The following is a 54,703-nucleotide window of genomic DNA, read 5'->3' on the forward strand; positions in this document are numbered from 1 at the left end:
CGCCGGCGCCACCGCGACCACGACGGCGGCGAGCGCCGTGCGGGCGCTCACCGCTCACCGCCGCGCCCGGCGGCCGGGCGGGGACGCCCGGTGCGATGCGAGGCGTCCGCCGGTGCGGGTTCGGTACGGGCCTGGGCGGCGTCCGGCCGGGCGGGGGCGGTCCCGGGCCGGCCGGATCGGTGGTGCGGTGTGGGCGGTTCGTTGCTGATCACGGGGCCCACGGTGCCGGTGCGGCGGTGCCCGCGGCATCGGCCCGGCGGCCGCATCGGCGGCGCCGCGGGTAGCCCGTGGGCGTACGCCCGCGGGCCGATGCCCGGGCCGGGACCGGCTGGTTACGATCGCCGCATGTCCAGCGCACCTCGCCCTCCGCTGCTGCGGCGGCTGTCGCCGCGGGCGCGGACCGTCCTGGCGTGGTCCGGGGCCGGCCTGTTCCCCCTCGTCCTGCTCGCCATGGTGGCGGTGGGCCCGCGCGATCCCGGCATCCCGCTGCCCGCGTCGGCGTACCTGCTGCCCGTGCTCGTGATGGTCCTGCCGGCTGGGCTGCTGTGGCGCCGCCCGCTGACGGGCCTGGCGCTGTTGATCCTGCCGCCGTTGGCCGTGGCCGTGGCCTTCCATCCGGGGGAGGGCCCGTACCTGTGGGACATCCGGGATCTCCAGCTGGTGATGCTCGACCTCGCGGCGGGGGTCATCGCGGCCTACCATCCCCGCCGCACCGCCGGGCCCGCGCTCGGCCTGGCCCTGCTCCTGCAGCTGGTGTGCGCGGTCTACTACACCCCGTGGCGGCCGCCCGGGGCCGGGCGGCCGACGCAGCTCAACACCGCCGCCGTGCTGGTCCTGGGGCTCCTGCTCGCCTGGCAGGTCGGCCGTTCGATCCGGCAGCGCCGGGACCACACCGAGGCCCGGCGCGCGCAGGCCGCGGTCCAGGCGGTTCAGGCCGAACGGCTGCGCATCGCCCGTGAGCTGCACGACATGGTCGCGCACAGCATCGGGGTGATCGCCATCCAGGCCGGTGTGGGCGGCCGGGTCATCGAGACCCAGCCGGTCGAGGCCCGCAACGCGCTGAACGCCATCGAGGACACGAGCCGGGAGACGCTGGCCGGGCTGCGGCGGATGCTCGGCGCGCTGCGCGGCGCCGAGCCGCAGGCCGCGCCGCTGGGCCCGTCACCGTCCCTGGCGGACCTGGACGGCCTGGTCGCGCGGTCGCTCGACGCGGGCGTCCGGGTCCGGGTGCGGCGGCTGGGCCGGGAGCGTCCGCTGCCCGCCGACATCGAGTTGTCGGCGTTCCGCATCGTGCAGGAGGCGGTCACCAACGTGATCCGCCACGCGGGCACGGACGAGTGCCGCGTGTGCCTGGACTACCGCGACGACGAGCTGGCCATCGAGGTCACTGACGACGGGCCGGGCGCGGCCGTGCCGGGCGCGGGATTCGGCATCGCGGGGATGCGTGAGCGGGCCGGTCTGCTGCGGGGCGGCTTCAGCGCGGGGCCGCTGCCCGACGGCGGGTTCCGGGTGGCGGCGGAGCTGCCGGTGCCGGCGGTGGCCGGGTGAGCGTCCGGGTGCTGCTCGCCGACGACCAGCCGCTCGTACGCGCCGGCCTGCGCGTCCTCGTCGCCGACCACCCCGACCTGGTCATCGTGGGTGAGGCGGGCACGGGCGCCGAGGCGGTGGACGTCGCGGACACGACCGCGCCGGACGTGGTGGTGATGGACATCCGCATGCCCGGCATGGACGGTATCGAGGCCACCCGCCGCATCACCGCGGGCGCGGACCCGCCGCGCGTGCTCATCCTGACGACGTTCGACGACGATGAGTACGTCTACGGTGCGCTGCGCGCCGGCGCGAGCGGGTTCTTGGTCAAGGACATGGCGCTGGAGGACATCCTCGCGGCGATCCGGGTGGTCGCCGCCGGCGACGCGCTGATCGCGCCGAGCGTCACGCGGCGGCTGATCGGGGAGTTCGCCGGCCGTCCCGAGCCCGCGCCGCCACGGCGTCGGCTGACGGGCGTCACCGACCGCGAGCGGCAGGTGCTCACCCTGGTCGGGCGCGGCATGTCCAACGCCGAGATCGCCGCCGAGCTGGTGGTGAGCGTGGCCACCGCGAAGGCGCACGTGGGACGCCTGTTCACCAAGCTCGACGCCCGCGACCGCGTGCACCTGGTGATCATCGCGTACGAGGCGGGCCTGGTGGCGCCGCCGCGCTGACGGCGGCTACCTGCCCAGCGCGTTGCCGGCGATGAGCGCGGTGGCGGTGTCGATGATCGTCTGTTCGGTGGGGCGGGGATGCCAGCCGAGCTCGGTGCGTGCCTTGCTGCTGTCGACGAGCCTCGTGCGGCCGAGTTCGGGGCGAATCATCGCTATCTGCGGGTTCCGTCGCGCGAGCAGCTTGACGATGAAGTCGGGCATGGCGCGCGTGGGCACCCTGGCGGCGTCGTCCGGGAGTTTCTCGCGCAGGATGCGGGCGATGTCGCGGTACCACAGGAAGGTGCCCGAGCCGAGGAAGCGCCGGCCTGCGGCGGCCGGGCTCGTCATGGCGAGGATGTGAAGTTCGGCGATGTCGCGGAGGTCGACGACGTTCCATCCGATGTTCGGCACGGCGGGGATCTCGCGGGTGAGCAGGCGGCGGATGACCACGGCGGTTCCCGGCCTGTTCGGTGTGCCCAGCATGGGGCCCAACATGAACGTCGGCAGGACGGCGGTCAGTTCGAGCCCGGTCGCGGCGGCGAGATCCCATGCGTCGCGTTCGGCGAGGATCTTGGAGTCGGGGTACGCGCGGGGCGGGGTGCCGGACGGCTCGTTCCAGATCGTCTCGGTCACCGGCGTGTCCGGGCCGGCGCTGGCGGCCGCATTGCCGGAGGACGTGAGCACGGCACGCCGCACCCCGGCGCGCGCGGCGGCGCCCAGGACGCGACGGGTGCCCTCACGCGCGGTGGTGATGAGGTCCGCGCCCGAGTCGAAGGGCATCGGCGAGGCGGTGTGCAGCACGTAGTCGGCGCCCGCGACCGCCTCGTCCCAGCCGTCGTCGCGAAGGAGGTCAACGGCCGCGAACTCGACCTCCCCGGCGGCTCGTTCGCCCGCCTGCTCGCCGACGGCGGCCCGCACCTGCCCCGTCCTGTCGAGGCCGCGCACTGTGGTGCGCACCCGGTAGCCGCGCTGGAGCAGGCCCGCGATCACCCAGCCGGCCAGGTTGCCGGTTCCGCCCGTGACAAGCACCGTCTCGCCGGCGTGGCCGGAGTCCATTTAGCTCCCCAAAATCATTGAGTTTCTCATTGATATTTGGAGCGTATCATGGCCTCATGACCATGGGCAGTGACGTGGAGGCACCGGCGACCGGCCGCGCGGACGTCGAGCGGAAGTCCGAGATCGTCCGTGTTCTCGTGGAGGTGGCGAACGCCGCGGACGCGGTCGTGGCCCAGGTGCTCGGCGAGTTCGGGGTCCCGGCCTCCGTCGCCGGCACGCTGTGGGCGCTGGCCCCGGGAACCGAGCCGCCGACGATGCGGGATGTGGCGGCCCGCCTGCGCTGCGACCCTTCCACGGTCAGTCTCGCCGCCGACAAACTCCAGAGCATGGGGCTCGTCGCCCGTCAGCCTCATCCCGCCGACGGCCGCAAGCGCACCCTGGCCCTCACCGAACGCGGGCACGAACTGTGGGAGGCGCTGAGAACGCGGCTGCACGCCTCCGGCCTGTTCACCGGTCTCGACGCGCAGGAACAGCACACCCTGCTCGCGCTGCTGACGAAAATGCAGAACCCGCAACGCCCCAGGCTGTGAGGTGCACCGGCCGGCGGAGTCCTTCCCGCCGAGCGACCGGCTCGCACGGGCCTTACCGACACCCCGACTCCGCAGGTCCGGGGATCAGGTCACTCTGGCCAGCCGGCGGGGTTGGAGCACGATTCTCGGGTGATGCCCGAGCCGGTCTGCGGGAAGTGCCCGAACCGCTCGTGGTGCAGGTGCGCGAAGAAGTAGCACATCGTCTCGCACTCCGCGTCGAGCACGGCCATCGAGGGGTCACCGGCCACCGCCGCGTAGTAGTCCGGGCCCAGCGCGACGATGAAGCCCCGCGCGTACAGGAAACCGTCGTCGGAGCCGTCGGTGACCGCGTGGACGTCCGCGCGGTCGATGTCGTGGAGCCTGCGCTCGAGCACGCGATCAAGCGCGGTCAGCTCGGCCGCCGGCAGCTCCCGGCTTCGCTCCGTGAGGTTGCGCAGGAAGTCGTCCAGGGCCTCATCGATGACCGTGATGAGGGCGGCGTCACCGTCCTCATCGGGTACGCGGCTCGCCAGCGCCCGCCGCGCCCGGTTGACCTCCTCCTCCAGCGGCGCCCACGCCGCCTCGATCAGGTCCCACAAGCGCGCTTGCTCATCCGCCGACGGAAGGCGTTGATCATCGGTCATGGGCGGGATGCTAACCGGCCGCTCCGACAGACCGGGGAGTTCGCCGCGCTGGTCGTACAGCCCGTTGAGCAGGGCGGCCTCAGGTCCCGCCACGGCACCTTTCGAACCATCGCGGCCGCCGGTCAGGGTGCGGGCCGCAGGACGGCTCGCAGGGCGGTGGCGAGCCCGGCGGTGTCCAGGGGCTGCTGGTCGCTGAGCGCGCGCAGCAGGGCCCCGTCGATGAGGAAGACCGCGGCTTTGGCCGCGGCCGGATCGGCGTACTCGCTGAGCAGGCCGACCAGACCGTCGAACCAGGTACGGGCGAGCGGGCGCAGTTCGGGCCGGCGGACCGCGGCGAGGTACAACTCGGTCTCGGTCAGCGCGCGGCCGCGGTCGGCGAGGTACTCCTCGGTCAGCGCCGCCATGGTGTCCGCGACGTCGTCGCCGGCGCGCAGGGACCGGCGCCAGGCGCGCAGGCTTTCGGCGGCCGACCGGGCGGCGTACGCCAGGGCGGCCTGGCTGAGGTCGTCCAGGCTCGTGAAGTAGTAGGTCGTCGCCCCCAGCGGCACGCCGGCGCGGGCGGCGACCGCGCGATGGGTCAGGCCACCGACGCCGACCTCGGGAATCAGCGCGCACGCGGCCTCGATGATGGCACGGCGCCGCCCCTCCGGATCACGGCGGCCGGTCAATGCGCGCCGCCCAGGTTGAGCACGACGACTCCGGCGATCACCAGCGCGACGCCGAGGGCCTTGGCGACGGTGACCGGTTCGTGCAGGAACAGCGCGCCGATCACGACGATCAGTGTCGTGCCCAGCCCCGACCACACGGCGTACCCGACGCCGACCTGCATGCCCCGGGCGAGCGCCACCGACAGGGCGAGGAAGGACCCGGCGTAGGCGACCAGGCACGCCACGGTGGGCCACACGCGCGAGAAGCCCTCGCTGGTCTTGAGCAGGCTGGTACCCAGCACCTCCGAGGCGATGGCCACGCCCAGGAACACGTACGGCAAGAGAGCCTCCCCATCGTGTACGCATGTACTAGTACGAACGTACAGGAGTGGTAGGCCGACGGAGCGCGGAGGAGGCGGGACGGCAGGCGGGCGGCCCCGGCTACGGGCGATTTCCGGCCCCGGTCAGCGATCGTGGCGCGTTCGATCAGGAACGGGCTGTGGCCCCGCTCAATGGGCGGGGATGGCTCGGGGGCCGTGCTGATGGTCGTCCATGACCGGCGCTGTCTTACTTCATGGGGTGGAGCCACTGGCCGGTGACGAAGCGGACGCGGACGTGAACGACGACGGCGTTACCGGCGTCCGCCGAACTCCCACGCGTGGACCTCGATGTCGGCGTACCGGTCCGGGGCCAGGACGGCGCGTGCCGTGTCCGGATCCGGTGCCCTGACCAGCGCCGCCGTGCCCAGCCAGGTGGCGCCGTCGTCGGACAGCAGTGGCCCGTAGGCGATCAGCTCGTCCTGGTCCGGCGGAACGGCGAGGTCGGTGCCCTTCCCCGGGCCGAGGCCGAGCACCAGGAACCGGTTGCCACCGGTCCGGCCACCGGGGAAATCCCCCATGGTGCGCCCCAGCATGTTGCGCCATCGCCGCAGCAGCACGTCCCGGTACGCGCCGGCCTGGTAGCAGGGCTCGTCGAAAGCGAACGCGCGGGCGGCGGCGGGATCGGGCAGGTCGACGATGTGCACGCTGCCGGTGAGCGTGTCGCCGGCGAAGGTCGGGCCGCGGGCGATCAGCTCCTTTTCGTATCGGTCCATGTAGGACCAGTGCTCTTCCAGCAGCCCGTGGCGCAGCGCCATGGAGCCGCGCCGGTCGCGGTGATAGCAGAAGAACTCCATGCCCCACAGTGTTCACTACCGTCACGCACCCGCTCGCAGGAAGGGGCCGTCGCCGCCGGTGTCACCGAGCCTGCTCGCTCCTGGTGACGGCCGCCGCTGAACGTCAATCGCCGGCGAGACGCCAAAGCGAAGTGACTTCCGCGGCCCGGGCAGTGTGCAGGGGATCAGCAGTGTCCCTCGCTCGTGGATGCCGCGGCTTGGTGTCGGTCCTGTCCACCACGCGCAGGCCCGCCGCCTCGATGCCGGCCAGCAGCTCCCCGCGTGTCCTGAGCCCGAGGCGCTCGGCCAGGTCCGACAGGATGAGCCATCCTTCACCTCCCGGTTCGAGATGCGTGGCGAGTCCGGCCAGGAAGCTGCGGAGCATGGTGCTGCCCGGATCGTAGACGCCTTGCTCCAGGGCGGAGGTCGGCCGGGCCGGAATCCAGGGCGGGTTGCAGACGACGAGGTGCGCGCGCCCGTCGGGAAAGAGGTCGGGGCCCACGATGTCGATGCGCCCGGTGAAGCGCAGTCGGCGGACGTTTTCGCGTGCGCAGGCCAGGGCCCGCACGCTGATGTCGGTGGCCACGATGTGGTCGATTCCCCGGTGGGCCAGGACGGCTGCGAGCACTCCCGTCCCCGTACCGAGGTCGAATGCGGTGCGGGGACCCGCGCGGTGCTCCGCCGGTGCGGGCAGCGGCGCATGTGCGACGAGGTCGACGTACTCGCCCCTGATTGGGGAGAACACGCCGTAGTGCGGGTGAATCCGAGCGCCGAGGGCCGGTACCTCCACACCCTTCGTGCGCCACTGGTGGGCTCCGAGCACGCCCAGCAGTTCGGTGAGCGAGACGGCCGTTGGCTCGGACGGGGGACCGTACGCCTCGGTGCATGCTCGGCGCACGTCGGGGGCTCTGCGCAGGTTGAGACAGTAGTCGTCTTCCAGAAGAACGACGAGCCTGCCCAGCACGCGGGCACGGTGGCCGCGGGCCCGGCGGTGCAGATGGAAGGACTCCGCCGGGCTGTCAGCTTGCCGGGGAGGTTTCCGGTCGATGCGCCGACTCATCGCTCGCAGTAGTTGACGTGCGTTGGGGAAGTCGCCTCGCCACAGTAGAGCAGTGCCTTCGCAGGCCAGACGGTAGGCGGTGTCGGCTTTCAAACGGTCGTCCGCACTGATGACGCGTCGGGGAGGCGGGGTCGCGCTCTCGGAATGCCAGCGGGCGGAACGGGGGATGTTCGTCTCGGTCCAGTAGATCGTGGACACCACGTACTCCTCGTGATCGAACGTGCAGGGGCACGAAGAGCACTTCGATGAGGAGCAGGGCAAACGGCCCGTGTACAGCACGGGCGTGTGTCAGGACAGGTAGGGCTACCGCTCCCGCGTCGAAGCGCGAGAGGAGAAGTCGCCGAGAACCATGCCGAGTGTCACGACCAGCCCTTTCAGGAGATGACGTAAGAGGCTCGCACAGTCCTCTGTCCGCAGGCAAGCCAGCCCGTACGGCGGGCGGGGACAGCTCAGCTCCCCGGTCGCCGCGGCTCGTCACTACAACACCGCGGCGGCTTCAGCGAGAAGCCCCGCGCTCGCGACGGACGTAGTCGAGGTATTCGTCCGATCCTCAGCGCGACTCGACCCCAGGACCTGCGCGATCGCCTTCCCGTATCAAGCCCGTACCACGGCCGTGTCCGAACCGGCCGCGGGCCGGACTGGTGAGCGTTCCGGCGAGCGAGGGGGCCCGTCCCTCCCGAACGCCCGCTCACCGGCCCGTGCGTAGGGCCGGGGTCAGGGCCGGTGGTGGGCCAGTGCGGCGTGGGGGTCCTCGGCGCCCGTACGGGCGGGGTCGGCGTGGATGAGGGCGGCGGTCAGGCGGGGCACGGCGTGCAGGAGGGCGTGTTCGGCCTCGACGGCGATGTGGTGGGCGGCGTGGAGGGTGAGTGATCCGTCCAGGACGACGGTGGCCTCCGCGCGGAGCCGGTGACCGATCCAGCGGGTGCGCAGTTCGGCGACGTCCTGGACACCCCGTACGGCGCGCAGCGCCGCCTCGGCCCGGTCGACGAGGGCGGGGTCGACGGCGTCCATCAGGCGCCGCAGGACCTCCCGGGCGGCGTCCTTGAGCACGAACGCGATGGCGACGGTGATGAGCAGGCCCACGATCGGGTCGGCCACGGGCACGCCCAGGGCCGCGCCGCCGGCGCCGAGCAGGACCGCCAGGGAGGCGAACCCGTCGGTGCGCGCGTGCAGGCCGTCGGCGACCAGGGCGGCCGAGCCGATCCTGCGGCCGGTGCGGATCCGGTAGCGCGCCACCCACTCGTTGCCGGCGAACCCGATCAGCGCGGCGGCCGCGACGGCCGGCAGGTGCGCCAGGGCGTGGGGGCCGGTCAGCCGGTGGATCGCGGTGACGGCGGCCAGCACCGAGGAGGCGGCGATGACCGCGACGATGACGACGCCGGCGAGGTCTTCGGCGCGCCCGAACCCGTAGGTGAACCGGCGTGTGGCCGCCCGGCGGCCGAGCACGAACGCCAGCGCCAGCGGCAGCGAGGTCAGCGCGTCGGCGGCGTTGTGCAACGCGTCTCCGAGCAGCGCGACCGAGCCGGACCAGGCCGCGACGGTGGCCTGCAGCGCGGCGGTGAGCCCGAGGACTGCGAGGGAGACCCACAGGGTCCGCATGCCCTCGGCGGAGGCCTCCATCGCGCCGTCGACCTTGTCGGCGGCCTCGTGACCGTGGGGGAGGAGAAGGTGCCGCAGCCGGTGTCCCAGCCGCGCCGTACGCCCGGCCCCGTCGTGGCGATGCGCCCGCGCCGCGTGCGCGTCCGGGCGGTGACCGTGGAGATGGTGACCGTGCGAATGCCCGCGCCCGGAACCCCGAGAACCACCACCACCGTCGTGGTGATCGGCCAGAGGGTCGTGGGCATCGACGTCATGAGGTGCGGCCGCGCGCTCGTGGTCGCGGGCGGCCGCCCCGGCGTGATGGTGTGGCGGCCGGTGCTCCGGCGGGCCGCCGGCGGGGGTCTCGCACACGTTGGCACCTGCCCTTCTGCGCGAGCGGACGCACCCACGCCCCTCCCGCCCGGGGGCTCCAGCCCACTTCCAGTGTCCAGGGCGAGGGGCGGGGGGCGGAAGACGCGCGGGACGGCTGTGGACAATCGGCGGCGGCCGGTTGGACACCGTACCGGCCATGACCCCATTATGTGCATATGAGCGCACGCATGCATCTATCAGGTGCGCATGGTTCGCAGGTACCGGCCGGTGAGCGGGTGGAGGCGGCGGTCGCGGTGCTCGGGCTGCTGGCCGACCGCACCCGGCTGGTCCTGCTGCGCCGGCTGTGCGACGGGGAGGCGGACGTGAGCACGCTGACCGAGGCGTGCGGGGCGAGCCGTACCTCGGTCAGCCAGCATCTGGCCCGCCTGCGCCTGGCCGGGCTGGTCACCACGCGCAAGGACGGCCGCCGGGTCGTGTACGCGCTGCGCCACGGCCACATTCAGCGGCTGGTGCACGAGGCACTGAGCGTGGCCGACCACCAGCTCGGCCATCTTCCCCCGCACGACTGACTTCACCACGCGGTCGAGACCGGCTCCTGCGCTCGTACGGCGATCAGGACGTGAGGAGGCGCCGCGGCGCCGGTGACCTCATCGGTCAGGATCGGAGAAGCGCGGTCCGGCGGGCCACGGCTAGCGTGGCCGCCACCGTCGACGACCGGTTGCCGCGGGCCTTCGGCCGCCGATGGGCCGAAGCGCCGGAAGACCGACATACTTCTCATCGACGCTGGTCAGACCGAGCCAGGCGACACCGGCGGAGGCCGCGAGGACGGCCCCGCCTGACAGAGGGGACACGATGAGCATGGACGACACGCAGTCGCCTGCGCCGCACGTGGCCGACAGCCACGACCTGATCCGCGTGCACGGCGCGCGGGAGAACAACCTCAAGGACGTCAGCGTCGCGATCCCCAAGCGCCGCCTGACGGTGTTCACCGGGGTCTCCGGCTCGGGTAAGAGCTCGCTGGTGTTCGACACGATCGCCGCGGAGTCACAACGGCTGATCAACGAGACCTACAGCGCGTTCGTGCAGGGTTTCATGCCGACGCTCGCGCGGCCCGAGGTCGACGTGCTCGACGGGCTCACGACCGCGATCATCGTCGACCAGCAGCGGATGGGCGCCGACCCCCGCTCCACGGTCGGCACCGCCACCGACGCCAACGCGATGCTGCGCATCCTGTTCAGCCGGCTCGGGAAGCCGCACATCGGCTCGCCCAAGGCGTTCTCCTTCAACGTCGCCTCGATCAGCGGGTCGGGAGCGGTCGCCATGGAACGCGGCGGGCGGACCGTCAAGGAGCGCCGCAGCTTCAGCATCACCGGCGGCATGTGCCCGCGCTGTGAGGGCCGGGGCTCGGTCAACGACATCGACCTGACCCAGCTGTACGACGACCGCAAGTCCCTCAGCGAGGGTGCGCTCACGATCCCCGGCTACAGCGTCGACGGCTGGTACGGGCGCATCTTCAGCGGCTGCGGCTTCTTCGACCCCGGCAAGCCGATCCGCGAGTTCACCGAAACAGAGCTGAACGACCTGCTCTACAAGGAGCCCACGAAGATCAAGGTCGAGGGGATCAACCTGACCTACGAGGGCCTGATCCCCAAGATCCAAAAGTCGATGCTGTCCAAGGACGTCGAGTCGCTCCAGCCGCACGTGCGCGCGTTCGTCGAACGCGCGGTCACCTTCACGACCTGCCCGGACTGCGACGGCACCCGGCTCAGTGAGACGGCCCGCTCCTCCAAGGTCAAGGGGATCAGCATCGCCGACGCCTGCGCGATGCAGATCAGCGACCTGGCCCAGTGGGTGCGCGGCCTGGACGAGCCGTCCGTCGCGCCGCTGCTGGCGACGCTGCAGCGCACCCTCGACTCGTTCGTCGACATCGGGCTGGGCTACCTCAGCCTCGACCGCCCGTCGGGCACGCTGTCGGGCGGTGAGGCCCAGCGCACCAAGATGATCCGCCACCTGGGCTCCTCGCTCACCGACGTCACCTACGTCTTCGACGAGCCGACGATCGGGCTGCACCCCCACGACATCCAGCGGATGAACGACCTGCTGGCACAGCTGCGGGACAAGGGCAACACCGTGCTGGTCGTCGAGCACAAGCCCGAGGCGATCGCGATCGCCGACCACGTCGTCGACCTCGGCCCCGGCGCCGGCACCGCGGGCGGTGAGGTGGTGTTCGAGGGCAGCGTCGAGGGGCTGCGGGCCAGCGGCACGCTGACCGGGCGGCACCTGGACGACCGCGCCGCCCTCAAACCCTCGGTACGGGCACCGTCGGGCGTGCTGGAGGTACGCGGCGCGGCCACCCACAACCTGCGGGACGTCGACGTCGACATCCCGCTCGGCGTGCTGGTGGTGGTGACCGGTGTGGCCGGGTCGGGAAAGAGCTCACTGATCCACGGCTCGGTGTCGGGCCGAGACGGGGTGGTCGCGGTCGACCAGACGGCGATCAAAGGCTCACGGCGCAGCAACCCGGCGACCTACACCGGCCTGCTCGACCCGATCCGCAAGGCGTTCGCGAAGGCCAACGGCGTCAAGCCGGCACTGTTCAGCCCCAACTCCGAAGGCGCCTGCCCCGGCTGCAACGGCGCCGGGGTCATCTACACCGACCTGGCGATGATGGCCGGGGTCGCCACGGTGTGCGAGGAGTGCGAGGGCAAGCGGTTCCAGGCCTCGGTGCTCGACTTCACCTTCGGCGGCCGTGACATCGCCGAGGTGCTGGCGATGCCGGTCGAGGAGGCCGCGGCGTTCTTCGGCGCCGGGGAGGCCAGGACACCCGCCGCGCACAAGATCCTCACCCGGATGGCCGACGTCGGGCTGGGCTACCTCAGCCTCGGCCAGCCGCTCACGACCCTGTCCGGCGGTGAGCGGCAGCGCCTCAAGCTCGCCACCCACATGGGCGACAAGGGCGGCGTGTTCGTCCTCGACGAGCCGACCACCGGCCTGCACCTGGCCGACGTGGAGCATCTGCTCGGCCTGCTCGACCGGCTCGTCGACTCCGGCAAGTCGGTCATCGTGATCGAGCACCATCAGGCGGTCATGGCGCACGCCGACTGGATCATCGACCTGGGCCCCGGCGCCGGCCACGACGGCGGCCGGGTCGTCTTCGAGGGCACGCCCGCCGACCTCGTCACCGCCCGCTCCACCCTCACCGGCGAGCACCTCGCGACCTACGTCGGCGCCTGAAAAAGGGACCCGCCTCGCCTCCGCCGGACCGTACGCGGGCCTCAGGCGGAGGCGAGGCGGGCGCGCAGCCGGTCGCGGGCGGCGGGCCACTCCGCGGCGAGCATCGAGTAGCAGACGGTGTCGCGGACCGAGCCGTCGGGCCGGATGCGGTGGCTGCGCAGCACCCCCTCACGGCGCGCGCCGAGGCGTTCGATCGCGCGCTGGGAGCGTTCGTTGCGGTGGTGGGTGTGCCAGCCCACCCGGATGGCCCCCAGCACCTCGAACGCCCGCTCGAGCAGCAGGAGCTTGGCCTCGGTGTTCAGAGCCGTACGCTGCCAGCGGACGCCGATCCAGGTGTGGCCGATGCACAGGCCGCGGTGCGCCGGTTCGACCTCGTAGTACGACGTCGTGCCGGCGACCTCCCCGGTGACGGCGTCGATCTGCGCCCACGGCAGGAGCCGGCCGGCGTCCATCGCGCGCAGGTCCGCCTCGATCATGCGGCGCGTCTGCGCGACGTCGGCCGGCTGCGGCACGTTCAGCCACCGCCAGACCTCCGGGTCCTTGCCCGCCTCGTACAGCCCCTCGGCGTGCTCGGGGCCGAGCGGTTCCAGGCGGGCGTGGTCCCCGGCCAGCGGCGGGCGGTCGAACCAGGTGCTCGTACTCATGGCCCGCACGTTATCGGCGTCCGGGCACGCCCGGAAACGGGGTTTCCAGCGCCCCGGCGGTTCGTGCGGCAGTGAGCGCGCCCGGAACGCCGGGTTGACTTCGAGCACGCTCTAAATCCTAGCGTCGTCGATCATGAGTTCCCCGACACCGCCGGACACCACCGCCGGCGACCTCAGCCACCGCCACCGTCTCCTGATCCTCGCGATCTGCTGCACCAGCATGATCGTCGTCGTCATGGACATCTCCATCGTCAACGTCGCACTGCCGGCGATCCGCGCCGACCTGCACGCCTCGATGTCCGGCCTGCAGTGGACCATCGACGCCTACACCCTGGTACTCGCCGGCTTCCTCGTGCTGGCCGGATCCACCGCCGACCGGTTCGGCCGCCGACGCGTCTTCCAGCTCGGCCTGACCGCCTTCGGGCTCGGCTCGCTGCTGTGCGGCCTGGCCCCGGGCATCGGCTGGCTCATCGCCGCCCGCACGCTGCAGGCCGCCGGCGGCACCATGCTCAACCCGGTCGCGTTGGCGATCGTCGCCACCGCGTTCCCCGGCCCGGCCGAACGGGCCCGGGCCATCGGCGTGTTCGGCTCGATGAGCGGCCTGGCGCTGGCGCTGGGCCCCATCCTCGGCGGCGCCCTCGTCGACGGTCTCGGCTGGCACTCCATCTTCTGGATCAACGTGCCGATCGTGGCCGTCGCGATCGCCGGCACCGCACGGTTCGTACCGGAGTCCCGCGCCGCCCGCGCACGCCGGTTCGACCCGGCCGGCCAGGCCCTGATGGTCCTGGTGCTGGGCGGCGTCGTCTACGCGACCATCGAGTCCCCGTCGCTGGGCTGGACCTCACCGCTCATCCTCGGCCTGCTCGCCGCCGCCGTCCTGGGCGTCGTGGGCATCCTCGGCTACGAACCACGCCGGACCGACCCGCTGCTGGAGCTGCGCCTGTTCCGCAGCGTCCCGTTCAGCGCGGCGATCGTGATGGCGCTGCTGGCACTGTGCGGGTTCGGCGCGTTCCTGTTCATGACCACCCAGTACCTGCAGGACGTCCGCGGCCTGCCGGCGCTCACCGCCGGGCTGTGCCTGCTCCCGGTCGGGGCCCTGGTCCTGGTGCTGTCCCCGTTCACCGGCCGGCTGGTCGGCACGCGCGGCCCCCGCCTGCCACTGGTGATCTCCGGGACGGCCCTGGCCCTGGGCGGCGCCGCGTCACTGCGCCTCGGCCCGGCCACCCCGCTGCCGGCCGTACTCGCCACCTACGCGCTGTTCGGTGTCTTCCTGGGCACCGTCAACCCGCCGATCACCAACACGGCGGTCTCCGGGATGCCCCGCTCGATGACCGGGGTGGCCACCTCACTGGCCTCCGCCGGCCGGCAGATCGGCACCACCCTGGGCGTCGCGATCGCCGGCACGGCCCTCGGATCGTCCCTGACCCACGGCGGCACCGCCTACACCCGCGCCGAACACCGCGTGTGGTGGCTGGTGCTCGCCCTCGGCGCCGGCATCATCGTCCTGGGCCTGGTCAGCACCGGACCCCGGGCCCTGCGCACCGCGGCCCGTGCCGCGGCCCTGTTCGAGGGCGCCGGCCCCACCCGCGCGGCCGAACCGGGGGACAGGTACGGCACGCCTCACGCCTCCGCTTCTGAGCGATAATCCCAATCCCCGGCCCCCGGGCCGCGAACCCGCCCGAGCGGAAGGCAAGGACCATCCACAGCCTGCTCTTCGCACACCACGACCCCCCGGCCGGGCCCGTACCCGAACCGGAACACCTCCGCGACCTGGCCCTGGACCAGATCATCTCGCCGATCGCCCGCCGCCACCCCGGCGCGGACCTGGAAACCTACTTCCACCTGCCGCTCCGCGACCCCGCGCTGGTCCGGTTCCGGCAGGAGATCTTCCAGGACCTGCAGGCACCCGCGCTGCACCAGGCCGCCGAACGCTTCACCACCGCGATGGCCCGGACCCTGCGGCGCCAGGGCGCCGTAGAGCGGATGAAACACCCGCCCCAGGCCGGCCGCTGGTTCCTGGAGATCGTCCTGGAGTACGAGACCACGGTCCTGCAACTCCTCGACGCCCTGCGCACGGCCACCGCACCGGGCCTGAGAACCCTCCATGACGACCTGTCCGAACACACCGCGACCCCGAGGTTCACCGAACCGGGGGAGCGGGCCCGGCGGCTGCGCGACCGCCTCGGCCAGGTCCACTACGACCTGATGCTGCGCGGCGACAAGATCACGGTCGCCGGGCACGACCCCGCCGACCGCTTCGACTTCGCCGAACGGATCCTCACCGCGTTCGACCGGTTCCGCCCGGACCCGCCACCCGACCGACCGGACGAACCCCCCACCGACATGGGCCTGGACACCCTCGAAGCCGCCGTGCTCGACCTCGTCGTCGAACTCCATCCCCGCGTCTTCGACGACCTCGCCGCCTTCCGCGCGGCAGCCCACGACCTCATCGACGACCAGATCCTCCAGATCGACCGCGAACTCCGCTTCTACCTCGGCTACCTGCGGTTCCTCGCCCCCCTGCGGGAAGCCGGACTGCCGTTCTGCCGCCCCGAGGTCACCACCACCGACAAGGGCCTGCTCGCCCGCGAGGTCTTCGACCTCGCCCTCGCGGCCACCCTCACCCCCGCCGGCGGACGCGTCGTCGGCAACGACGTCGACCTGCGCGACGGCGAACGCATCCTGCTGGTGTCCGGACCCAACCAGGGCGGCAAGACGACCCTGTCCCGCGCCTTCGGCCAGCTCCACCACCTGGCCGCCCTCGGCTGCCCCGTCCCCGGACGCCAGGCCAGGATCTTCCTGCCCGACCGGATCCTCACCCACTATCCCCGCACCGAGAACCTCGCCACCCTCACCGGCGAACTCGAAGACGAACTCCTGCGGATGCGCCGGATCCTCGACCAGGCCACCCCCGACAGCGTCATCGTCTTGAACGAGATCTTCAGCTCCACCACCGGCGAAGACGCCCTCGCGCTGAGCACCGCGGTACTCACCCGCCTGTCCCGCCTCGACACCCAGTGCCTGTGGGTCGGCTTCCTGGACGAACTGTCCCGCCTCGACCCCAAGACGGTGAGCATGGTCAGCACCGTCACCGGCGACGGCACCCGCACCTACAAACTGCTACGCCGCCCCGCCGACGGACACGCCCACGCCATCGCGATCGCCGAGAAACACCGGCTGACCTACACCCAGCTCACCGCCCGGATGGGCCGATGAGACCACGGCTGATGTTCCCCGACGCCGACTTCTCCCCGGCCGCCCCCGACACCACCCACCACGACCTCATCGAAGACCTCGAACTCCACGAGCTGTGGGACGCCATGGCACGCGGCGACGGCCGGCTGCACCTGATCGCCCGGACCGCGACCCTGACCCCCCTCACCGACCCCGCCACCATCACCCACCGCCAGGACGTCCTCACCGACTGCCTCCGCAACACCACCACCGCCCGCGCCCTGTACGACCTGGCCGACCAGGCGGTGACCGCCGACCGGCAGATCACCCGCGTGGGCGCCAGGAACCCCGAAGTCCTGCTGAACCAGTCACTGCGCGCCCTGGAACTGTTCTGCGGCCACCTGCGGCGGCTCAGCGCGTTCACCGCCGAACACGCACACGCGTTCGGCTCGGCCGCCCTCACCCGGCTGTGCCGGCTGATCCGCGAACAGCTCACCGGCGAATACCTCGGCGAACTCGAGACGCTCCTGCGCCGGATCGACTTCGACCACGGCATCATCGCCACCGCCCACCTCGGCGAGGGCAACAAGAGCGTCGGCTTCCGGCTCCAGGAACCACCCTCCGGCAAGGGCCGCGGCTCCGCCGCCCACCGGCGCCTCAAACGCTCCGGCCTCAGCTGCACCATCCGCGGCCGGTACGAGGCGGACTGGCGCGCCCTGACCTCCTTCCGCGGCCGCGTCCTGCAGGTGATCGCCGACGCCGCGACCGAGTCCGCGGGCAACGTCCGCGGCTTCTTCACCGCCCTGCGCGACGAACTGGGCTTCTACATCGGCTGCCTCAACCTCGCCGAGACCCTGACCGAAAGCGGACTGCCGATCTGCCTGCCCACGCCCCGCCCATCGGCCGAACGGGCCCTCACCGCCCAGGACCTGCACGAACCGTGCCTGGCCCTGAGACGCGGCGGCCCCAACGCCGGCAACGACATCACCGCCGACGCCACCGACCTCATCGTGATCACCGGCGCGAACGGCGGCGGCAAGACCACCTTCCTGCGCAGCGTCGGCGTCGCCCACCTGATGATGCAAAGCGGAATGTTCGTCACCGCCCACGCCCTCACCGCCTCGGTCACCGGCCGCCTCCACACCCACTTCCGGCGCGAAGAGGACCACACGATGGCGAGCGGCAAACTGGAGGAGGAACTCATCCGCATGAGCGCCGTCGCCGACGCCCTGCACCCCGGTGACCTCCTGCTGTGCAACGAGTCGTTCACCTCGACCAACGAACGCGAAGGCTCCACCATCGCCGCCGAGATCGTCCAGGCCCTCACCGACTCGGGCGTCCGCGTGCTGTTCGTGACCCACCTTCACGACTTCGCCCGCCGAATGCTCACCGAGCGGCCCGCCCGCAGCCTGTTCCTCCTCGCCGCGCGCGGCGAGAACGGGCAACGCCCGTTCCGTCTCACCCCGGGAGTTCCCTCACCCACCGCCCACGCCGCCGACCTGTACGCCCGGATCTTCGGCGAGCCACTGGACCGGCCCGCCGACGACCGGCCCGACGACCGGCAGGCCTGACGACCGGCAGGCCTGACCGGTCAGGCCAGCACCGGGAGTTCGCCCGCGTCGATCCGCCGCCGCAGCAGGAACTTCTGCGCCTTACCCATCGCATTGGCCGGGATCGCCTCCGCGACATACCAGTGCCGGGGCGTCTTGTGCGGGGCGAGCAACGCCCGCAGATGCGCGTGCAGATCCGCCGCCGCCGGCACCGGCCCGGCCGGAACGATCACCGCGGCGACCTGCTCACCCCAGTCCGGATCGGGCACACCGAGAACCGCCGCCCCGGCGACACCGGGATGACGGGTCAGCGCCACCTCGATCTCCCGGGGATAGATGTTCTCCCCACCACGAATGATCATGTCCTTGAGACGGCCGGTGACACGCAGGAAACCACGCCCATCCATCACACCCAGATCACCGGTACGCAGCCAGCCGTCCGCGTCGATCGCCGCCGCGGTCGCCTCCGGCATCGCGAAGTACTCCTGCATCACCTGGTAGCCGCGGGCCAGGATCTCACCCTCCGCACCGACCGGCAGCACCGCCCCGGACCCATCAACGATCTTCACCTCGGCCTGCCACAACGGCCGCCCCGTGGTCTCCCGCCGATCCGCGACCGCATCGTCGGTGGCGGTCTGCGCCAGGATCGGACTGAGTTCGGTCTGCCCGTACACCGTGGTGAACCGCGCGCCGAACCGCCGCTCGGCGGCCTCGACCAGCGCCGGCGGCACGGCATCCCCACCGGACGCCAGAATCCGGCACCCGCTCAGATCGAAGTCCTCGAAACGCGGGTGAGCCAGCAGAGCCGAATACATCGCCGGCACCCCCGCGAACAGCCCGGCCCGCCACTCCTCCAACGCGGACAGCATCAGCTCGGGCTGGAACGACTGGGCCAGCACGAGCGTGCCACCCACCGACGCGGTCCCCAGAACCGACAGCCCGCAACCCGCCGTGTGGAACAGCGGCAGAGCGGTCGCCCACACCCCGCCCTCGGGAAAACCCGCCCGCGCGATGACATACGACGCGTTCGTCACCATGCCGCGATGGTCCAGCACCGCGCCCTTGGGAAAACCCGTGGTCCCCGACGTGTACTGGATCTGCATCGGATCCCCGGGCCCCACCCGCGGCAACTGCCGCGGCGCCGTACCCCGGATGTGCTCCGCCCAGCCGGTGAAACTGACCGTCTCCCGCAGATCCGGCAACCGGCCACCGATCCCGGCGACGATCCCCGCCATGTCCGTACCACGGAACGCGTCCACATGGACGACACCGACACTGCGGGACTGCCGCAGCACATACTCCAGCTCCGCCGCACGCAACGCCGGATTCGCGGTGACCAGCACCACCCCCGCCAGCGCGGCACCGTACTGCAGGATCACCCACTCGGGCACATTCGGCGCCCACACCGCGACATGCTCACCCGGGGAGAACCGGCTGCCCAGCCACGCCGCCGCCTGCTCGGCGTCCGCCAGCAACTCCGCATACGTCCAACGACGATCCGTACGCGCCGCACCGGTGAGCGCCGACCCCGCCGGAGCCACCTCCACCAGCGCCGTACGGCCGGGATCCGCCGCGGCCGCACGACGCAGCAGCTCACCCGCGGTCAACTCCAGCACCGGCCGCGACGTGTCGGCCGGCCAGTACGACTCGGTGATCACCGCGGGTCCTCCAGATCACGCGCGGACGGAACCGGACCGCCACCCTCGGGAATCCACCGGCCCGAGTCGCGCCACCGCACGGCCTCGTGAAAACCGTGCTCGGCGGCGAACCGCTGGAACCAGCGGCCCTCGGGGGAGTGGCGGGCGATACCGTCGAACAGCGTCGCCAGGATCTGCGTGCCGTGCAGACCCATGTTGTCGTACGCCTGATTGATCATGAGCTTCTGCATCACCAGCTGATTCACCGGCACCCCGGCGATCCGGTCGGCGAGCGCCTCCACACGCTCACCGAGCCGCTCCGCCGGCACCGACTCCAGCACCAGCCCCCACTCCGCGGCCTGCCGGCCGTCGATGGTGTCACCGGTCAGCAACATCCGCTTCGCCCGCTCCGCGCCCAGCCGGTACACCCACATCGCCGTCGTCGGACACCCCCACACCCGCGACGGCATGTAACCGATCCGGGCGTCGTCGGCCATCACCACCATGTCGCACGACAAGGCGATGTCACTCCCGCCCGCGACCGCGTACCCGTGCACCTGCGCGATGGTCGGCTTCAGCGAACGCCACAACGAGAAGTACTCATCGGTGTGACGCTTCATCATCCGGTAGTCCTTGACCGGATCCCAGACCTCCTCCTGCGTCCCGGCACCACCCTCGGCATAGTCCTTCAGGTCATAACCGGAACAGAACGCACGACCGGCACCCCGCACGATGATGACGTGCACATCAGGATCCTCATCGGCGCGTTCGACGGCACGCGGCAGCGCGCGGGCGAGCTCATCGTCGATCGCGTTGAGCCGGTCGGGACGATTGAGGGTCAGGTAGGCCTTACGGTCCTTCGTCTCGTAACGGACGGTGTCGCTCACGGGCTCCCTTTATTCGATTAGCGTCTGCGAGGGTCACAACAGGCGGATGACACCGGAGATTATGCGCCATCCACGCCGCGCCGATCACCCCGGACCGATCACCGAGCCGCAGACGCCGACCCCGGCAGCGCGTACATCTCCACCGTCAACCCCACGAAAGCGACACCGGTGCCGACCCGGTAGGCCGCGAACCCACCCGCCTTCCGCAGAACGACGGCGTACACCGGCGCGCTCTGCGCACTGTGCCCCACGACCGTCACCGACCGCGCCGCCTCCGCCAGATCCACCGCGGCACCCGTGAGACCGAAACGCCCCTGGTCGGACGCCTCCGTGTCGAACACGTCCTCCACCGGCGAGACCGCCGCATGATCCGCCGCCGCCAACGGCACCGCACCGGACGGCATCCGGACGGTCCACCTCGCCGGGTCATAGACCGCACCGTCCGTCAGATAACTCCACCGCACCCCGCCGATCGACCAGTGACCCGCCCGCGAACCGACCTTCGCGCCACGCAGATCCAGCACCGACACACCATGCCGGCCCAGCACCCGCAGCGTATGACCACCGCCACCCGTCGGCACCACCTCCAACGCCGTGTCCGGATCCAGCCCGAACACCCGCCGATGCCCCGTGTCGGCGGCCAGCCGCACCGCACGCCCCAAACGCCCGTACGCGGAGAAATGCGTGTCGATCAGCCCGTCGGTGAAGAACCCAAAACCACCCGCGGGCAGATCGGCCAGCACACTGTCATCACGGAAGTAACCCGCCCGGCTCCCATCGCGCAGCGCCTCATAGCTCGCCCCACCCGTGACCATGTCCGGCCCGGACTGGATCTGCGCACCGGCGCTCGTACCCGCGACCAGGGCACCCTGCGCGTACCGGGCCCGGATCGTGGCCATCAACCGCGTATCGGTATGCGCGGCACCGTGCAGCAACGTCGTGACCAGCCGATACTGATCACCACCACCGAAGACGAACCCGGTCATCGACGCCGCCTCCGCGGCGACCTCACGGCTGTCGGCCGCGCCCGGGTGATCCAGGTCGACGGGGATCCACCGCACCGACCCCGCCCCGTACCTCTTGAGGATGTCGACGTAGAAACGGCCGTTGGCGACGCTGTTCGCGGCACCGGCCTGGCCGGCCAGCGGATCCTGACTGGGCGGGACGGACGCGGCGGTGATCACACCGATACGGGCACGCGCGCCGCCGGACGCCTGCACGATCCGCTGGTAGATCTCGGCGTTGCCGTCCGACAGCGCCCCGCCGACCAGGATCAACGTGCCGTGATGCGCCGCACGCGGCGCGGCGCTCACCGCCTTGGCGGTCGCGTCGGAGGTGGGGGTGGTGGTCATCATCGCCGCCAGAACGGTAGCCGCGGACAACATCACGAGTCGTTTCATCAGGGGTCTCATCCGGGATGTGCGGCCGAAGCCGGCCGGTGCCATTGGACCATCGACACGGCCCTGCGGGCGGGGTCGTCACCGTCAGGTACGCGTATCCACCGGCCGCGGCAGCGTCGCCGCGGGAGAACGGTGCAGCAAGGTGCGCTTCAGCCTACCCGCGAAAAACGGCGTTTGCGCAGGTCACGACACGTGTGGTGGATTGCGTCCCGCCAACCGGAAACTGTCCGCTCAAGGCTCTGCCGTCACCGCTGTCACGCCGGTGACGGCGGCCCGGGGGAGTCCACGGCCGGAAGCGGACGCGACGATCTCAAGCCCGGCGCCGGATGCTGGAGATCCACTGCGGCAAGGAGCGAAGACCGTTGGAGAGCATCACCAAGAACCGCCAGCCGCCCCAGACCCTGCGGGCCATGATCGCGCGCGCCTACGGCCCCGACCAGGTCCCCACCGAAGACCCGGGCTGGGCGACCGAACTGGGACACGGCTGGTTCAACGTCGCCTACCGGATCCGCCTGCGCGACGGCACCCAGGTCGCCCTCAAGATCGCACCCCCCGCCACCGTCGAGGTACTGACCTACGAACGGCACGCGATGGCGACCGAACTCTCCGCGCTGCGACTCATCCCCGAACACACCGACGTACCCGTACCGGCCGTCCACTTCGCCGACCAGAGCCACGAACTCTGCGACGCCGACTACTTCTTCATGCCGTACATCGACGCGGACAACCTCGGCACCCTCCGCGGCACGCTGCCCCAGGCCACCCACGACGCCTACCAGGAGGCCCTCGGCGCGGCCACCCGCGAACTCAACACGATCCGCGGCACCGCCTTCGGCCCGCTCACCGGCCCCGGCCACCACAGCTGGCGCACCGTGTTCACCGGCATGGTCGAAGACGTCCTGAACGACGGCGAACGACGCGCCGTCGACCTCGGCTGGGACTACGACGCCGTACGCGACGTCCTCGACGCGAACGCCGACAGCCTCGACGAGGTCACCGACCCCCCGATACGTCGAATGGGACCTGTGGGACAACAACGTCATGGTCCGCGACGGCGCCATCGTCAGCGTCATCGACCACGAACGGGCGTTCTACGGCGACCCCCTCATCGAAGCCGGCTTCGTCGCCACCCAGCTCCCCGCCTTCGGCGACTCAACGGCGTTCATGCGCGGATACGGACACCGCGCGCTGACCACGACCGAACGCACACGCCGGCGCCTGTACTGCCTCCACCTCACCCTCATCCTGGTGATCGAGACCGTCTACCGCGGACACACCGACACCAGGCAGTACGACTGGGCGCGCGACCGGCTCACCGAGGCCATGACACTGCTCCGGCGACGCGCCCGCTGAACCCCGCCACGGGCCCGCCCGGGGAACTTCTCAGCGATCCGACACCGGGGGAGAGGAGTCCAACAACGACTCCAGCACCCCGTACGCCGGGCTGGAACCCGCCGCCATCCGCAGCTCACGCGCCGTCGACTCCACATAGTGCTGACCCGTCGCGATCGACGAATGCCCCAGCAGCTCCTTCAGCTCATGCGCCGACGCACCGTTCTCCGCCAGCCGCGTCGCGAACTCATGACGCAACGTGTGCACCAGCGCGCCCCGCGACACCCGATCGTGCACACCCGCGTACCGGTAACACTGCGCCACCAGATACTGCAGACCACCGCGCCGCAACGGCTCGTTCTTCGTGTCGACCAGCAGGGGAGCGCTCAACGGAAGACTCGACAACCCGAACCGCTCCATCCGCGACAACAGATACGCGTCCACCAGCCGCTCCAACGGCACCTCGACCGGCACACTCCGCGTCTTACCGCCCTTACCGGTCAACTGCACCCGGCGATCACCGGGGGAGCCGCCGAACGACCCCAGCGTCACCCCCAGCAACTCCGCCGACCGAGCCCCCGTCACCAGCGGAAACGCCAACGCCACCAGATCCCGCTCCACCCACGGATCCCGCGCCTCCCGCGCACCCGCAGCGATCCGCTCCAGCAGCGTCCGCGCCGTCCCATCACCCTGGAACGGCTTCGGCGCCTTCGACGGCGCCTTCGGATGCGGCACCGCCGCCATCGGATTACCCTCCACCAGCTCCTCGGCCACCGCGAAGTTCATGAACCGGTTCCACGCCGACCACGCCCGCAGAATGCTCGCCGGCGCATGGTCGTCGGCGAACTCGGCGAACGCCGCCCGCAACACCCGGCCCGACAACCGATCCACGCTCAGCTCCGCCGGCGGAACATCGCACAACCGCGCCGCGATCCCCCCGATGATCCGCAGATCACTGTCATACCCGGCCACCGTGCCCGCCGCCGGCTTCGCCGGCCGCAACGACAACAAGAACTCCGCCTTCGCGTCCACGAACAACATCACCGGCCACCTCCCGGACCGCCCAGGGGAGCGCTACCGCCACAGGCACGTGTCATCAGGGCACGCATTCTCCCAGTGATCACATCGTCGAGCCACCGTGACCGTGCCGACCGGCCGGAGCCTCACCCCGTCAGTCGGCGGTGCCGGTGCGCCGGTTGTGGTGGTCCAGCAGCCGGGACAGCAGCTCGGTCAACCGCTGCCGCTCCTCGGCCGACAGGGGAGCCAGCAGCTCCTCCTGGCTCTCGGCCACCCGCTTCTCCAGCCGCCGCAGGTGCCGCCTGCCCGCGGCGGTCAGCGAGACGATGTTGCGTCGCTTGTCGGAGGGGTCCGGGGCGCGCTCGACCAGTTCCCGGTCGGCGAGCTCGTTGACCGTCGCGACCATGTCGCTGAGGTGAATGCCGCTACGGCGGCCCAGCGCGGCCTGGCTGGCCGGGCCGAACTCCTCCAGCGTCGCCAGCAGGCGGTAGTGGTAGCCGCGGGCGTGGACGGACGAGAACCCCTCGGCCACGAGCCGGTGCGCGTGGCCGGCGGTCTGGGTGAGCAGCCAGCTGGGCAGCCCCTGCCAGCCGGCGGGCGTCCTCTCGGATGGGTCCTCCATGGGACAAGTCTAACGAATCGTTCGGAGCACTAATGATTGTGTTATCGTTCGGGCAACAAACGTTAGGCGCCCGAACGTTCAACCTCTGAACGACCTGCCCTGGAGCTGAAACCATGATCAAGCCGTTCCGCATCGACATCCCCCAGGCCGACCTCGACGACCTGACCGACCGGCTCTCCCGCACCCGCTGGCCCAACGAGGTCGCCGGCGCCGGGTGGGACTACGGCTTCCCGCTGGCCCGGCTCAAGGAACTGGCCGAGTACTGGCGCACCGGCTACGACTGGCGCGCGCACGAGGCCCAGCTCAACGAGCTTCCGCACTTCACCACCGAGATCGACGGCCAGAACATCCACTTCGTCCACGTCCGGTCCTCCCGGCCGAACGCGCTTCCGCTGATCCTCACCCACGGCTGGCCCGGTTCCTTCCTGGAGTTCCTCGAGGTGATCGAGCCGCTGTCACGCGACTTCCACCTGGTGATCCCCTCCATCCCGGGCTACGGCTTCTCCGGGCCGACCCACGAACGCGGCTGGGACATCGTCCGGATCGCGCGGGCCTGGGCCGAGCTGATGCGCCGGCTCGGGTACGAGCGCTACGGCGCGCAGGGCGGCGACTTCGGCTCGGGCATCTCAATGGCGCTCGGCGCCGTGGCACCCGAGCAGGTCATCGGCGTGCACGTCAACTACCTGCCGACCCGCCCGGACCCGGACGCCGGCATCGAACTGTCCGAAACCGACGAAGCCCGCCTGGACAAGGTCAGGCAGCTGATGGCGAACCGCCCGCCGTACCAGAGCCTGCAGGCCACCACCCCGCAGACCCTCGGCTACGCGCTGACCGACTCACCGGCCGGCCAGCTCGCCTGGATCGCCGAACGCTTCGCCCAGTGGACGGACCCCCGCACGCGGATCAGTGACGATCGGATGCTCACCGGCATCTCGCTGTACTGGCTGACCGCCACCGCGGCCTCCTCGGCACGGCTGCACCGCGAGACACCACGGCGGACCGAACCGTGCCCGGTACCGGTCGGCGTGGCGGTCTTCGCGCACGACATCACGCAGTCGGTCCGGCCACTGGCCGAACGGCTGTACGACATCAGGCACTGGTCGGAATTCGAACGCGGCGGCCACTTCGCCGCGATGGAGGAACCGGAACTGCTCGCCGATGACGTCCGGGACTTCTTCCTCACCCTCATCAAGGACGACCACCGGGCCGCCACGCGATCCGCAGATTCTGATCCCCGATACTCCGCATGTCTCGCGAGAGAACAGGCCGTCAGGCGGTGACGGGGAGGTGGCCAGACGCCCTACGGCTCGCGGGCATGTTTCATGCATAATATAAATTATGCATGAAACAGGGTGATTTGAGAGGTCAGCGTGCCGCATGAGAGACGCATGGGACGAGACCTACTCGGGACCCGCAGTACGGGACTGCGCACGCCATCGGCCGAACTGAAGCATTGACACCGAAGACGTGCACGCCCGGCAAGCATCGGCGACCGTCACGCCGTCCAGGCCGGCCATACAAGATCGTCTGCGGAACCGGGACGGCCCACGTCTTCACGGCGACGAGTGTCTGCGGATATACGTCGCTGAACACATCCAGCCGATCCGTCCAGCGACCACGGCTCGCGCCGTACCTCGTCAGAAGCCGTACGCCAGAGGCCTTTTCTCGTCTTGCCCCCGACAGCCGCCCGATGGCAAGCCGAGAGCTACACCGGACAGAAGATGGATTCTGTTTGGTATCGAACGTGTGTGCGGTTTTGCCGTCGCCGGCAAAACCGCCTGGTGGTCCGTTCGGCACCGCGGTGGCTCTTCGGCCGGGTGAATCGACTCACTCCCCTGAACGTCAGGCTGCCCAAGGCGGCGGTTGAACTCCTCCGGGGCTGTCAGCGTCTCCCCGTACGGTCTGGCCATGATCTCCTGCGAGGCACCGGTGTCTGGCGGACGTCTCCCCCGCCACTACATCGTTTGGCTGGGCGGAGTGCTCGCCTCGATGCTCGGTGACACGGTCCTCTACTTCGCGCTGGGCTGGGCCGCGTCCGCGCACGGTGGGTCGGTCGCCGCTCTCGTGCTGACCGCGATCAACCTGCCCCGGGTGCTGCTCCTGCTGGTCGGCGGTGCCGTCGGGGACCGGTTCGGTGCCCGGAAGATCATGTTGATCGGCGACGGCGTGATGATCGCTGTGACGGTGCTGCTGGCTCTGGTCGCCTTCCGGTGGGAGACGCCGACATGGCTGCTGATCGGTGCGGGTTTGCTGATCGGCGCGGTGGACGCGTTCTACCTGCCGGCGTCCGGGTCCATGCCCCGGCGGCTGGTCGGAGCGCAGAAGCTGCCCAGGGCTCTGGCCCTGCGGCAGACGGGCGGTCAGGTGGTCGCGCTCGCGGGTGGTTCACTGGGCGGCCTCGTCGTCGCGGCCGTCGGCCTTCCGGGAGCCGCGCTTTTCGACGCGGCGACGTTCGGGATCGTCCTTTGGGCGATGGCCTCGATCCGCCCCGCTCAGAAGGCCTCGGAAGCCGCCGCACGGAAGGGCACCGTGCGGGAGGTGGCCGACGGTCTCCGGATCGCGTGGCGAGATCCGGTGTTGCGTGCCGCGCTCGTTCTGGTGTCGGCGGCGGCCGGGTCCCTGCTGCCGGTCATTTCGCTGCTGGTGCCTCTGCTCGCCCGCCACCACGGATGGGGGCCGGGCACGGCGGGCGTCGTCGCAGCGGCGCAGAGCCTCGGCGTCATCGGGATCGCGGCGCTCGTCGCCGGCAGGGGCGGCGGCGCGCGGCCAGGCCGGACCGCCGCCCTCGGCCTGATCATCGGTGGGTGCGGCACGGCGCTCCTGGCCCTCGCGCCCTCCCCCGCCGTGGCGGCGGGAGGCTCCGTGATCATCGGTATCGGGTCCGGGGTCTTCAGCGCTCACATCGCACCTCTTGTGCTCGCCACCACGCCGGACTCTCACCTGTCACGTCTGCAGGCCCTGCTGACCCTGGTGCAGAGCACCGCGCTGCTGGCGATGAACAACGCCCTGGGCAACGTCGCCGCGGCGGCGGGCCCCGCGCTCACCCTCGGTCTTTGCGCCGGCGCCGCGACGTTCACCGGTCTGGTCGGCCTGTGCTCGGCACATCTGCGCCGCGCCCCGGCGCACGTCGCGGCGCCTGTCCCCGAGCTGCGGCCCGCCCAGTGACGACAACGACGTCCGCGGGCCCGCAGGAGCACTCCCCTGTCCCTGGCAACGGCGCCTGAGGGTCTCTCCCCCGGTGCGGATTTCTGTTGTTAGGAGATGAGTTGTTACAACACGCCACCCTGCTTTACGTAGTAAGGTTAAGGAGAGAGGCCAGGACGGCGGCGTTGCTGCGCGGTACGTCCTTGGTGGCGGTCACGAGGACGACCTGCCGGTCCGCGGCCAGCTCCTTCAGGTGCCGCAGCGCGTCGGCGGCCGGTGGGGCGTCCAGTTCGGCCTCGTAGCGGCGGCGGAACTCCTCGTAGCGGTCCGGGTCATGGCCGTACCAGCGCCGCAGGTCCGTGGAGGGCGCGACGTCCTTCAGCCACAGGTCCAGATGCGCGGCCTCCTTCGAGACGCCGCGTGGCCAGACCCGGTCGACCAGCACCCGGTACTCCCCCGCCGTAACCTCGTCATAGATCCGTACGACGCCGACCTCGCGCACGTATCACCTCCGCGTTGACGGCGCCGCCCGTCGGCGCCAGAGACCATGATTCCCGCCACGCACTCGCCTGTATCGTCGACCCACTCTCACGGGTGTCCGAACGGGTTCCTTCATCTGGTGGATCCAGCCTCCTACTCCCGAACGTGACCCCAGCCCCAAAGGTCGAATGAGGTTGTGCTGCTGCGCTGATCGGTGTGGGGGGTGTCGGCGAGTTCTGCGCCGAGCAGGAAGGACACCGGCGAGCCGAGGGCGATCAGGGCGAGTCCGATGGCTCCGAGGACCATCATCGCCGCCACCGTGGCGGTGTTGTGGCGGGGTGCGCGGTCGGCGATGGCCCCGGCGGCCAGCCGGACGAGGACGGCCAGGATCGCGCTGGCCGACAGCAGGTCGCCCGCAGTTCCGGAGGCGAAGCCGGCTTGGTGGGCGAGCTGGATGAAGTAGGAGGCCGCCGCGTTGTTGCCCGCGGCCGACAGCGCCTCGGCCGCCGCCCATAGGACCAGCGCCGCGCCGACGATGCCGGAGGCTAGCGCGCGCCGGTGCCCGGGCGGCGATGAGCCGGGCGGCGGCGGGCTGAACGAGGCTGTTGCCGGCGCCCGCCACGATCAGCGCGCCGACCAGCGCGGCCGCGTTCGGCGCGGTTGCGACGATCAGGAGGCTCGCCGTGGTGATCAAAGCGGGAAGCGCCAGTGCGAGCGGCGTGGCCAGCCGCCCTGCCAGGCGTTCGGCGAGCCCGGAGGACAGGGCGGACGCCGCGTAGAAGGTGCTCATCGCCAGGCCGAGTGTCATGCGTGGCAGGTGCAGGTCGGCAGCGATGGGCGTGGCCATCGCCCCGATGGCGAATCCGGGCATCACGGTCACGGTCGCGGTGAGGGCCGCCGCGGTGATGGCAGGCCATGGGCGGACAACGGCGATGGTGGTCCGCTCGTTGATACGGTGCGTGGCCGTGATCATGGCGGCTCCTCGGTGCGCGGTGGCGCGGCCCGTTCCAGGGACCGCGCCACCGGTGGCGGACGGTCAGGCGACGGGGACCCAGGTGAACCGGCCGTCGGGGCGGCGTTCGGCGCGTCCGAAGACCACGTCGGCGAAGTGGCCGCCGTAGCCGATGGTGTCGGGGCGGTTCAGCTCTTCGACCAGGCGGCGGCGGTGCTCGGCGGATTCGCCGGGGTCGTGGTCGATCCCGCAGGACCATTCGGGGTGGGTGACCTGGACCGGCGCGTGCAGGGCGTCGCCGAACGCGATGAGCCTCCGGTCGCCGCCGGTGATGGTGTAGGTGGTGTGGCCGACGGTGTGCCCGGCCGCGAACGAGGCCCGGACACCAGGGAAGATCTCCTCGCCGTCCTCGATCGCGCGGACTCGGTCTGCGAAGGCGGCCAGACGTTCCTCGGTCGCCCCGCCCTCGGCGGCCAGGCCGCGTCGCTCCCATTCGGGCGCCGCGACGAAGTGGGCGGCGTGCGCGAAGGGCGGCGCGTCGGTGCCGGGCTCGGTGGTCCAGGCCCAGCCGAGGTGGTCGGTGTGCAGGTGGGTGATGGCGACGGCCTCGATGTGGCGCGGTTCGCGGCCCAGCCGCCGCAGGGCGTCCAGCAGCTCACCGCCGTACAACCTTCCGAGCAGCGGGTTGGCCGGGTCGTCGGGGTAGGACTCGGGTCCGAACCCGGTGTCGATCAGCAGCGCCCGGTCACCTCGCTCGATCAGCAGCGCGCCGATGCCTGCGACCAGGAGGCCGTCGTCGTCGAGGTGGTCGCGGTAGGTCGCCCAGTCGGTGGCGGTGGCGGCGGGCAGCCAGCCGCGCGGCTTGAGCCGGACCAGCCCGTCCGGGAGGTAACTGATCGTCAGGTCGCCCATGCGGAGTGAACGAGCGCGCGGTGCACTGCTCAGCCGTGCGCGGTCGAAAACGGTCGTTGTGGTCATGGTCCTGCCTCGTTCTCGGAACGGTGTCGTCGGGCGGCGGCACGAGGAGAAGTTACAACTAGAACAGTTCTAATTGCAATCATCCGAGTTGCAGTAAACTCAGGGCTGTGGCCACTGAGCGCGAGACCCGAGCCCAAACCGACCGCCAGCTGTGCGGGCTGGTCAACGGCCTGGCCAATCAGATCGAAGCCCACCTTCGGGCCCGCGCGGTCACCCTCGGTCTGACCGCCTCCCAGGGCGCCGCGCTGCGCGAGCTGACCCGCCCCATGACCTTGCGCGAACTGGCCAGCCGAATGAGCTGCGAGCCCTCCAACGCCACCTTCGTCGCCGACCGCCTCGAGGAGCAGGGCTACCTCGAACGCCACCCACACCCCGACGACCGCCGTGCCAAGCAGCTCGTCCTGACCCCCAAGGGCACCGAGCTTCGCGAACGCCTGCTCGACCTGCTCTCCGAAGACTCCCCCCTTGCCCCTCTGTCCCCCGAAGAGCAGGACATCCTGCAGCGACTCCTCGCCCGCGCCCTCATCCGCTGACCCGCTCCGACGGGCCTTCAAGGAGGCGTCTATACCGGCCGTAAACCCACACGCACCGACGAGCAGGTGCACCAGCTGCGTGAGTGCGCCACAGCCGGTGAACGGAGATCCGTGCTGGCCAGGAAATTCGGCATCAGCGGTAGCAGGCTGAAGCCCAGCCGCGTCGCGCCGGTCTTGTTGGCCACCAGCTCTCAGCCGATCCGCCTGGAGGCGGTCGGCCAGGGAAATGTCGGAGGGGTCCGCTAACTTCTGGACAATGCGCCCCGCCGACGTCCGCCGTCTCACCGTCGATGAGGCGGTCGACCGTTACATCGACATGGTCCGCGCCAAGACCGTCACCGGTGCGCTGGCGCCGAGTACGGCTGAGGTGTACGCGCGTGACGTGCGGACGTTCGCGGAGCTGGCCGGCGGTGACCAGGTGCTGGACGACCTGACCGGTGAGGACGTCGACGAGGTGTTGCTGCGGTTCGCGTCCAAGCCGGATGGGCGCCGCAGCGGCTCGGCCGCTGGGGCGGGGCAGGGCGAGGCCGTGCAGAGTGGCGCGTCGCAGAGCCGGTTCCGCCGGTCGGTGTCGGCGTTCTTCCGGCACGCGACGGTGGCCGGCTGGGTGCAACTGGACCCGATGCGGGCGGCCACGGTGGTGCCGCGCCATCGTGGCGGGCTGCGTCCGGAGCGGCGGGCTTTGACGCGTGAGCAGGCCGAGGGGCTGCTGGGCACGGCGCGGGAGCTGGCCGTGGGGTCACCGCAGGGGCGTAAACGGGCCGATCAGCGCACGGAGTTGCGGGACGCGCTGATCGTGATGCTGTTGGCGACGGTCGGGCCGCGGGTGTCGGAGCTGGTCCGCGCCGATATCGACCATTTCTACGTCAACGACGGGGTGCGTTACTGGCGGATCTTCGGCAAGGGCGGGGCGACGCGTGACGTACCGCTCCCCCGCGAGGTCGCGGAGGTCCTGGACGCGTATCTGGCCGAGCGGCGGACCCGAGAGACGGGTGGGGGTGCGCTGTTGCTGTCGTGGCGGGGGCGGCGGCTGGCGCGCGGTGACGTGCAGGCGGTGATCGACCGGGTGCTGGCGCGGGTGGATCCGCGGCATCGCCGTGGTGTGACTCCGCATGGTCTGCGGCACACCACGGCGACGCATCTGCTCGCCGCGGCGACCGACATGGACGCGGTACGCCGGGTGCTGGGGCACTCGGACCTGTCCACGCTGGGGCGTTACCGTGACGATCTGCCGGGTGAGCTGGAGGCGGCGATGCGGGCTCATCCGCTGCTGGGCGCCGGGTCCTCCGAGGCGGATGACGTCCCGCCGGGGTGAGGGGCGGGGCGTTCGGCGGTCTCCAGGCGGTGGCCGGTGCTGCGCGGGCCGAGGACGGCCACGTCGAGGCAGAGGATGACCAGGATGACGGCCGAGCCGGTGAAGACGGTGCCGGCGCCGAGGTGGTCCAGGGCGTTGAGGGCGATGAACGGCAGTACGGCGGAGGTCGCGCGGGACAGGGAGTAGGCGACGCTGATGGCGCTGCTGCGGATGCCGGTCGGGAAGATCTCCGCCTGGTAGGTGTGGAAGGCGTTGGAGAAGACGTTGGAGGCGCAGGTGAGCAGGAATCCGGCGGTGACGATCAGCGCGGCGTCGCGGGCGTAGCCGAACATCAGGCCGGTGACGGCCATGACGAGCGCGGATCCGACGATGAGCCATTTGCGTTCGATGCGTTCGATGATCGGTACGGAGAGGGCGGATCCGATCGGGTAGCCGAGGAAGCTGAGGGCGGCGTAGCCGAGGGACTGGACGACGTCGAAGCCTTTGGCGCCGAGTACGACCGGTGCGAGGGAGCCGAAGCCGTAGTAGCCGACGGTCTGCAGGATCTGGAAGACCCACAGCATGACGGTGCGGCGGCGGTACGGTTCGCCGAACATCTGGGCGAGGGTGATGCGGGTGACGGGTTCGTCGGGGGTGTCCTGCACGGGCGGCAGCGGGCCTCGTACGGCGGCGGCCTGTTCGACGGCGGTGACGACCGCTTCGGCCTGGTCGGGGTGGCCCTGGGCGAGCAGCCAGCGCGGTGACTCGGGCAGGCGTGCGCGCAGGATCCACACGATGAGCGCGCCGATGGCGCCGAACACCAGCAGCCAGCGCCAGCCGTCGATCAGCAGGTGTTCGTCGGCGACGAACCGGCCGCCGAGGAACGCCGCGACCGGCACGCCGCAAAAGCCGATGGTGTAGGCCCAGGCGATGCAGCGGCCGCGGACGTGACGTGGCATGAACTCGCTGAGGTAGGTGTCGACGAGGGTGAGTTCCGCGCCGAGCGCCAGCCCGCCCAGGAACCTCAGCAGCAGGAAGACCTCCAGGTTCGGGGCGAACGCGGTGAGGAGGGAGAACAGGGAGTACAGGCCGAGGTTGATCAGGAACATGCGGCGGCGGCCGAGCCGGTCGGCGGCGATGCCGAGCGCGATCGCGCCGACGAACATGCCGGCGAACGCGGAGGCGATGACGAGGGACTTCTCGTTCGTGCTGAGGTGCCACTCGTCGGTCAGGACCGCGCCGAGCACGCCGCCGAGGAAGACCTCGTACAGGTCGAAGAAGCTGCCCAGGCCGACGACGACGATCAGTGTCCAGTGCCAGCGGGTGAGGGGGAGGCGATCCAGGCGGGCGGTGATCGATCGGCCGGTCGGTTCCTGGGGCATGGGCGGCCTCCTCCTACGTCGGGGATGCCGCGCATGAAATCACTCCGGCCGTTGGTCGGGCCAGTGCGTGTCCGGCCCGTGAGATGCGGCGGCCGGTGGCGGAGCCCCCGCCGCCCGCCGCGGCGCCGTCGCCCGGTGCCGGCGGCGAATGGATGAGCTGGAACCAACGGAGCTGTCAGGTGCGGCCGAACCGGGAGGCGAACCGTGCGGTGAACAGGTCGGCGCCCTTGCGTTGGTAGACCGTCTCGGTCGTGGCCGCGGCGACGCCGTCTGGGGTGGGGAGCTGGCCGATGCCCGCGCGCGTTCCCAGCGGTAGCAGGATTCTTCGCTCGGGCGTCGGTGTGTGAACGGCGTCCGGCTGGTCGCCGGTGAGCTGCGCTTTGATGTTCTTCACCACGATGTCGGCATGTGTCATCGCGTAGGAGGCCATCTTGGGGTCGGGAAGTGCGGCGATGTCGCCGATCGCGTAGATGTGTTCGTAGCCTTGGACGTTCAGTCGCTCGGTGACCGGGACCGTCTTCTGCTCCGTCAGCGGCGAGAGGTGTCCGTCGGCCAGGTAGCCGGTGTTGATCTTGACGCCGAAGGCCTGAAACCAGATGTCCGCCACGATCTGCTCACCCTTGTCGGTAGAGACCGCGACGCGGCCGGCCCGACCGGCCTCGACCGTCGGCAACGCGGTGAGACCGGTGTTCAGCCGCACGTCGATGCCGAGCTCGTCCAGCCGGCGGCGTAGCTCGTTCCGCACTTCGGGAAGGAAGCCGGGGAGCAACTGATCGGCCCTGTCGAGGACGATCACGTACTTGTCCGGCCAGACGTCCTTGATCTCTCCGGCGAGCTCCAGACCGACCGGGCCGGCGCCGAGGATCAGCACGCGGTCGGTGCCGGCCAGCTCCCTGTGGGTCTCGCGCAGATCGTCCAGTTGCTGCTCGATGCTCGTCGACGCATGGTGCGGTTTGGCCGGATACGTGTAGCCGGAGCCGGTGGCCAGGACCAGATAGTCGGCCTCGACCCGCTCCCCCGAAGCGAGCGTGACGCCCTTCGGGTCCACTGAGACGGCTCTGCCGCGGATCACCCGTCCCCGTTGGAGCAGCGTCGCGAACGAGAAGAAGGCGTTGTGCGCCCAGTCCGGTCGGGTCAGTGCCCGCAGTGACGCGGCGGCGTTGACGAATGCCTCCCGGGGGTCGATGAGCGTGACGTCCGCCTCGGAGTCCAGCTCCTTGGCGACCAGTGACCCTCCATACCCTCCGCCGATGACCACCACTGCGTGATTCATTCTCGCTCCCAAGCGCATTGCCGTCGTTGGGCGGCACGCACGGCGCATCAAGACGAGAAATGGCGCCGGGCATGGCCGAAGTTGACGCGACAACTTTAAGTACGCGTTAGTTGTCGCGTCAACTTCGGGCCGTTATGATCGTGCCATGACGAAGCCCCGCACACTGGAACCTGAGCAGTGGGAGCTTTGGAACAGCTGGATGCAGGCGCAGCGTCTCCTGGCCCGTGAGCTGGACCGTGATCTGCAACGCGACTACGGCATCTCCAAGGCCGAGTTCAGCGTGCTCGTGACACTTCAACGGGCGGCCGAGGGCCAGATGCGCGTGGGCGAGCTCGCCGAGTCACTCGGCTGGGAGAAAAGCCGCGTGGCGCACCAGCTGACGCGGATGGAGAACCGCGAGCTCGTGGATCGGATCGCGAACCGGTCCGGCCGTCGGATCGGGATCAGGCTGACCGCCAAGGGCCGCACGGCCGTGGAGAACGCCATCCTGGGGCATGGGGACAACATCCGCCGATACTTCTTCGAAACGCTCACGCCCGAGCAGGCCGCAGCCATCCACGCGTGGAGTCGGCAGGTGGTCGACAGCATTGAAGCGCGCTGTGGTGAGGGCCCCGCCGCTCCCTAGCGGGACCTTTCGTTCGCCTGCGACATCAGCCCGAGACGGGGCCGAGCGGACGATCGATGATGGCGGTGGATTTACCGACGAGGGCGGCGGCGACGTAGCGGTCGATGAGGGGGACGTGGGCCAGCTTGAGGGCGGCCCGCCGGACGTGGAGCTGGGTGGTGGTGGCGGGGATGAACCAGCGGGTCCCCTTGCGGGCCACCTGCTGTTTCTCGGTGGCCAGGGGACGGAGTGTGCGTTCGTAGCCGTCCAGCGCGGCCTCGACGGACGAGGCGTGGGACAGGTGCTCGGCCAGGACGTAGGCGCCGGTGATGCCGAGGGAGGCGCCCTGGCCGGCCAGCAGGGACACGGCGTAGGCGGCGTCACCGACCAGTACGACGCGGTCGCGGCTCCAGGCGGGCAGGTCGATCTGGGCGACCTGGTCGTAGTACACGTGTTCGGGTGGCGGGCAGGCGGCCAGGGCGCGGGGCGCCACCCAGCCGAGGGGGGCGTACTCGCGGCGGATCGCCTCGCGCGGGTCGGCCGGCAGCGCAGGGTCGGCGGTGCGGTGCACGGTGAAGACGGCGACGCGTTCGCCGCGCAGCCCGTAGAAGCCCATCTGCCGGTCGACGGTGTCGGTCAGGCAGAACCGCCCGGCCACCAGGGCGTGGATGTCGGGGTCGTCGAATGAGTAGGCGGCGGTGTGGAAGCCCAGGTAGCGCAGGAACTCGCGTTCGGGCCCGAAGATCTGGCCGCGGACGGTCGAGTGGATGCCGTCGGCGCCGACCAGCAGATCGGCGTCGATCGTGCTGCCGTCGCCGAGGGTGACGGTGACACCGTCGGCGCGGTTGTCGATGCCGGTGAGGGTGGTGGCGTGGCGTATCTCGACGCCGCCGGGGACGTGGTCGCGCAGCGCGCGTTCGAGGTCGGGGCGCATGATGCTGGTCAGCCGGCCGTCCACGATCTTGGCGAACTGGGCGAAGCGCATGCTCGCGCGCCGGCGGCCGTTGTGGTCGCGGTAGCTCATCTCTTCGACGTCATAGCCGAGTTCGCGGATGCGGGGCAGTACGCCCATGGCCTCCGCGGCGTCGTAGCCGGGACCGAAGAAGTCGATCATGTAGCCCTGGGTGCGGGGGCCGGGCGCCTTCTCCACGACGACGACCTCGGCTCCGATGGTGTCGAGGCGCTGGGCGAGGGCCAGGCCGGCGATGCCGGCTCCACAGATGATCACCTTCATGAGGGATCTCACTGCTCCTTGGTCGAGGGTCGGGGTTCGGTGGGAGCGACGAGGCGGCGCAGAACGGCCGTCAGGTCCGCCGCGTCCGGGCCGGGGCCGAGCGCGCGGTGCAGCATGATGCCGTCGATCGCGGCCGCGATCACCGCGGCGGTCGCGTCGGGGGCGGGGACCTGGTGCTCGGCCAGCCGGCCGGCCAGCGCCCGGCGGAACTCGGCGACGACCCCGCCCAGGGAGCGGCGCAGGTCCTCATCGCGGCCGGCGGCCAGGTAGGCCTCGGCGAACAGCAGCGAGGTCGGGTCCCGGCCGTCGTAGGCGGCCAGGAACTCCATCATCAGCCCCAGTGCCTCACCGGGCGTGCGCGCGTGTGCCAGGCCCGCGCCGGCCTGCTCGATCAGGTCGTGCATCACCGCCAGTGCCGCCTCGCTCAGCAGCGCCTGAACCGAGGCGAAGTGGTAGTGCACCACGCCGGGGGCCACGCCGGCCCGTTCGGCCAGCATCCGGGTGCTGACGGCCGCCCAGCCCCGCTCGGCGATCAGTTCGGCCGCCGCCGCCAGCAGCCGCCGGCGGGCCTCACGTCCGCGATCCGCCGCCGTCGTACTCATCGTTCCCACCTTCTGGTCGATCGCCCTGGACGTTCGTATTGGGCGATCGCCCAAATCTAGCACGACGAGTCCGCCGTACGCCTCGATCGCACCGGCACACCGCCGGCCGGGACGTCACCGCGCCGGGCGACCCCGGCGCCCTCCCCCAGGCAGATCCCGTGGCGGAGGCGCCTCCCCTATGACTCGGCGGGACCGCCTTGTCCGCGGGCCTTGAGCCATTCGCGTGCGAGGAGTCCGTAGACGACGTCGTCGTCGCGTTGTCCGTCGGGGAAGACCACTGCTTCGCGCAGCAGGCCCTCCTCGGTGAATCCCAGGCGGCGGGCCACGCTGCGACTGCGCGCGTTGTCGGTGCCGGTCCGCAGCTCGACCCGGTCCAGGCCGATGGGGCCGAACGCCTGGTCCAGGACCGCCGTGACGGCTCGAGTGACCAGACCCCGCCCTTCGAACGCGGGGTCGATCCAGTAGCCGATCTCTCCGGTCCGCATGGCCTTGTCGATCCTCAGGCTGACCGCGCCGACCAGCCTCCAGTCCCGGCCCGCCGGCACCGCGATGTCGAGGGGCAGCTGTGTTCCCTCGAGCCACGCCCGGCCCTGCTGTTCCAGGCGCGAGCGGGTCTCCTCGAGCGTTGCCGGATTGGTGGCGTCGAAGCCGGGGTCCCAGTGCGCGAGACGCTTGTAGTTGGCCATCAGCAGGGACTGGTGAGCCTCCGCGATCGCGACCGTACGCGGTATCAGCGCCGCGTCGTCACCGAGCGGGCAGGTGAACGTGGCGGGGGTGACCGTCGACACTCGTTCTCCCACTGAGTCGGTAGTGAGGCATCAGCCTCGGTGGCCGGCGCCGAGCGGTCAACGGGTTATCGCAGCCGGACGAGGCCGGCGGAGACGCCACTGCGGGTGAGGCGCTCGGCTACCAGGGGACATGCCCTTGGTCGTTGAAGAATCCGCCGGTGGGACCGTCGGCCAGCGTGGCCAGCTCCACGATGATCCGGGCGCCCTCCTCGACGGTGCGGGAGCCGCGGTGGCCGGTGAGGTCGGTGGCGGTGTAGCCGGGCGTCGCCGCATTGATCTTGATGCGGGACAGGTCGGGGTCCTTGGCGAAGGCGTGAGCGTACTGGACGGTGAGCATGTTGAGCGCGGTCTTCGACGACGAGTACGCGATCCGGCGGCCGGCGTCGCCGCCGAAATCGGTACCGCCGCTCGTCAACCCCAACGAGGCGGTGGTGCTGGACACGTTGACGATGCGCGGCGCCGCCGAGGCGCGCAACAGCGGCAGCATCGCGTGAATGACCGTGACGACGCCGAAGACGTTGACCTCATAGGTGTGGCGCATCTCGAGCGCCGTGGTGTCGGCGGCGAGCCGGTCCACGACGGTGCCCGCGTTGTTGACCAGCACGTCGAGTCGTCCATGGTCCCGGCGCAGCCGATCGGCCACCGCTTCGACACTGGCGGAGTCGGTCACGTCGAGCTGTACCGGCACGGCCGCCCCGCCGGCGCGAAGCTCCCCGGCGGCTGCGATACCGCGCTCCGGATCGCGGCTGCCCATCACCACGGTCATCCCGCGTTCCAGGAGCTGCCGGGCCGTCTCCTTGCCCAGCCCCTTGTTCGCCCCGGTCACGAGCGCCACCGGACGGTCGACCATGGCTCACCCCTTCTTCCCCGCGATAGCCGTCGAACTCGCGTTACAAGCTGTATCACAAGATACTAGCTGTATCATGAGTGAGTGGCCACGTCAGAGTCGAAGGAAGCCGGGCGGGGACTGCGGGCCGCCGGCGTGCAGCGGACCCGGCGCAGCATCCTCACCGCCGCACGCCGGCATCTCATCGAGACCGGCTACCACCGGCTCAGCCTGGAGGACGTCGCCGCCGACGCCGGCGTCACCCGGGTCACCATCTACCGGCACTTCGACTCCAAGCTCGGCCTGCTCGACGCCATCGCCGAGGACCTCGCCCAGCAGGCCGGCCTCGTCCCCGGCATGCATGAGGCGGCCCAGGTCGCCGAACCGGTCCCCGCCTTCACCGCGATGGTCAAGGAGCTGTGCCGCTTCTGGAGCACCGACCCGGAAGTCTTCCGGCGGCTGATCAGCCTGTCGGCCGTGGACCCGGAAGCCCAGCGCGTGGTCGCCGGCCGAGAACACTGGCGATACCAGCAGATCAGCGCGTTCGTGCAGCGCCTGGCCTCCGCCGACCGCCTCCGGGCCCCTTTCGACGTATCGCAGGCCACCGCCGTCGTCGGAACCGTGACGGGCTTTCCGGCGTGCGACGAGATCGCCACACGCCTCCGGATGGACCTGACCGAGTTGGACCGGACACTCCTGCCCGTGCTCGCCAGTGTCGTCCGACTCGACTGATCGACAAGCTCTCGCATTCCCGAGTGCTGCGGCGACCCCATGCCGGGTCACCGCCGAACCGCTGAGCTGGGCAAGAACGGTGCCGGGACCGATTTCCACAGGGCCTGTGGAAAACTCGGTGGGTAACCGCCGGCCAATACCCACATAGGTGGTGATTTCCCCGGCCGAACTGTGGAAAGCCCTGTGGATAACCCGGGGACAACGCGGCCGGCGGAACACCGCCCGCGAGAGCGCCGCGCGTACCGGAGACAGGTCCTGACCGGCGCTAACGAGACTCCATGGCGAGCCGCAGGCCCAGCCCGACCAGCACGACCCCGGACAGCTGTTCGAGCCGCCGCCGCACCGCCGGCCGGCCGAGCGCCCGCCCGGCGCGGCCCGCCAGCCAGATCAGGCTCAGGTACCAGACCACGTCGATCAGCGCCCAGACCAACGACAGCGCCACCAGCACCGGCAGGACGGGCGCGCCGTGCGGGACGAACTGCGGCAGGAACGACACCGCGAACACCCCCGCCTTGGGGTTGGCCGCGTTCGTCAGCAGGCCCAGCCGGTAGGCCCGCCACCGCGACACCGGCACCGCCCGCACCCCCGGCTCCCCCGCCTGCTCCACGGGACGCCGGCGGCGCGCGGACCACAGCGCCCGTACGCCCATCCACACCAGGAACACCGCGCCCGCGATCCGGATCGTGTCATAGGCGATCCGCGAGGCCAGCAGCAGCGCGGTCAGCCCGAACGCGGCCGCCAGCCCCCACAGCACGATCCCGGTCTCGTTGCCCAGCATCGCCGCCACGCCCGCGCGGCGGCCCGCGGTGACCGACTGGCGCACGATCACCGCCGTGCTCGGGCCCGGGATCAGGGCCACGACGATCGCGGCGCCGGTGAAGGCGAACAGCATCTGGATCATCGCCTCATGCTGGCCCGAGTCCGCACACGCGGGCAACCGGCTTTCGCCCCCCGGAGAGACGGGCGGCCTACCAGCTCGTACGGGCCGTGACCGGGCCGCCGTGCCCGGCGGGGTTCATCGTGCCCGGCCCGCCGGTCCGCGAGGGCCCCGGCGTCTGGGACTTCTCGCCCGACCGTGACGGCGACGGGCTCGGCCTGGACGGCGTCGGCTCCGGCGGCGGAGGCGGCTGTACCGGCACCGTGGTGGGCACCTCGGTCGGCGTCGGCGGCTTCGGGGACGGCTCACAGGAGTACAGCAGCAGGACGAGCAGGCCGAGCAGGACCAGCAGCGCCGCCAGCGACGCGACCGCCGCCGCCAGGCCCTTGGTGTCCCGCGCGGCCTCCGGGGCGGTCGGCGGTGCCGGAGGGGGCTGCAACGCCGGCGCCTTGGGACCGGACAGCCAGTACTGCTGGAAGCTGGGGCCGCCACGGCGGCGCCGGCCCAGCCCCCAGCCGCGTTCGAGCAGCACCGGCTTCAAGAAGCGTTCCGCCCCCGGACGGCCCTCCTCGTGCGCCGTGGCCACCCACGGCGCGCCGCCGTCGGGCAGCGCCGCCACCACCGGCGACGGGCCACCCGGCCCGGCCGGACGCGGGACCGAGGGGACGACGCCCACCCGCGGCGACTCGGCCTCCACCGCGGCGCGGAACCGGTCACGGGCCGCCGCGTCACCGGCCGCGGCGGTGGTCAGCAGCGCCACCTCCACCCGGCGGCCCTGAGGATCGGCGGCCAGGTAGACGATGCCGGCGGCGGACTCGTGCAGGCGCGACTCCAGCCGGAACGGCCCGAGCTCGGCCGGGTCCCCGACCTGCAGCGGTTTCGGCATGCGGCCTGCCTCCCCTCGCCTGCGGCCTGGCGCGACACACTAACAGCCTCGGCGCTCGGCGGGCCTTCAGCCAGATCGCATAAGGTCGTGCTCGTTGGCGCTGCAACGAGACCCTGACCTTGAGGGACTACATGACCATCGCTGTAGGGGACATCGACCAGGCCGCGGCGCTGCTTCAGCAGAGCGTAGCCGAAGTCAAGAAGGTCATCGTCGGCCAGGAACACATGGTCGAGCGCATGGTGATCGCGCTGCTCGCCCGCGGCCACTGCCTTCTCGAGGGCGTCCCCGGCGTCGCCAAGACCCTGGCCGTGGGCACGCTCGCCACCGTCGTCGGCGGGTCGTTCGCGCGGCTGCAGTTCACCCCGGACCTGGTGCCCTCCGACATCGTCGGCACCCGCATCTACCATCCCTCCACCGAGCAGTTCGACGTCGAGCTCGGCCCGGTCTTCGTCAACTTCGTCCTCGCCGACGAGATCAACCGCGCGCCCGCCAAGGTGCAGTCGGCGCTGCTGGAGGTCATGGCCGAACGCCAGGTCTCCCTCGGCGGCAAGACCCACCCGCTGCCGCGGCCGTTCGTGGTCCTGGCCACCCAGAACCCCATCGAGTCCGAAGGCGTCTACCCGCTGCCGGAGGCGCAGCGCGACCGGTTCCTGATGAAGGTCAACGTCGCCTATCCCGGTGCGACCGAGGAGATGCAGATCCTGCAGCGGATGAGCGTCGACCCGCCCGACGCCGCGCAGATCCTCGACCCGGCGAGCCTCATCCGCCTGCAGAAGGCCGCCGACGAGATCGCCGTGCACGAGCTGGTCGCCGACTACATCGTGCGGCTCGTCATGGCCACCAGAGAACCCGAGCAGTACCACCTGTCGGATCTGAAGGGCGTCATCGAGATCGGCGCCAGTCCCCGCGCGACCCTGGGCCTGGTCGCCTCCGCGCGTGCCCTGGCCCTGCTGCGCGGCCGCGACTACGTGCTGCCCGACGACGTACGCGACGTCGCCGTCGACGTGATGTCCCACCGGATCCTGCTGTCCTTCGACGCCATCGCCGACGGCATCGACCCGGTCGGCATCGTCCAGCGGATCCTGACCACCGTGCCGCCGCCACGCGTCGTGTGGAACAGCGAATACGCTTCATGAGCGGCGCGATGAGGTCCGACAGGCTCGGTGAGCTGGCGCCCGAGCGGTCCCTGCGGCGGCTCGAACTCGCCGTCACCCGCCGGCTCGACGGCCTGCTGCACGGCGAGCACCTGGGCATTCTTCCCGGGCCCGGCAGCGACCTGGCCGAGGCCCGCCTCTACCAGCCCGGTGAGGACGACGTACGGCACATGGACTGGGCCGTCACCGCCCGCACCACCACCCCGCACGTCCGTGACCTGATCGCCGACCACGAGCTGGAGGTCTGGGCGCTGGCCGACCTGTCCCCCAGCATGGACTTCGGCACCGCGGCCATGGAGAAACGCGACCTGGTCGTCGCCGCGCTCGCCGCCGTCGGATTCCTCACCACGCGGCTCGGCGACCGCGTCGGCGCCTACATCACCCACGGAGGAGGCCTGCGGCGCTGGCCCGCCCGTACGGGCCGCACCGCGATGTACGCGCTGTTGCAGGCGCTGCTGGACGCGCCCCGCACCGACACGGGCCGGCCGGGCCCCTCGCTCGCCGAGGCGCTCACCAGCCTCGCCCGCGGCCAGTTCAAACGCGGCCTGCGGGTGGTCATCTCCGACTTCCTGGACCAGGAGCGCACCGGTGACGGCGAACTGGCCTGGCAGCGTCCGATGCGGCGGCTGGCCGTACGCCACCAGGTCATCGCCGTGGAGATCATCGATCCGCGTGAGCTGGACCTGCCCGACGTCGGCCCGGTGATGATGACCGATCCGGAGAACGGCGAGGTACGGGAGATCATCTTGTCCCGGCGGGTCCGTGAGCGGTACGCCGCGGCCGCCGCCGCGCAGCGGGCCCGTACCCGCGAGGCCATCCGCGGCTGCGGCGCCGCCCACCTCGTCCTGCGCACCGACCGTGACTGGATCAGCGACGTCGCCCGCTTCGCGCTGCAACAGCGTCGCGTCGCCGGGCGTGCCCACCCGCAGGGGAGCCGCGTATGACCTTCCTGTCCCCGGGCCGGCTCTGGCTCCTGGCCCTCGTCCCGGTGCTGGTGGGCCTGTACCTGCTCATGCAGGCGCGTCGCCGGCAGGCGGCGGTCCGCTTCACGAACCTGGCGCTGTTGTCGCACGTCGCACCGCGCCGGCCCGGCTGGCGGCGGCATCTCGCGGCGCTGCTGTTCCTGCTGTCGGTCATCCTCATGACCGTCGGGTTCGCCCGCCCGGCCAAGCCGGTCAAGGTGCCCCGCGAACGCGCCACGATCATCGTCGCGATCGACGTGTCGCTGTCGATGAAGGCCACCGACGTGGCGCCCAGCCGGCTCGACGCGGCCAAGGCCGCGGCCAAGAAGTTCGTCCAGGACCTGCCGATCCGCTTCAACGTCGGCCTGGTCAGCTTCTCCGGCAGCGCCTCGGCGGTGGTCGCGCCGACGTTCGACCGCGAGGCGGTCGGCCATGCCATCGACGCGCTGCAGCTGGGCAAGGGCACCGCCATCGGGGAGGCCGTCTTCACCTCGCTGCAGTCGATCCGCTCGTTCGACGCCCGCGCCAACGAGGACCCTCCGCCCTCGCACATCGTGCTGCTGTCCGACGGTGACAACCAGAGCGGCCGGTCGGTCATGGAGGCCGCCGAGGCCGCCCGCGCCGCGAAGGTCCCCGTCTCGACGATCGCCTTCGGCACCCCGTACGGCATCGTCGACATCGACGGGGAGACCGTGCCCGTCCAGGTGAACAAGGCCACGTTGCGCAACCTCGCGCACGACACCTCCGGCAAGGCCTACGAGGCGCAGGCCGGGGCGGAGCTGTCGGAGGTCTACCGGCACATCGGCAGCTCGCTCGGGTACCGCATCGAACGCCAGGAGGCGGCCTCGCAGTACATCCTCGTGGCGTTGCTGTTCGCCCTCGCCGCCGGCGGCCTGTCGCTGGTGTGGTTCCAGCGGCTGCCCTGAGCGGGGCCCTCAGCGGCGTGAGGCGGGCCGTACGCCGCGCGCGACGTACCCGATGATGCCGAGCAGCACCAGCACGCCGAGCCCGTCGCTCAGCCCCTCCCACAGGCTGCCGAACAGGCCGTCGCCGCTGAGGAACAGGAACGAGGCGAACACCGTCGCCGCCGTCCCGGCCGCCGGCACCAGCGCGTAGGACCACGGATGCTGCTGCGCCCACGCCCGCGTACGGTCATGGCCGCGGCGCAGCAGCGCGCCGCCGGCGCCGATGAGGAAGAACACCGCGAGGCCGAACGACAGCGGCCCGGCGACGCTCAGGTGACCGCCGAGCAGGTGCAGCGCGAGGTCGGCGCCGCCCACCACCGCTCCCCCGGCCAGCGCGGCCGCCCAGGGTCCCTGTGAGGCCGCCGACATCGCGATCCACGCCGAGTCCGAACGGCTCGGCACATCCGGTTGATACGTCATATCGCGATGATGCGTCCGCCGGGCGCGGAACGCCATCAGGGATTCCCCCGACTCGCCCCTGAGGCCACCCCCACGCCCGCGTGCCCCGGGGGCCGCGGCGTCACGCGCGCGCCGCCGCGCTGGTACGGTCGGCCGACGTGGGGGAGCACTACTTCGCCGAGCGTCCGCAGGCGCGCAGCCGGCCGGGCACCGTGGACCTCGTCCTGCCCGATCTGCACTTCCGGCTGGCGACCGACCGGGGCATGTTCTCCCCCGACCGCGTCGACCTCGGCACACGCGTCCTGCTCGACAGCGTGCCGCCCCCTCCCCCCGACGGCGACCTGCTCGACCTCGGCTGCGGGTACGGGCCGATCGCGCTGACCATGGCCGCGCGATCGCCGCAGGCGATCGTCTGGGGTGTGGACGTCAACGAACGGGCACTGGAATGCGGGCGGGACAACGCCCAGGCCGCCGGCCTTGACAACGTAAGGTTCGGACTCGAACGCGACGTCCCGGCCGGCACGCGCTTCGCCGCGATCTGGTCCAACCCGCCGATCCGCATCGGCAAGCCGGCCCTGCACGGCCTGCTGGACACCTGGCTGCCTCGCCTGGTCCCCGGCGGGCGGGCCCACCTGGTCGTGCAGAAGAACCTCGGCTCGGACTCCCTGCAACGCTGGCTCCAGAGCCGGGGATGGCCCACCGAACGCCTCACCTCGCGCGCCGGCTACCGGGTCCTGGCCGTCACCAACCCCGAGAAGGACACACCGTGACCACCGCCGACGCCCGCAGGCAGCTGCGCGCCACCGACGTCAAGCGCCTCAACCGCGGCTGGCGGCGCCGTACCGAAAGCCGGCTCGGCCTGCTCGTGGAGTCGGTGACCCAGCCGTTCAACGTCGGCTCGATCATGCGGTCCGCGGCGGCGTTCGGGGTGGAGCACCTGTGGCTCGCCGGCAACGCCGCTCCCCCGACCCACCCCGGCGCCCGCAAGACCGGGCTGGGCACCGAACGGCTCGTCCCCTGGGACCCGGCCGTCCCCGTCCCCGACGCCGTCCGCGCCGCGCGCGAGGCCGGGTTCCGCATCGTCGCGATCGAGCTGACCACCGACGCCCTGCCCCTGCACGAGGCGCCGCTCGACGGCGACGTGTGCCTGGCCGTCGGCGGCGAGGACCACGGCTGCTCCCCCGCGCTGCTCGGCGCCGCGGACGCGGTCGCCTACATCCCCCAGATCGGGCGCGTCGGCTCTCTCAACGTCGCGGTCGCCACCGCGATCGCCCTGGCCGAGACCCGGCGCCGCGAATGGGCCCGCTGACCCTGCCCGCGGCGCCGGGAAGACCCGCCTGAGACCGGCGCCCTGCCGCGCGGCGCGGGCGGCGGGTTCGCGGGTCAGCCCTTCGCCATGTAGGTGGCGAACTCCGCCAGCGAGATCTCCCCGTCCCCGTTGGAGTCCATCCGCTGGACGACCTCCGTGGCGGTCTCCTCGGTGATGTCCTCACCGAGGGCCTTCATCAGCTGCTTCAACTCGGTGGCCGAGATGTGCCCGTCCTTGTTCGCATCGACGATCTCGAACGTCGCCGCGTAGGCGCTGGTGTCCGCCATGATCAAGCCTTCCTTGCTCGGAGACGCGGCCACCGCGGGCCGCAGCGCACGACAACCTAGTCCAAAAGCGGTAACCCGGAAGACATGGACACGACGCCGCGGCGGTCGTTTCCCCCGATGGAGTCGGGGCGGGAAGACCCTGCCGCGCGCCTTTACGAAGTAAGGTGAGTGGTGAATCGCGTTACCGGCCGCCGAGCCGCCATACTCGAACAGGTGTCACCGGAGTTTGCGTTCCTCGATCATCCCGGGCCCATCCCGTTCGCCCACCGGGGCGGCTCCCTGAACGGCCTGGAGAACTCCATGGCGGCGTTCGGCCACGCCATCGACCTGGGCTACCGCTACCTGGAGACGGACGTACGGGCCACGGCCGACGGCGTGCTGCTCACCTTTCACGACGCCGACCTGGAGCGGGTCACCGGGCGCGCCGGCGAGATCGCCCGCCTGCCCTACGCCGAGGTCGCCACCGCCCGCATCGGCGGCCGCGAGCCGATCCCGCTGCTGGAGGACGTCCTGGGCGCCTGGCCGGCCGCCCGCCTCAACATCGACGTCAAGGCCGAGACCGCGATCGCCCCGCTCACCGAGGTGCTGCGCCGCACCAACGCCTGGGACCGCGTGTGCGTGACCTCCTTCTCCTCCCGGCGGCTGAGACTCGTACGCGCCCGCATGCGGCTGCTCGCCGGCCACGACGTGTGCACCGCGCTCGGCCCCCGCGGGGTCGCCGCGCTGCGCGCCCACTCCCTCGCCGGGCCGCTGTCGGTGCTGCTGCGCACCGCCGCGACCGGCGCGCCGTGCGCCCAGGTGCCCTACCGGCTCGGCCGCAGCCGCTTCGTCACCCCCTCCTTCCTCGCCGGCGCGCACACCCTCGGCCTGAAGGTCCACGCCTGGACCGTCAACGACGCCACCGAGATGGCGCGGCTGCTCGATCTGGGCATCGACGGCATCATCACCGACGACATCGAGACCCTCCGGGACCTGATGAAGGCCCGCGGCCTGTGGGCGACCGCCACCACATGACCGGGCGAAACGACCGAATCGACGAAACGGCCCCCATGATCACCCCCTCCGGCGAAGCCGGGCCCACGACCGGGCGCAGCGAGACGGCGCCCGCCGCGGCGGCTCCGGGCAGCCGCCGCCGCGAGCAGCGCGGCTGGTACTTCTACGACTGGGCCAACTCCGCCTTCTCCACCACGGTCGTGACCGTCTTCCTCGGCCCGTACCTGAGCACGATCGCCCGCGCCGCCGCGGACGCGCACGGCTGGGTCCACCCGCTGGGCCTGGACGTCCGCGCCAAGGCCGTCTTCCCCTTCGCCGTCACCGTCTCGGTGATCGCCCAGGTCGTGCTGCTGCCCGTCACCGGCGCCGTCATCGACCACACCGGCCGTAAACGCTGCACCCTCGCCCTGTTCGCCTACCTCGGCTCGTTCGCCACGATCGGGCTGTTCTTCGCCTCCGGCGGCCGCTACCTGCTCGCCGCGGCCCTGTTCATCCTCGCCAACATCTCCCTGGGCTGCGCCGACGTCGCCTACAACGCCTTCCTGCCCGACATCGCCGACCCCGACGAACGCGACGCGATCTCCTCCCGCGGCTGGGGCATCGGCTACCTCGGCGGCGGGCTGCTGCTCGCCCTCAACCTCGTGCTGTACCTGCTGCACGACTCCTTCGGGCTGTCACAGGCCATGGCGGTACGGATCAGCCTCGCCTCGGCCGGCGTGTGGTGGGCCGCCTTCACGCTCATCCCGCTGCGCCGCCTGCGCGACCGGCACCGGGCCCGTACGGGCGAGACCGCGTTCGGCGCCGTACGGGCCGGGTTCGCCCAGCTCGGCCTCACCCTCAAGGACCTGCGCAACCGGCCGGTCACGCTGCTGTTCCTGCTGGCGTTCCTGATCTACAACGACGGCGTGCAGACCGTGATCACGCTCGCGGCGACGTACGCGACCGAAGAACTCGACCTGGGCCAGTCCGTCGTGATCGGCGCGGTGCTGCTCGTGCAGTTCGTGGCGTTCGGCGGGGCGCTGCTGCTCGGCCGGCTCGCCGACCGGTACGGCACCCGCCGCGTCGTGCTGACCTCGCTCGTCGCCTGGACGGTCGTCGTGCTGGCCAGCTACACGCTGCAACGCGGCTCGATCGCGCAGTTCATCGTCCTGGCCGCCGTGATCGGCGTGGTCATGGGCGGCACGCAGGCCCTGTCACGGTCGCTGTTCTCCCACCTGGTGCCGCGTGAGCGCACCGCGGAGTACTTCGGGTTCTATGAGATCAGCGACAAGGGCACGAGCTGGATCGGCCCGCTGGTGTTCGCGTTCGCCCTGCAGCTGACCGACAGCTACCGCAGCGCGATCGTCTCCCTGGTGATCTTCTTCGTGGTCGGGTTCGCGCTGCTGATCACCGTGGACGTCCCCCGCGGCGTCCGCGAGGCCGGCAACCCCCTCCCCCGCCGCGTCTGAGCCACCGCAGGGCCCCGGCGGCCGGCACCGCCGCGCCGGCACCGGACGATCTTCGACCGCCCGCGCGGACGCGTGAAAACCGCAGGGTTGGACCGGCGCTGAGGCGGGAATCTTGTGACGGTATCCAGCGTTGCTCCACTAACGAGAACGCAAGCCGTCTGGGAGGCACGTCACGATGGCCGAGCGCGCACTTCGCGGCACCCGACTCGGAGCCACAAGCTACGAGAACGACCGAAACACCGACCTGGCACCCCGTCAGGAGGTCATGTACGACTGCCCGAAGGGCCACCGGTTCACCGTCATCCTGGCCGCCGAGGCCGAGGTGCCGATGACCTGGGAGTGCCGGAGTTGCGGCGCCACGGCCCTGATGGTCGACGGGGAGATGCCACAGTCCAAGAAGGGCAAACCCCCGCGCACCCACTGGGACATGCTCATGGAACGCCGCTCGATCGAAGATCTGGAAGAGGTCCTCGCCGAGCGCCTGGCCGTGTTGCGGGCCCAACGCAGGAAGACCGCCTGACCCGAAGAATCGTTGACGGGCCGTGCCGCCAGACCCCTCGGCGGCACGGCCCGTCGCCGTTCGGTGCCGTCAACGGGCGTGCCACCGGCCGCGACCGAGCGTGACCGCGAGGCCCGGCGAGAGGTCACCGGCGCGTGCAGCCTGCGGCAGGGCGCGTCAGGGGCCGAACAGGGCTCGTGCGGCGGTCTCATCGCCTTCGACGTCGACGAGCCCATGGACGTCGTCGAGGGTGAGCGCACCCGCTGCCAGCCCGAGAACGATCGGGGCGTCGGCGCGCACGACGACATCGAGATCGCGACCATCATGCAGGGCCACCTCCACACCCGAGCGCGTAGACCGCACCTGGAGCAGCCGGCCGTCGACCGCGATCCCCACCGCCGACGCCTGGGGTACGGCCCTGTGGGCGAGCAGGGCCCGGAGACCGACGACGAGCCATTCGACCTGGAAGCGGTCGCCGCCCGACCCGCGCGCCATGAGCGGCGTGGACCAGCGGATGAGGCCCTCGACCGGCTCCCGCAGCTCCGCGCCCCATGGGGTGAGCGCGTACACGATGGCGTTGCCCTCCTCTGCCAACCGCCGCTCGACCACCCCGGCGGTCTCAAGGTCGCGAAGACGGTCGGCGAGCAGGTTGGTGGCCACGCCGCCGAGCCCGTCGAGCAGCTCGCGGTAGCGGGCGGGACCGATGAGGAGCTGGCGGACGATGAGCAGATTCCACCGGTCGCCGACGACATCGAGTGCCCGGGCGAGACCGCAGTACTGGCCGTAGCTCCGACTCATGGCGGCCACTTTACATTCTCAAGCTTCACTGACAATATCCAGCACATCGCCGGTAGGTGATCAAGGCCGACGCCGCGGCACGGCGACCCGACCCGGTCGTCGGTCGATCGCGACGTGATCGGCGCCCTGCGGGAGGGGTCCGGCCGCGGCGCCCTGGCCGGGGCCTGTCGCCGGCCGGCCCGGGCCGTGGGACGGCCACCGCCGCAAGCGCTCACGCCACAGGAGTGAACCGATGACCGACACCCCCTACCCCGGGCGAGGCCCGGACGCCGACGCCCGGGAGGGTGCCGACACGGTCCGGGCCGCGACGCACGGCGGCGCACCCGACACCATGACCCGGGCACGTGCGGCGTTGCGGGAGGTGGTTCCCCGCCTCGTCACCCTCCTGCGGAGCGTCCCCGACACCGGCTCCGCCGCGGTCGGCACCTGGACGGTGGGCGATGTCGCGGCTCACCTGACCCATGTTCTCCGCATGGACACCGACGCCCTCGCCGGAGCACCGGTCCCCGAGGCCACGGTGACAACGGCGGGAATGGCCGAGGCCAACGCCGAGATGCTGGCCCTGGACGACGAACGGGCCCCATCGGTACTCGCCGATCACATCGGCACGCTGGCAGACGAGTTCGACGCCGTCGCGTCGCGTTCGCGGGCGGCCACCGTCGATTGGCTGCAAGGCACCCCCCTGCCGCCGTCGGCGGTGGCGTGCCACCTGCTCGAGGAATGCCTGATCCACGGCCATGACATCGCCACGGCGACCGGGCGCCCGTGGCCGATCCGGCGCCACCACGCTCTGCTCGCCATCGAGGGCGCCGTACTTCCGCTCATCGCGGCTCTGCCGCCCACAGCCATGGTGAACCAGGACAGGGCGGGGTCTTTCCGAGCCCGCTTCGACTTGCGCCTGCGCGGAGGCCGACGCACGCTCATGGTCTTCGACCGCGGGTCGTTGACGATCGAGGCGGGGGACGCGCGCGACGTTGACGCCCATCTGTCCGCCGACCCCGCCGCGCTGATGCTGGTGTTCATCGGCCGACAAGCGATAGGGAGACCGCTCCTTGGCGGAAAGCTCACCGCCTGGGGCCCTCGACCCTGGAAACTCCTCCGCATGCTCACCGTCATCAGCCCCCCGTAGGCCGTCAGGCTCCGATCACACGGGCCGTTCCCGACGGCGGCTGGTGCACGTCCGTTGACGGCACCCGTCGTTGCGCGCCGCCCTCCCGTACGGGCGGGCGCTCAGCGCGGCTCCGGAGGGTCTTCCTCGATCACTTCGCCCCGTACGACGCGGTGGCCGGTGCCCGTGCCGCCCGCAGAGCCGCTCTGCGGGCCCGGTTCGCTCCGGGGCCGGGGCATGTCGCCGAATCCCCCGAAGGAGGCCGCTGCGCGGCTCTGCGCGACGCGGACGCGGCGCCCGACGTACGCCGACAGCGCCCGGCGTACGAGCGGCCGGGTGAACGGCAGGACGAACACCAGGCCCGCGACGTCGGTGAGGAAGCCGGGCGTCAGCAGCAGGACGCCGCCGACGAGCACCAGCGCGGCGTCGGCCAGCTCACGGTCGGGCAGCCCGCCCTGCCGGAACGACTCGGTCAGCGCGCGCCAGGCCCGCCGCCCTTCGCGGCGTATGATCCACGCGCCCAGCAGGCTCTCCAAGATCAGCAGAGCCACCGTGGGCCATCCGCCGATGGCGTGACCGACCTGGAGGATCACATAGATCTCCAGGACCGGAACCGCCAGGAAGGCGATGACCAGCGTCGCGCGCAGCATGCCTCCATTGTGACCCGCCGGGCGCATGGTTCGCGCGCCCGGCCGCACATCGGGCGCCACTGTCACGGGACCGCGGTGAACAGTTCGTAGCTGTGACCGTCAGGGTCGCGGACATAGACGCCCCGCCCCCCGCCGAGATGGTTCACCTGCCGGTCCCAGCCGTTCGCCGGCCCGGAGCCGAACGCGATCCCCGGCGCCCGCCGCAGGCGCGTCAGCACGCCGTCGAAGGTGGCGTCGTCGACGAGGAACGCGTAATGGCCCGGCGTGGCCCCGCGCCGGTCATCGAAGTCGAAGGTCAGGTCGCCGTTGATCCGTACCGGCGAGAACGGCCCGGCGTCCGCGTCCGGCGCGGGGGCCGGCAGGCCCAGCAGGTCCGCCAGGAACGCGGCCGAGGCGCGCCGGTCGCTCGCGGGCACGATCAGGTGGTTCAGCACGACGGGCATGGCGTCACTCCCTCAAATGTATGCGAATCGCATACGAATATACATGCGATTCGCACGTATAGGATGGCGTCATGCGTCCCGATGAGACCGACGGTCCCGATGAGGCCGACGACGGCGGGCCGGCGCTGTTCCGGCTGGTGCGGTTCTGGTCACGCCGCTGGAGCGGCCTGGCCGCCGAGGAGCTGACCGGGCAGGCGCGCCACGTCCAGCACATCCTCACCGTCGAGGCGGTCGAGGGCGCGGCCGAGGCCGACGTGGGCACGATCGCGCACCGGCTGGGCCTGGACCACTCCGGCGCCAGCCGCATGGCCCGCGACGCGGTCGCCGCGGGCTACCTCGTACGCGCGGCCTCCGAGCGCGACCGCCGGCGCGCGTCGCTGCGCCTGACCGCCGACGGCCGGGCGCTGCTGGAGGGCTCGCGGCGGTGGCAGCGCCGGACCTTCGCCGAGCTCACCACCGGCTGGGACCGGGCCGACCGCGAGCGCTTCGCCGCCTACCTGCGGCGGCTCGCCGACGAGCAGGGCGCCTGAGATTCGTCATGCGTGAGGATCACCGGCACCCGCCTTTACGTAGTAAGGTCGCGCCTGGCCGCGGGAGGTACGGCACCGCTCCCGGCCGCCGCGCGCTCTCTCAGGACGGGCGGCGTCCCGCCAGGCGGCCCAGGCGGCCCTCAACGCCCCACCGGGTGAGCTTGACGAACGCCTCGACCATGATGTCGCGGCTCATCTTGCTCGCGCCGTGGGTGCGCTCGACGAACGTGATCGGCACCTCGGCGACCTTCAGGCCCGCGCGGACGGTGCGCAGCGTGAGGTCCACCTGGAAGCAGTAGCCCTGCGACGTCACGTCGTCGATGCCGATCTTGCTCAGCGTCGTGGCGCGGTAGGCGCGGAAGCCGCCGGTCGAGTCGTGGACGTGGAAGCCCAGCAGCACCCGCGAGTAGGTGTTGGCGCCGCGCGAGAGCGCCTCGCGCTTCTTCGGCCAGTTCTCCACCCGGCCGCCGCGGACCCACCGCGACCCGATCACCAGGTCGTTGTCCTCCAGCGCGCTGAGCAGCCGGGGCAGCTCCTCGGGCTGGTGCGAGCCGTCCGCGTCCATCTCGACCAGCACGTCGAAGCCGCGTTCGAGGCCCCACCGGAACCCCGCGACGTACGCGGCGCCCAGGCCTTCCTTGCCCTTACGGTGCAGCACGTGCACATGGTCGTCCTCGGCCGCGAGGCGATCGGCGATCTCCCCGGTGCCGTCGGGGCTCGCGTCATCGGCCACGAGCACCTCGGCCTGCGGCACGGACGCGCGGACCCGCCCGACGATGCTCTCGACGTTCTCGCGCTCCTGATACGTCGGGATGATCACCAGAACCCGTCCGACGCCCTCCGTGGTCTCCACCCGCTAGGTCCCCCTGCTCGTCCGTGTCCTCCAGGCGGCGACCGCCGCCGCCGCGAACCCAAGCAGCGCCAGCGCCCATTCGGGGGTAGCGCCGAGATGATCGGAAAGCGTACGCGACGAGCGCAGGGGTACGCGCTCGACCTGCACAGCCGGTGTGAATTCCTGCGAACGGTCCAGCACCCGCCCGTCGGGGGTGATGATGCCGCTGATCCCGCTCGTCGAGGCCACGAGCATGGTGCGGCCGTGCTCGACCGCCCGCAGGCGTGACATCGCGAACTGCTGCGGCGGCAGGCTGGTGTGCCCGAACGTCGCGTTGTTGGTCTGCACGACCAGCAGCGGGTTGCTCGCCACGTCGCGTACGAGGCCGTCGTAGGCGACCTCGAAGCAGATCACGTCGCCGATCCGCACCGGCCCGAGCCGGAGGTTGCCGGCCGAGCGGCCCTTGACGAACTCCCCGACCATGTCGAAGCGGGTGATGACCTTGCGCAGGAAGCCGCGGAAGATCGGGATGTACTCCCCGAACGGCAGCGGGTGCCGCTTGACGTAGTAGGCGCCGGGGCCGGTCTTGGGGTCCCACACGATGCCGCGGTTCTCCACGTGCTCGCCGTCGCCGTGGTCGATCACCGCGCCGACCAGCACCGGCACGCCGACGTCGCGGACGGCCGCGTCGATCACCTGACGCGCCTGGGGGTCCTGGTACGGGTCCAGGTCGCTGGAGTTCTCCGGCCAGATCACGATGTCGGGCCGGGGCAGCCTGCCCTGGCGTACCTCCTGGGCCAGCTTGTGGGTCTCGCGGGCGTGGTTGTCCAGGACGGCCTCGCGCTGGCCGAGGAAGTCCAGGCCGGCGCGCGGGACGTTGCCCTGGACCACCGCGACCGTCACCGGCCGGCCGCCCGAGGGCCGCGGCACGAACAGCCCGGCCAGGCCGAGCACCAGCACCCCGGCGAGCATGAGCGCCACGCCCCGCACGCCCGGGGCCGAGTCCGGGGAGGACGTGCGCCGCCGCCACAGTGCCAGCGCCGAGGCGGCCAGGAGCCCGCCGGTGAGCGCGATCACGAAGCTG

General features: G+C 71.4%; 59 protein-coding genes (1 of these 59 cut by a window edge). 25 read left to right on the forward strand and 34 right to left on the reverse strand.

Going from position 1 to position 54,703, the window contains the following annotated elements; translation table 11 throughout:
• Positions 1-47: 47 nt before the first annotated feature.
• On the reverse strand, positions 48-212 hold the full coding sequence (locus ABEA10_RS49195; protein ID WP_345475621.1) for a hypothetical protein: 165 nt from the start codon (positions 210-212) through the stop codon (positions 48-50).
• A 133-nt stretch (positions 213-345) separates the two neighbouring features.
• Between ABEA10_RS49195 and ABEA10_RS49200 the strand changes: the two genes are divergently transcribed.
• Together ABEA10_RS49200 and ABEA10_RS49205 are read left to right on the forward strand one after the other, a co-directional pair.
• Positions 346-1,548: a sensor histidine kinase gene (locus tag ABEA10_RS49200; RefSeq protein ID WP_345475622.1), complete on the forward strand. Its 1,203-nt coding sequence runs from the start codon at positions 346-348 to the stop codon at positions 1,546-1,548.
• On the forward strand, positions 1,545-2,201 hold the full coding sequence (locus ABEA10_RS49205; RefSeq protein ID WP_345475623.1) for a response regulator: 657 nt from the start codon (positions 1,545-1,547) through the stop codon (positions 2,199-2,201). Before ABEA10_RS49200 ends, ABEA10_RS49205 begins: the two co-directional genes overlap by 4 nt.
• A gap of 6 nt (positions 2,202-2,207) precedes the next feature.
• Here ABEA10_RS49205 and ABEA10_RS49210 read toward each other — a convergent pair whose 3' ends face one another.
• Positions 2,208-3,236 carry an NAD-dependent epimerase/dehydratase family protein gene (locus ABEA10_RS49210; RefSeq protein WP_345475624.1) on the reverse strand — a complete coding sequence of 343 codons (1,029 nt, stop codon included), beginning with the start codon at positions 3,234-3,236 and terminating at the stop codon, positions 2,208-2,210.
• Between the two features lie 56 nt (positions 3,237-3,292).
• On the opposite strand from ABEA10_RS49210, the gene ABEA10_RS49215 reads away from it, so the two are divergent.
• Positions 3,293-3,766, forward strand: coding sequence for a MarR family winged helix-turn-helix transcriptional regulator (locus ABEA10_RS49215; protein WP_345475625.1), 474 nt, complete (start codon positions 3,293-3,295; stop codon positions 3,764-3,766).
• A gap of 89 nt (positions 3,767-3,855) precedes the next feature.
• Here ABEA10_RS49215 and ABEA10_RS49220 read toward each other — a convergent pair whose 3' ends face one another.
• The 6 genes from ABEA10_RS49220 to ABEA10_RS49245 form a co-directional block, all read right to left on the reverse strand.
• Positions 3,856-4,482 carry a DUF4240 domain-containing protein gene (locus ABEA10_RS49220; protein ID WP_345475626.1) on the reverse strand — a complete coding sequence of 209 codons (627 nt, stop codon included), beginning with the start codon at positions 4,480-4,482 and terminating at the stop codon, positions 3,856-3,858.
• 29 nt (positions 4,483-4,511) lie between these two features.
• The gene (locus tag ABEA10_RS49225) at positions 4,512-5,057 is read right to left on the reverse strand and encodes a TetR/AcrR family transcriptional regulator (RefSeq protein WP_345475627.1); all 546 of its coding nucleotides are present in this window, start codon (positions 5,055-5,057) and stop codon (positions 4,512-4,514) included.
• On the reverse strand, positions 5,054-5,368 hold the full coding sequence (locus ABEA10_RS49230) for a DMT family transporter (protein WP_345475713.1): 315 nt from the start codon (positions 5,366-5,368) through the stop codon (positions 5,054-5,056). Before ABEA10_RS49230 ends, ABEA10_RS49225 begins: the two co-directional genes overlap by 4 nt.
• 299 nt (positions 5,369-5,667) lie before the next feature.
• The gene (locus ABEA10_RS49235) at positions 5,668-6,210 is read right to left on the reverse strand and encodes a YciI family protein (protein ID WP_345475628.1); all 543 of its coding nucleotides are present in this window, start codon (positions 6,208-6,210) and stop codon (positions 5,668-5,670) included.
• A 103-nt stretch (positions 6,211-6,313) separates the two neighbouring features.
• Positions 6,314-7,447, reverse strand: a complete 1,134-nt coding sequence (locus tag ABEA10_RS49240; protein WP_345475629.1) for a methyltransferase — start codon at positions 7,445-7,447, stop codon at positions 6,314-6,316.
• A 516-nt stretch (positions 7,448-7,963) separates the two neighbouring features.
• Positions 7,964-9,199, reverse strand: coding sequence for a cation diffusion facilitator family transporter (locus tag ABEA10_RS49245; protein ID WP_345475631.1), 1,236 nt, complete (start codon positions 9,197-9,199; stop codon positions 7,964-7,966).
• Between the two features lie 188 nt (positions 9,200-9,387).
• On the opposite strand from ABEA10_RS49245, the gene ABEA10_RS49250 reads away from it, so the two are divergent.
• Both ABEA10_RS49250 and ABEA10_RS49255 read left to right on the forward strand, forming a co-directional pair.
• Positions 9,388-9,729: an ArsR/SmtB family transcription factor gene (locus ABEA10_RS49250; protein WP_345475632.1), complete on the forward strand. Its 342-nt coding sequence runs from the start codon at positions 9,388-9,390 to the stop codon at positions 9,727-9,729.
• 289 nt (positions 9,730-10,018) lie between these two features.
• The gene (locus tag ABEA10_RS49255) at positions 10,019-12,394 is read left to right on the forward strand and encodes an ATP-binding cassette domain-containing protein (protein ID WP_425551069.1); all 2,376 of its coding nucleotides are present in this window, start codon (positions 10,019-10,021) and stop codon (positions 12,392-12,394) included.
• 41 nt (positions 12,395-12,435) lie between these two features.
• On the opposite strand, the gene ABEA10_RS49260 is transcribed toward ABEA10_RS49255, so the two are convergent.
• Positions 12,436-13,038 (reverse strand): GNAT family N-acetyltransferase, encoded by a 603-nt coding sequence (locus ABEA10_RS49260; RefSeq protein WP_345475634.1) that lies wholly within the window; start codon positions 13,036-13,038, stop codon positions 12,436-12,438.
• A gap of 133 nt (positions 13,039-13,171) precedes the next feature.
• Between ABEA10_RS49260 and ABEA10_RS49265 the strand changes: the two genes are divergently transcribed.
• Positions 13,172-14,683, forward strand: a complete 1,512-nt coding sequence (locus tag ABEA10_RS49265; protein ID WP_345475635.1) for a DHA2 family efflux MFS transporter permease subunit — start codon at positions 13,172-13,174, stop codon at positions 14,681-14,683.
• On the opposite strand, the gene ABEA10_RS49270 is transcribed toward ABEA10_RS49265, so the two are convergent.
• Complete coding sequence (locus ABEA10_RS49270; RefSeq protein WP_345475636.1) at positions 14,659-15,030, reverse strand: hypothetical protein; 372 nt, start codon at positions 15,028-15,030, stop codon at positions 14,659-14,661. The two genes, ABEA10_RS49265 and ABEA10_RS49270, sit on opposite strands and share 25 nt — an antisense overlap.
• Here ABEA10_RS49270 and ABEA10_RS49275 point away from each other — a divergent pair.
• The gene (locus ABEA10_RS49275) at positions 15,022-16,254 is read left to right on the forward strand and encodes a MutS-related protein (RefSeq protein ID WP_345475637.1); all 1,233 of its coding nucleotides are present in this window, start codon (positions 15,022-15,024) and stop codon (positions 16,252-16,254) included. The two genes, ABEA10_RS49270 and ABEA10_RS49275, sit on opposite strands and share 9 nt — an antisense overlap.
• The gene (locus ABEA10_RS49280; RefSeq protein ID WP_345475638.1) at positions 16,251-17,783 is read left to right on the forward strand and encodes a MutS-related protein; all 1,533 of its coding nucleotides are present in this window, start codon (positions 16,251-16,253) and stop codon (positions 17,781-17,783) included. The genes ABEA10_RS49275 and ABEA10_RS49280 overlap by 4 nt, the downstream gene beginning before the upstream one ends.
• Positions 17,784-17,803: 20 nt before the next feature.
• Here ABEA10_RS49280 and ABEA10_RS49285 read toward each other — a convergent pair whose 3' ends face one another.
• The 4 genes from ABEA10_RS49285 to ABEA10_RS49300 all read right to left on the reverse strand — a co-directional run bounded on the left by ABEA10_RS49285 (position 17,804) and on the right by ABEA10_RS49300 (position 22,729).
• Entirely contained in the window at positions 17,804-19,420 is a 1,617-nt protein-coding gene (locus ABEA10_RS49285) for an AMP-binding protein (protein ID WP_345475639.1), read from the reverse strand.
• Positions 19,417-20,286, reverse strand: coding sequence for a crotonase/enoyl-CoA hydratase family protein (locus ABEA10_RS49290; protein ID WP_345475640.1), 870 nt, complete (start codon positions 20,284-20,286; stop codon positions 19,417-19,419). Before ABEA10_RS49290 ends, ABEA10_RS49285 begins: the two co-directional genes overlap by 4 nt.
• A gap of 98 nt (positions 20,287-20,384) precedes the next feature.
• Positions 20,385-21,686 carry a cyanophycinase gene (locus ABEA10_RS49295; protein ID WP_345475641.1) on the reverse strand — a complete coding sequence of 434 codons (1,302 nt, stop codon included), beginning with the start codon at positions 21,684-21,686 and terminating at the stop codon, positions 20,385-20,387.
• 254 nt (positions 21,687-21,940) lie between these two features.
• Positions 21,941-22,729 (reverse strand): hypothetical protein, encoded by a 789-nt coding sequence (locus ABEA10_RS49300; protein ID WP_345475642.1) that lies wholly within the window; start codon positions 22,727-22,729, stop codon positions 21,941-21,943.
• Between ABEA10_RS49300 and ABEA10_RS49305 the strand changes: the two genes are divergently transcribed.
• Positions 22,728-23,039 carry a hypothetical protein gene (locus ABEA10_RS49305; protein ID WP_345475643.1) on the forward strand — a complete coding sequence of 104 codons (312 nt, stop codon included), beginning with the start codon at positions 22,728-22,730 and terminating at the stop codon, positions 23,037-23,039. The two genes, ABEA10_RS49300 and ABEA10_RS49305, sit on opposite strands and share 2 nt — an antisense overlap.
• Before the next feature lie 30 nt (positions 23,040-23,069).
• On the opposite strand, the gene ABEA10_RS49310 is transcribed toward ABEA10_RS49305, so the two are convergent.
• A complete protein-coding gene (locus ABEA10_RS49310) occupies positions 23,070-24,059 on the reverse strand; it encodes a tyrosine-type recombinase/integrase (RefSeq protein ID WP_345475644.1) in 990 nt (329 codons plus the stop codon).
• A 130-nt stretch (positions 24,060-24,189) separates the two neighbouring features.
• On the reverse strand, positions 24,190-24,657 hold the full coding sequence (locus ABEA10_RS49315; RefSeq protein WP_345475645.1) for a MarR family winged helix-turn-helix transcriptional regulator: 468 nt from the start codon (positions 24,655-24,657) through the stop codon (positions 24,190-24,192).
• A 113-nt stretch (positions 24,658-24,770) separates the two neighbouring features.
• Between ABEA10_RS49315 and ABEA10_RS49320 the strand changes: the two genes are divergently transcribed.
• Complete coding sequence (locus tag ABEA10_RS49320) at positions 24,771-25,937, forward strand: epoxide hydrolase family protein (protein WP_345475646.1); 1,167 nt, start codon at positions 24,771-24,773, stop codon at positions 25,935-25,937.
• 628 nt (positions 25,938-26,565) lie between these two features.
• Positions 26,566-27,822 carry an MFS transporter gene (locus tag ABEA10_RS49325; protein WP_345475647.1) on the forward strand — a complete coding sequence of 419 codons (1,257 nt, stop codon included), beginning with the start codon at positions 26,566-26,568 and terminating at the stop codon, positions 27,820-27,822.
• Positions 27,823-27,946: 124 nt separating this feature from the next.
• On the opposite strand, the gene ABEA10_RS49330 is transcribed toward ABEA10_RS49325, so the two are convergent.
• The 3 genes from ABEA10_RS49330 to ABEA10_RS49340 form a co-directional block, all read right to left on the reverse strand.
• Positions 27,947-28,303: a DUF488 domain-containing protein gene (locus ABEA10_RS49330; protein ID WP_345475648.1), complete on the reverse strand. Its 357-nt coding sequence runs from the start codon at positions 28,301-28,303 to the stop codon at positions 27,947-27,949.
• 131 nt (positions 28,304-28,434) lie between these two features.
• On the reverse strand, positions 28,435-28,590 hold the full coding sequence (locus tag ABEA10_RS49335; RefSeq protein WP_345475649.1) for a hypothetical protein: 156 nt from the start codon (positions 28,588-28,590) through the stop codon (positions 28,435-28,437).
• A gap of 727 nt (positions 28,591-29,317) precedes the next feature.
• Entirely contained in the window at positions 29,318-30,211 is an 894-nt protein-coding gene (locus ABEA10_RS49340; RefSeq protein WP_345475650.1) for an MBL fold metallo-hydrolase, read from the reverse strand.
• Positions 30,212-30,318: 107 nt separating this feature from the next.
• On the opposite strand from ABEA10_RS49340, the gene ABEA10_RS49345 reads away from it, so the two are divergent.
• Both ABEA10_RS49345 and ABEA10_RS49350 read left to right on the forward strand, forming a co-directional pair.
• Positions 30,319-30,744, forward strand: a complete 426-nt coding sequence (locus ABEA10_RS49345) for a MarR family winged helix-turn-helix transcriptional regulator (protein WP_345475651.1) — start codon at positions 30,319-30,321, stop codon at positions 30,742-30,744.
• A gap of 256 nt (positions 30,745-31,000) precedes the next feature.
• Complete coding sequence (locus tag ABEA10_RS49350) at positions 31,001-32,059, forward strand: tyrosine-type recombinase/integrase (protein WP_345475652.1); 1,059 nt, start codon at positions 31,001-31,003, stop codon at positions 32,057-32,059.
• On the opposite strand, the gene ABEA10_RS49355 is transcribed toward ABEA10_RS49350, so the two are convergent.
• Positions 32,005-33,420: an MFS transporter gene (locus ABEA10_RS49355; protein ID WP_345475653.1), complete on the reverse strand. Its 1,416-nt coding sequence runs from the start codon at positions 33,418-33,420 to the stop codon at positions 32,005-32,007. The two genes, ABEA10_RS49350 and ABEA10_RS49355, sit on opposite strands and share 55 nt — an antisense overlap.
• Positions 33,421-33,595: 175 nt before the next feature.
• On the reverse strand, positions 33,596-34,693 hold the full coding sequence (locus tag ABEA10_RS49360) for an NAD(P)/FAD-dependent oxidoreductase (protein WP_345475654.1): 1,098 nt from the start codon (positions 34,691-34,693) through the stop codon (positions 33,596-33,598).
• 145 nt (positions 34,694-34,838) lie between these two features.
• On the opposite strand from ABEA10_RS49360, the gene ABEA10_RS49365 reads away from it, so the two are divergent.
• Positions 34,839-35,318, forward strand: coding sequence for a MarR family winged helix-turn-helix transcriptional regulator (locus ABEA10_RS49365; protein ID WP_345475655.1), 480 nt, complete (start codon positions 34,839-34,841; stop codon positions 35,316-35,318).
• A gap of 25 nt (positions 35,319-35,343) precedes the next feature.
• On the opposite strand, the gene ABEA10_RS49370 is transcribed toward ABEA10_RS49365, so the two are convergent.
• From ABEA10_RS49370 to ABEA10_RS49385, 4 genes are all read right to left on the reverse strand, one after another.
• Positions 35,344-36,531, reverse strand: a complete 1,188-nt coding sequence (locus ABEA10_RS49370; RefSeq protein ID WP_345475656.1) for an FAD-dependent monooxygenase — start codon at positions 36,529-36,531, stop codon at positions 35,344-35,346.
• A gap of 8 nt (positions 36,532-36,539) precedes the next feature.
• A complete protein-coding gene (locus ABEA10_RS49375) occupies positions 36,540-37,133 on the reverse strand; it encodes a TetR/AcrR family transcriptional regulator (RefSeq protein ID WP_345475657.1) in 594 nt (197 codons plus the stop codon).
• Between the two features lie 176 nt (positions 37,134-37,309).
• Positions 37,310-37,921 carry a GNAT family N-acetyltransferase gene (locus ABEA10_RS49380; protein ID WP_345475658.1) on the reverse strand — a complete coding sequence of 204 codons (612 nt, stop codon included), beginning with the start codon at positions 37,919-37,921 and terminating at the stop codon, positions 37,310-37,312.
• A gap of 118 nt (positions 37,922-38,039) precedes the next feature.
• Positions 38,040-38,771 (reverse strand): SDR family oxidoreductase, encoded by a 732-nt coding sequence (locus ABEA10_RS49385; RefSeq protein WP_345475660.1) that lies wholly within the window; start codon positions 38,769-38,771, stop codon positions 38,040-38,042.
• A gap of 81 nt (positions 38,772-38,852) precedes the next feature.
• Here ABEA10_RS49385 and ABEA10_RS49390 point away from each other — a divergent pair, with 81 nt between their 5' ends.
• Positions 38,853-39,479, forward strand: a complete 627-nt coding sequence (locus ABEA10_RS49390; RefSeq protein WP_345475661.1) for a TetR/AcrR family transcriptional regulator — start codon at positions 38,853-38,855, stop codon at positions 39,477-39,479.
• A 265-nt stretch (positions 39,480-39,744) separates the two neighbouring features.
• Here the strand turns inward: ABEA10_RS49390 and ABEA10_RS49395 are convergent, their stop codons facing one another.
• Positions 39,745-40,380 carry a LysE family translocator gene (locus ABEA10_RS49395; protein WP_345475662.1) on the reverse strand — a complete coding sequence of 212 codons (636 nt, stop codon included), beginning with the start codon at positions 40,378-40,380 and terminating at the stop codon, positions 39,745-39,747.
• Positions 40,381-40,447: 67 nt separating this feature from the next.
• A complete protein-coding gene (locus tag ABEA10_RS49400; protein ID WP_345475663.1) occupies positions 40,448-41,242 on the reverse strand; it encodes a hypothetical protein in 795 nt (264 codons plus the stop codon).
• A gap of 131 nt (positions 41,243-41,373) precedes the next feature.
• Between ABEA10_RS49400 and ABEA10_RS49405 the strand changes: the two genes are divergently transcribed.
• From ABEA10_RS49405 to ABEA10_RS49415, 3 genes are read left to right on the forward strand one after another with little or no spacing between them, the layout of a single operon-like run.
• A complete protein-coding gene (locus ABEA10_RS49405) occupies positions 41,374-42,378 on the forward strand; it encodes an AAA family ATPase (protein ID WP_329234962.1) in 1,005 nt (334 codons plus the stop codon).
• 8 nt (positions 42,379-42,386) lie between these two features.
• The gene (locus ABEA10_RS49410; RefSeq protein ID WP_345475664.1) at positions 42,387-43,340 is read left to right on the forward strand and encodes a DUF58 domain-containing protein; all 954 of its coding nucleotides are present in this window, start codon (positions 42,387-42,389) and stop codon (positions 43,338-43,340) included.
• Positions 43,337-44,284 (forward strand): VWA domain-containing protein, encoded by a 948-nt coding sequence (locus ABEA10_RS49415; RefSeq protein ID WP_345475665.1) that lies wholly within the window; start codon positions 43,337-43,339, stop codon positions 44,282-44,284. Before ABEA10_RS49410 ends, ABEA10_RS49415 begins: the two co-directional genes overlap by 4 nt.
• Before the next feature lie 9 nt (positions 44,285-44,293).
• Here the strand turns inward: ABEA10_RS49415 and ABEA10_RS49420 are convergent, their stop codons facing one another.
• Positions 44,294-44,743, reverse strand: a complete 450-nt coding sequence (locus ABEA10_RS49420; protein ID WP_345475666.1) for a hypothetical protein — start codon at positions 44,741-44,743, stop codon at positions 44,294-44,296.
• Between the two features lie 137 nt (positions 44,744-44,880).
• On the opposite strand from ABEA10_RS49420, the gene ABEA10_RS49425 reads away from it, so the two are divergent.
• Positions 44,881-45,492 carry a class I SAM-dependent methyltransferase gene (locus ABEA10_RS49425; RefSeq protein WP_345475667.1) on the forward strand — a complete coding sequence of 204 codons (612 nt, stop codon included), beginning with the start codon at positions 44,881-44,883 and terminating at the stop codon, positions 45,490-45,492.
• Complete coding sequence (locus ABEA10_RS49430) at positions 45,489-46,031, forward strand: TrmH family RNA methyltransferase (protein ID WP_345475668.1); 543 nt, start codon at positions 45,489-45,491, stop codon at positions 46,029-46,031. The genes ABEA10_RS49425 and ABEA10_RS49430 overlap by 4 nt, the downstream gene beginning before the upstream one ends.
• 74 nt (positions 46,032-46,105) lie before the next feature.
• Here ABEA10_RS49430 and ABEA10_RS49435 read toward each other — a convergent pair whose 3' ends face one another.
• Positions 46,106-46,318 (reverse strand): EF-hand domain-containing protein, encoded by a 213-nt coding sequence (locus tag ABEA10_RS49435; RefSeq protein ID WP_345475669.1) that lies wholly within the window; start codon positions 46,316-46,318, stop codon positions 46,106-46,108.
• Positions 46,319-46,531: 213 nt separating this feature from the next.
• On the opposite strand from ABEA10_RS49435, the gene ABEA10_RS49440 reads away from it, so the two are divergent.
• The 3 genes from ABEA10_RS49440 (at position 46,532) to ABEA10_RS49450 (ending at position 49,279) form a co-directional block, all read left to right on the forward strand.
• Positions 46,532-47,332, forward strand: coding sequence for a glycerophosphodiester phosphodiesterase family protein (locus tag ABEA10_RS49440; RefSeq protein WP_345475670.1), 801 nt, complete (start codon positions 46,532-46,534; stop codon positions 47,330-47,332).
• 35 nt (positions 47,333-47,367) lie between these two features.
• Positions 47,368-48,759, forward strand: a complete 1,392-nt coding sequence (locus ABEA10_RS49445) for an MFS transporter (protein WP_345475671.1) — start codon at positions 47,368-47,370, stop codon at positions 48,757-48,759.
• Positions 48,760-48,934: 175 nt separating this feature from the next.
• On the forward strand, positions 48,935-49,279 hold the full coding sequence (locus tag ABEA10_RS49450; RefSeq protein ID WP_141963948.1) for an RNA polymerase-binding protein RbpA: 345 nt from the start codon (positions 48,935-48,937) through the stop codon (positions 49,277-49,279).
• A 156-nt stretch (positions 49,280-49,435) separates the two neighbouring features.
• Here ABEA10_RS49450 and ABEA10_RS49455 read toward each other — a convergent pair whose 3' ends face one another.
• Complete coding sequence (locus tag ABEA10_RS49455; protein WP_345475672.1) at positions 49,436-50,056, reverse strand: winged helix-turn-helix transcriptional regulator; 621 nt, start codon at positions 50,054-50,056, stop codon at positions 49,436-49,438.
• 232 nt (positions 50,057-50,288) lie between these two features.
• Here ABEA10_RS49455 and ABEA10_RS49460 point away from each other — a divergent pair, with 232 nt between their 5' ends.
• Positions 50,289-51,185, forward strand: a complete 897-nt coding sequence (locus ABEA10_RS49460) for a maleylpyruvate isomerase N-terminal domain-containing protein (RefSeq protein ID WP_345475673.1) — start codon at positions 50,289-50,291, stop codon at positions 51,183-51,185.
• A gap of 101 nt (positions 51,186-51,286) precedes the next feature.
• On the opposite strand, the gene ABEA10_RS49465 is transcribed toward ABEA10_RS49460, so the two are convergent.
• Together ABEA10_RS49465 and ABEA10_RS49470 are read right to left on the reverse strand one after the other, a co-directional pair.
• Positions 51,287-51,814, reverse strand: a complete 528-nt coding sequence (locus ABEA10_RS49465; RefSeq protein ID WP_345475674.1) for an FxsA family protein — start codon at positions 51,812-51,814, stop codon at positions 51,287-51,289.
• 62 nt (positions 51,815-51,876) lie between these two features.
• Complete coding sequence (locus tag ABEA10_RS49470) at positions 51,877-52,257, reverse strand: VOC family protein (RefSeq protein ID WP_345475675.1); 381 nt, start codon at positions 52,255-52,257, stop codon at positions 51,877-51,879.
• 71 nt (positions 52,258-52,328) lie between these two features.
• On the opposite strand from ABEA10_RS49470, the gene ABEA10_RS49475 reads away from it, so the two are divergent.
• Positions 52,329-52,787, forward strand: coding sequence for a MarR family winged helix-turn-helix transcriptional regulator (locus tag ABEA10_RS49475; protein WP_345475676.1), 459 nt, complete (start codon positions 52,329-52,331; stop codon positions 52,785-52,787).
• Between the two features lie 100 nt (positions 52,788-52,887).
• Here the strand turns inward: ABEA10_RS49475 and ABEA10_RS49480 are convergent, their stop codons facing one another.
• The gene (locus ABEA10_RS49480; RefSeq protein ID WP_329234918.1) at positions 52,888-53,640 is read right to left on the reverse strand and encodes a polyprenol monophosphomannose synthase; all 753 of its coding nucleotides are present in this window, start codon (positions 53,638-53,640) and stop codon (positions 52,888-52,890) included.
• Positions 53,641-53,643: 3 nt separating this feature from the next.
• On the reverse strand, positions 53,644-54,703 hold the 3' portion of the coding sequence (lnt, locus tag ABEA10_RS49485; protein WP_345475677.1) for an apolipoprotein N-acyltransferase. The gene runs 521 nt beyond the window's last position; the window shows 1,060 of its 1,581 coding nt (coding positions 522-1,581); its start codon lies beyond the right edge, outside the window — the gene reads right to left on this strand; its stop codon occupies positions 53,644-53,646.

Origin of the sequence: Actinoallomurus oryzae (assembly GCF_039541955.1) — a bacterium.
GTDB lineage: Bacteria > Actinomycetota > Actinomycetes > Streptosporangiales > Streptosporangiaceae > Actinoallomurus > Actinoallomurus oryzae.

Coding starts and splice junctions, on each gene's coding strand:
- ABEA10_RS49200 (WP_345475622.1), top strand. CDS start 346: ATGTCCAGCGCACCTCGCCCTCCGCTGCTGCGGCGGCTGTCGCCGCGG.
- ABEA10_RS49210 (WP_345475624.1), bottom strand. CDS start 3,236: ATGGACTCCGGCCACGCCGGCGAGACGGTGCTTGTCACGGGCGGAACC.
- ABEA10_RS49215 (WP_345475625.1), top strand. CDS start 3,293: ATGACCATGGGCAGTGACGTGGAGGCACCGGCGACCGGCCGCGCGGAC.
- ABEA10_RS49235 (WP_345475628.1), bottom strand. CDS start 6,210: ATGGAGTTCTTCTGCTATCACCGCGACCGGCGCGGCTCCATGGCGCTG.
- ABEA10_RS49250 (WP_345475632.1), top strand. CDS start 9,388: ATGCATCTATCAGGTGCGCATGGTTCGCAGGTACCGGCCGGTGAGCGG.
- ABEA10_RS49255 (WP_425551069.1), top strand. CDS start 10,019: ATGGACGACACGCAGTCGCCTGCGCCGCACGTGGCCGACAGCCACGAC.
- ABEA10_RS49260 (WP_345475634.1), bottom strand. CDS start 13,038: ATGAGTACGAGCACCTGGTTCGACCGCCCGCCGCTGGCCGGGGACCAC.
- ABEA10_RS49265 (WP_345475635.1), top strand. CDS start 13,172: ATGAGTTCCCCGACACCGCCGGACACCACCGCCGGCGACCTCAGCCAC.
- ABEA10_RS49275 (WP_345475637.1), top strand. CDS start 15,022: ATGAAACACCCGCCCCAGGCCGGCCGCTGGTTCCTGGAGATCGTCCTG.
- ABEA10_RS49280 (WP_345475638.1), top strand. CDS start 16,251: ATGAGACCACGGCTGATGTTCCCCGACGCCGACTTCTCCCCGGCCGCC.
- ABEA10_RS49295 (WP_345475641.1), bottom strand. CDS start 21,686: ATGAAACGACTCGTGATGTTGTCCGCGGCTACCGTTCTGGCGGCGATG.
- ABEA10_RS49305 (WP_345475643.1), top strand. CDS start 22,728: ATGGTCCGCGACGGCGCCATCGTCAGCGTCATCGACCACGAACGGGCG.
- ABEA10_RS49300 (WP_345475642.1), bottom strand. CDS start 22,729: ATGACGTTGTTGTCCCACAGGTCCCATTCGACGTATCGGGGGGTCGGT.
- ABEA10_RS49310 (WP_345475644.1), bottom strand. CDS start 24,059: ATGTTGTTCGTGGACGCGAAGGCGGAGTTCTTGTTGTCGTTGCGGCCG.
- ABEA10_RS49315 (WP_345475645.1), bottom strand. CDS start 24,657: ATGGAGGACCCATCCGAGAGGACGCCCGCCGGCTGGCAGGGGCTGCCC.
- ABEA10_RS49320 (WP_345475646.1), top strand. CDS start 24,771: ATGATCAAGCCGTTCCGCATCGACATCCCCCAGGCCGACCTCGACGAC.
- ABEA10_RS49325 (WP_345475647.1), top strand. CDS start 26,566: ATGATCTCCTGCGAGGCACCGGTGTCTGGCGGACGTCTCCCCCGCCAC.
- ABEA10_RS49335 (WP_345475649.1), bottom strand. CDS start 28,590: ATGATGGTCCTCGGAGCCATCGGACTCGCCCTGATCGCCCTCGGCTCG.
- ABEA10_RS49340 (WP_345475650.1), bottom strand. CDS start 30,211: ATGACCACAACGACCGTTTTCGACCGCGCACGGCTGAGCAGTGCACCG.
- ABEA10_RS49350 (WP_345475652.1), top strand. CDS start 31,001: ATGCGCCCCGCCGACGTCCGCCGTCTCACCGTCGATGAGGCGGTCGAC.
- ABEA10_RS49355 (WP_345475653.1), bottom strand. CDS start 33,420: ATGCCCCAGGAACCGACCGGCCGATCGATCACCGCCCGCCTGGATCGC.
- ABEA10_RS49360 (WP_345475654.1), bottom strand. CDS start 34,693: ATGAATCACGCAGTGGTGGTCATCGGCGGAGGGTATGGAGGGTCACTG.
- ABEA10_RS49365 (WP_345475655.1), top strand. CDS start 34,839: ATGACGAAGCCCCGCACACTGGAACCTGAGCAGTGGGAGCTTTGGAAC.
- ABEA10_RS49370 (WP_345475656.1), bottom strand. CDS start 36,531: ATGAAGGTGATCATCTGTGGAGCCGGCATCGCCGGCCTGGCCCTCGCC.
- ABEA10_RS49375 (WP_345475657.1), bottom strand. CDS start 37,133: ATGAGTACGACGGCGGCGGATCGCGGACGTGAGGCCCGCCGGCGGCTG.
- ABEA10_RS49385 (WP_345475660.1), bottom strand. CDS start 38,771: ATGGTCGACCGTCCGGTGGCGCTCGTGACCGGGGCGAACAAGGGGCTG.
- ABEA10_RS49395 (WP_345475662.1), bottom strand. CDS start 40,380: ATGATCCAGATGCTGTTCGCCTTCACCGGCGCCGCGATCGTCGTGGCC.
- ABEA10_RS49400 (WP_345475663.1), bottom strand. CDS start 41,242: ATGCCGAAACCGCTGCAGGTCGGGGACCCGGCCGAGCTCGGGCCGTTC.
- ABEA10_RS49405 (WP_329234962.1), top strand. CDS start 41,374: ATGACCATCGCTGTAGGGGACATCGACCAGGCCGCGGCGCTGCTTCAG.
- ABEA10_RS49410 (WP_345475664.1), top strand. CDS start 42,387: ATGAGGTCCGACAGGCTCGGTGAGCTGGCGCCCGAGCGGTCCCTGCGG.
- ABEA10_RS49415 (WP_345475665.1), top strand. CDS start 43,337: ATGACCTTCCTGTCCCCGGGCCGGCTCTGGCTCCTGGCCCTCGTCCCG.
- ABEA10_RS49420 (WP_345475666.1), bottom strand. CDS start 44,743: ATGACGTATCAACCGGATGTGCCGAGCCGTTCGGACTCGGCGTGGATC.
- ABEA10_RS49435 (WP_345475669.1), bottom strand. CDS start 46,318: ATGGCGGACACCAGCGCCTACGCGGCGACGTTCGAGATCGTCGATGCG.
- ABEA10_RS49445 (WP_345475671.1), top strand. CDS start 47,368: ATGATCACCCCCTCCGGCGAAGCCGGGCCCACGACCGGGCGCAGCGAG.
- ABEA10_RS49450 (WP_141963948.1), top strand. CDS start 48,935: ATGGCCGAGCGCGCACTTCGCGGCACCCGACTCGGAGCCACAAGCTAC.
- ABEA10_RS49455 (WP_345475672.1), bottom strand. CDS start 50,056: ATGAGTCGGAGCTACGGCCAGTACTGCGGTCTCGCCCGGGCACTCGAT.
- ABEA10_RS49460 (WP_345475673.1), top strand. CDS start 50,289: ATGACCGACACCCCCTACCCCGGGCGAGGCCCGGACGCCGACGCCCGG.
- ABEA10_RS49465 (WP_345475674.1), bottom strand. CDS start 51,814: ATGCTGCGCGCGACGCTGGTCATCGCCTTCCTGGCGGTTCCGGTCCTG.
- ABEA10_RS49470 (WP_345475675.1), bottom strand. CDS start 52,257: ATGCCCGTCGTGCTGAACCACCTGATCGTGCCCGCGAGCGACCGGCGC.
- ABEA10_RS49475 (WP_345475676.1), top strand. CDS start 52,329: ATGCGTCCCGATGAGACCGACGGTCCCGATGAGGCCGACGACGGCGGG.